Origin of the sequence: Alkalihalobacillus sp. CinArs1, from assembly GCF_947387515.1 — a bacterium.
Lineage (GTDB): Bacteria > Bacillota > Bacilli > Bacillales > Guptibacillaceae > Guptibacillus.
In genome coordinates this window covers 57,362-115,032 of the sequence record NZ_CANDOB010000002.1, presented here as the reverse complement: position 1 = coordinate 115,032, position 57,671 = coordinate 57,362, and the positions used below count along the sequence as shown (strand labels likewise).

55 protein-coding genes and 1 other annotated feature (2 of these 56 running past the window's edge) are annotated in these 57,671 nt (G+C 41.8%); of the genes, 13 read left to right on the top strand and 42 right to left on the bottom strand.

Annotation, left to right across the window (positions count from 1 at the left end):
• Together PFZ69_RS09075 and PFZ69_RS09070 are read left to right on the top strand one after the other, a co-directional pair.
• Positions 1–135, top strand: partial view of a universal stress protein gene (locus tag PFZ69_RS09075; RefSeq protein ID WP_270180759.1) — the 3' portion only. 282 nt of this gene lie to the left of the window's left edge; the window shows 135 of its 417 coding nt (coding positions 283–417); its start codon lies off the left edge, out of view; it ends in the stop codon at positions 133–135.
• Positions 136–327: 192 nt separating this feature from the next.
• Positions 328–558, top strand: coding sequence for a hypothetical protein (locus PFZ69_RS09070; RefSeq protein WP_270180758.1), 231 nt, complete (start codon positions 328–330; stop codon positions 556–558).
• Positions 559–653: 95 nt separating this feature from the next.
• Here the strand turns inward: PFZ69_RS09070 and PFZ69_RS09065 are convergent, their stop codons facing one another.
• The 5 genes from PFZ69_RS09065 to PFZ69_RS09045 form a co-directional block, all read right to left on the bottom strand.
• Positions 654–1,184: a small multi-drug export protein gene (locus PFZ69_RS09065; protein WP_270180757.1), complete on the bottom strand. Its 531-nt coding sequence runs from the start codon at positions 1,182–1,184 to the stop codon at positions 654–656.
• A 116-nt stretch (positions 1,185–1,300) separates the two neighbouring features.
• On the bottom strand, positions 1,301–1,801 hold the full coding sequence (locus PFZ69_RS09060; RefSeq protein ID WP_270180756.1) for an AAA family ATPase: 501 nt from the start codon (positions 1,799–1,801) through the stop codon (positions 1,301–1,303).
• A 15-nt stretch (positions 1,802–1,816) separates the two neighbouring features.
• Complete coding sequence (locus tag PFZ69_RS09055) at positions 1,817–1,987, bottom strand: hypothetical protein (protein ID WP_270180755.1); 171 nt, start codon at positions 1,985–1,987, stop codon at positions 1,817–1,819.
• 260 nt (positions 1,988–2,247) lie between these two features.
• Positions 2,248–2,988: a class I SAM-dependent DNA methyltransferase gene (locus tag PFZ69_RS09050; RefSeq protein WP_270180754.1), complete on the bottom strand. Its 741-nt coding sequence runs from the start codon at positions 2,986–2,988 to the stop codon at positions 2,248–2,250.
• Between the two features lie 14 nt (positions 2,989–3,002).
• Positions 3,003–3,773: a class I SAM-dependent methyltransferase gene (locus PFZ69_RS09045; RefSeq protein WP_270180753.1), complete on the bottom strand. Its 771-nt coding sequence runs from the start codon at positions 3,771–3,773 to the stop codon at positions 3,003–3,005.
• A 253-nt stretch (positions 3,774–4,026) separates the two neighbouring features.
• Here PFZ69_RS09045 and PFZ69_RS09040 point away from each other — a divergent pair, with 253 nt between their 5' ends.
• Positions 4,027–7,248 (top strand): M36 family metallopeptidase, encoded by a 3,222-nt coding sequence (locus tag PFZ69_RS09040; protein WP_270180752.1) that lies wholly within the window; start codon positions 4,027–4,029, stop codon positions 7,246–7,248.
• 111 nt (positions 7,249–7,359) lie between these two features.
• Complete coding sequence (locus tag PFZ69_RS09035; protein ID WP_270180751.1) at positions 7,360–8,151, top strand: CPBP family intramembrane glutamic endopeptidase; 792 nt, start codon at positions 7,360–7,362, stop codon at positions 8,149–8,151.
• A 51-nt stretch (positions 8,152–8,202) separates the two neighbouring features.
• Here PFZ69_RS09035 and PFZ69_RS09030 read toward each other — a convergent pair whose 3' ends face one another.
• The 7 genes from PFZ69_RS09030 to PFZ69_RS09000 form a co-directional block, all read right to left on the bottom strand.
• Complete coding sequence (locus PFZ69_RS09030; protein WP_270180750.1) at positions 8,203–9,159, bottom strand: TIGR03943 family putative permease subunit; 957 nt, start codon at positions 9,157–9,159, stop codon at positions 8,203–8,205.
• An 18-nt stretch (positions 9,160–9,177) separates the two neighbouring features.
• Positions 9,178–10,188, bottom strand: a complete 1,011-nt coding sequence (locus PFZ69_RS09025; protein WP_270180749.1) for a permease — start codon at positions 10,186–10,188, stop codon at positions 9,178–9,180.
• Positions 10,189–10,192: 4 nt separating this feature from the next.
• Positions 10,193–11,128: a CobW family GTP-binding protein gene (locus tag PFZ69_RS09020; RefSeq protein ID WP_270180748.1), complete on the bottom strand. Its 936-nt coding sequence runs from the start codon at positions 11,126–11,128 to the stop codon at positions 10,193–10,195.
• 385 nt (positions 11,129–11,513) lie between these two features.
• Positions 11,514–12,929 carry a DUF2254 domain-containing protein gene (locus PFZ69_RS09015; RefSeq protein WP_270180747.1) on the bottom strand — a complete coding sequence of 472 codons (1,416 nt, stop codon included), beginning with the start codon at positions 12,927–12,929 and terminating at the stop codon, positions 11,514–11,516.
• 150 nt (positions 12,930–13,079) lie between these two features.
• A complete protein-coding gene (locus tag PFZ69_RS09010; RefSeq protein WP_270180746.1) occupies positions 13,080–15,539 on the bottom strand; it encodes a S8 family serine peptidase in 2,460 nt (819 codons plus the stop codon).
• A gap of 177 nt (positions 15,540–15,716) precedes the next feature.
• Positions 15,717–16,355, bottom strand: a complete 639-nt coding sequence (locus tag PFZ69_RS09005; RefSeq protein ID WP_270180745.1) for a response regulator — start codon at positions 16,353–16,355, stop codon at positions 15,717–15,719.
• Positions 16,330–18,177 carry a histidine kinase gene (locus PFZ69_RS09000; protein ID WP_270180744.1) on the bottom strand — a complete coding sequence of 616 codons (1,848 nt, stop codon included), beginning with the start codon at positions 18,175–18,177 and terminating at the stop codon, positions 16,330–16,332. The genes PFZ69_RS09005 and PFZ69_RS09000 overlap by 26 nt, the downstream gene beginning before the upstream one ends.
• A 348-nt stretch (positions 18,178–18,525) precedes the next feature.
• Here PFZ69_RS09000 and PFZ69_RS08995 point away from each other — a divergent pair, with 348 nt between their 5' ends.
• Positions 18,526–20,124, top strand: coding sequence for an ATP-binding protein (locus PFZ69_RS08995; protein WP_270180743.1), 1,599 nt, complete (start codon positions 18,526–18,528; stop codon positions 20,122–20,124).
• A 13-nt stretch (positions 20,125–20,137) separates the two neighbouring features.
• Here the strand turns inward: PFZ69_RS08995 and PFZ69_RS08990 are convergent, their stop codons facing one another.
• The 6 genes from PFZ69_RS08990 to PFZ69_RS08965 form a co-directional block, all read right to left on the bottom strand.
• The gene (locus tag PFZ69_RS08990) at positions 20,138–20,929 is read right to left on the bottom strand and encodes an SDR family oxidoreductase (RefSeq protein WP_270180742.1); all 792 of its coding nucleotides are present in this window, start codon (positions 20,927–20,929) and stop codon (positions 20,138–20,140) included.
• A 15-nt stretch (positions 20,930–20,944) separates the two neighbouring features.
• Positions 20,945–23,089, bottom strand: coding sequence for a TRAP transporter permease (locus tag PFZ69_RS08985; protein WP_442865137.1), 2,145 nt, complete (start codon positions 23,087–23,089; stop codon positions 20,945–20,947).
• 15 nt (positions 23,090–23,104) lie between these two features.
• A complete protein-coding gene (locus PFZ69_RS08980) occupies positions 23,105–23,602 on the bottom strand; it encodes a DUF1850 domain-containing protein (protein ID WP_270180740.1) in 498 nt (165 codons plus the stop codon).
• A complete protein-coding gene (locus PFZ69_RS08975; RefSeq protein ID WP_270180739.1) occupies positions 23,595–24,596 on the bottom strand; it encodes a TAXI family TRAP transporter solute-binding subunit in 1,002 nt (333 codons plus the stop codon). The genes PFZ69_RS08980 and PFZ69_RS08975 overlap by 8 nt, the downstream gene beginning before the upstream one ends.
• A gap of 133 nt (positions 24,597–24,729) precedes the next feature.
• On the bottom strand, positions 24,730–25,422 hold the full coding sequence (locus PFZ69_RS08970) for a response regulator (protein ID WP_270182005.1): 693 nt from the start codon (positions 25,420–25,422) through the stop codon (positions 24,730–24,732).
• Positions 25,412–27,016 carry an ATP-binding protein gene (locus PFZ69_RS08965; protein WP_270180738.1) on the bottom strand — a complete coding sequence of 535 codons (1,605 nt, stop codon included), beginning with the start codon at positions 27,014–27,016 and terminating at the stop codon, positions 25,412–25,414. The genes PFZ69_RS08970 and PFZ69_RS08965 overlap by 11 nt, the downstream gene beginning before the upstream one ends.
• A gap of 106 nt (positions 27,017–27,122) precedes the next feature.
• Here PFZ69_RS08965 and PFZ69_RS08960 point away from each other — a divergent pair, with 106 nt between their 5' ends.
• Together PFZ69_RS08960 and PFZ69_RS08955 are read left to right on the top strand one after the other, a co-directional pair.
• Positions 27,123–28,184, top strand: coding sequence for a DctP family TRAP transporter solute-binding subunit (locus PFZ69_RS08960; RefSeq protein ID WP_270180737.1), 1,062 nt, complete (start codon positions 27,123–27,125; stop codon positions 28,182–28,184).
• Between the two features lie 12 nt (positions 28,185–28,196).
• Entirely contained in the window at positions 28,197–28,517 is a 321-nt protein-coding gene (locus tag PFZ69_RS08955; RefSeq protein WP_270180736.1) for a DUF3870 domain-containing protein, read from the top strand.
• A gap of 21 nt (positions 28,518–28,538) precedes the next feature.
• Here the strand turns inward: PFZ69_RS08955 and PFZ69_RS08950 are convergent, their stop codons facing one another.
• From PFZ69_RS08950 to PFZ69_RS08920, 7 genes are all read right to left on the bottom strand, one after another.
• Positions 28,539–28,949: an NUDIX hydrolase gene (locus tag PFZ69_RS08950; RefSeq protein ID WP_270180735.1), complete on the bottom strand. Its 411-nt coding sequence runs from the start codon at positions 28,947–28,949 to the stop codon at positions 28,539–28,541.
• A gap of 15 nt (positions 28,950–28,964) precedes the next feature.
• On the bottom strand, positions 28,965–29,537 hold the full coding sequence (locus PFZ69_RS08945) for a M15 family metallopeptidase (protein ID WP_270180734.1): 573 nt from the start codon (positions 29,535–29,537) through the stop codon (positions 28,965–28,967).
• Positions 29,538–29,623: 86 nt separating this feature from the next.
• The gene (locus tag PFZ69_RS08940; protein ID WP_270180733.1) at positions 29,624–30,178 is read right to left on the bottom strand and encodes a cysteine hydrolase family protein; all 555 of its coding nucleotides are present in this window, start codon (positions 30,176–30,178) and stop codon (positions 29,624–29,626) included.
• A gap of 20 nt (positions 30,179–30,198) precedes the next feature.
• A complete protein-coding gene (locus PFZ69_RS08935) occupies positions 30,199–30,954 on the bottom strand; it encodes an alpha/beta hydrolase (protein WP_270180732.1) in 756 nt (251 codons plus the stop codon).
• Positions 30,955–31,065: 111 nt separating this feature from the next.
• On the bottom strand, positions 31,066–32,274 hold the full coding sequence (gene lhgO, locus PFZ69_RS08930) for an L-2-hydroxyglutarate oxidase (protein ID WP_270180731.1): 1,209 nt from the start codon (positions 32,272–32,274) through the stop codon (positions 31,066–31,068).
• Positions 32,275–32,291: 17 nt separating this feature from the next.
• Positions 32,292–33,215, bottom strand: a complete 924-nt coding sequence (gene glaH, locus PFZ69_RS08925; protein WP_270180730.1) for a glutarate dioxygenase GlaH — start codon at positions 33,213–33,215, stop codon at positions 32,292–32,294.
• 299 nt (positions 33,216–33,514) lie between these two features.
• Positions 33,515–34,924: an MBL fold metallo-hydrolase gene (locus PFZ69_RS08920; protein WP_270180729.1), complete on the bottom strand. Its 1,410-nt coding sequence runs from the start codon at positions 34,922–34,924 to the stop codon at positions 33,515–33,517.
• Positions 34,925–35,473: 549 nt separating this feature from the next.
• On the opposite strand from PFZ69_RS08920, the gene PFZ69_RS08915 reads away from it, so the two are divergent.
• Positions 35,474–36,862: a sodium:solute symporter family protein gene (locus tag PFZ69_RS08915; RefSeq protein WP_270180728.1), complete on the top strand. Its 1,389-nt coding sequence runs from the start codon at positions 35,474–35,476 to the stop codon at positions 36,860–36,862.
• 24 nt (positions 36,863–36,886) lie between these two features.
• Positions 36,887–37,987 (top strand): M24 family metallopeptidase, encoded by a 1,101-nt coding sequence (locus PFZ69_RS08910; protein WP_270180727.1) that lies wholly within the window; start codon positions 36,887–36,889, stop codon positions 37,985–37,987.
• Positions 37,988–38,168: 181 nt separating this feature from the next.
• Here the strand turns inward: PFZ69_RS08910 and PFZ69_RS08905 are convergent, their stop codons facing one another.
• From PFZ69_RS08905 to PFZ69_RS08890, 4 genes are all read right to left on the bottom strand, one after another.
• Positions 38,169–39,500: a S8 family serine peptidase gene (locus PFZ69_RS08905; RefSeq protein WP_270180726.1), complete on the bottom strand. Its 1,332-nt coding sequence runs from the start codon at positions 39,498–39,500 to the stop codon at positions 38,169–38,171.
• 224 nt (positions 39,501–39,724) lie between these two features.
• On the bottom strand, positions 39,725–40,282 hold the full coding sequence (locus PFZ69_RS08900; protein ID WP_270180725.1) for a class I SAM-dependent methyltransferase: 558 nt from the start codon (positions 40,280–40,282) through the stop codon (positions 39,725–39,727).
• An 80-nt stretch (positions 40,283–40,362) separates the two neighbouring features.
• Positions 40,363–40,998 carry a YczE/YyaS/YitT family protein gene (locus PFZ69_RS08895; protein WP_270180724.1) on the bottom strand — a complete coding sequence of 212 codons (636 nt, stop codon included), beginning with the start codon at positions 40,996–40,998 and terminating at the stop codon, positions 40,363–40,365.
• Between the two features lie 467 nt (positions 40,999–41,465).
• The gene (locus PFZ69_RS08890) at positions 41,466–42,278 is read right to left on the bottom strand and encodes an STAS domain-containing protein (protein WP_270180723.1); all 813 of its coding nucleotides are present in this window, start codon (positions 42,276–42,278) and stop codon (positions 41,466–41,468) included.
• A gap of 329 nt (positions 42,279–42,607) precedes the next feature.
• Between PFZ69_RS08890 and PFZ69_RS08885 the strand changes: the two genes are divergently transcribed.
• Positions 42,608–42,808 (top strand): cold-shock protein, encoded by a 201-nt coding sequence (locus PFZ69_RS08885; RefSeq protein ID WP_098442444.1) that lies wholly within the window; start codon positions 42,608–42,610, stop codon positions 42,806–42,808.
• 59 nt (positions 42,809–42,867) lie between these two features.
• Here PFZ69_RS08885 and PFZ69_RS08880 read toward each other — a convergent pair whose 3' ends face one another.
• From PFZ69_RS08880 to nei, 5 genes are all read right to left on the bottom strand, one after another.
• Complete coding sequence (locus tag PFZ69_RS08880; protein ID WP_270180722.1) at positions 42,868–43,677, bottom strand: MBL fold metallo-hydrolase; 810 nt, start codon at positions 43,675–43,677, stop codon at positions 42,868–42,870.
• An 821-nt stretch (positions 43,678–44,498) separates the two neighbouring features.
• Positions 44,499–44,690 (bottom strand): hypothetical protein, encoded by a 192-nt coding sequence (locus PFZ69_RS08875; protein ID WP_270180721.1) that lies wholly within the window; start codon positions 44,688–44,690, stop codon positions 44,499–44,501.
• A gap of 165 nt (positions 44,691–44,855) precedes the next feature.
• The gene (locus PFZ69_RS08870) at positions 44,856–45,551 is read right to left on the bottom strand and encodes a Na-translocating system protein MpsC family protein (RefSeq protein WP_270180720.1); all 696 of its coding nucleotides are present in this window, start codon (positions 45,549–45,551) and stop codon (positions 44,856–44,858) included.
• 163 nt (positions 45,552–45,714) lie between these two features.
• Complete coding sequence (locus tag PFZ69_RS08865; RefSeq protein ID WP_270180719.1) at positions 45,715–46,731, bottom strand: phosphotransferase enzyme family protein; 1,017 nt, start codon at positions 46,729–46,731, stop codon at positions 45,715–45,717.
• An 81-nt stretch (positions 46,732–46,812) separates the two neighbouring features.
• Positions 46,813–47,649: an endonuclease VIII gene (gene nei, locus PFZ69_RS08860; protein ID WP_270180718.1), complete on the bottom strand. Its 837-nt coding sequence runs from the start codon at positions 47,647–47,649 to the stop codon at positions 46,813–46,815.
• Between the two features lie 240 nt (positions 47,650–47,889).
• Between nei and PFZ69_RS08855 the strand changes: the two genes are divergently transcribed.
• Complete coding sequence (locus PFZ69_RS08855; RefSeq protein WP_270180717.1) at positions 47,890–48,699, top strand: ZIP family metal transporter; 810 nt, start codon at positions 47,890–47,892, stop codon at positions 48,697–48,699.
• Between the two features lie 43 nt (positions 48,700–48,742).
• Here the strand turns inward: PFZ69_RS08855 and PFZ69_RS08850 are convergent, their stop codons facing one another.
• The 4 genes from PFZ69_RS08850 to PFZ69_RS08835 form a co-directional block, all read right to left on the bottom strand.
• A complete protein-coding gene (locus PFZ69_RS08850; protein WP_270180716.1) occupies positions 48,743–50,350 on the bottom strand; it encodes a BCCT family transporter in 1,608 nt (535 codons plus the stop codon).
• Positions 50,351–50,472: 122 nt separating this feature from the next.
• Positions 50,473–51,180: a class I SAM-dependent methyltransferase gene (locus PFZ69_RS08845; protein WP_270180715.1), complete on the bottom strand. Its 708-nt coding sequence runs from the start codon at positions 51,178–51,180 to the stop codon at positions 50,473–50,475.
• A gap of 147 nt (positions 51,181–51,327) precedes the next feature.
• Positions 51,328–51,561, bottom strand: coding sequence for a hypothetical protein (locus tag PFZ69_RS08840; protein ID WP_270180714.1), 234 nt, complete (start codon positions 51,559–51,561; stop codon positions 51,328–51,330).
• A 180-nt stretch (positions 51,562–51,741) separates the two neighbouring features.
• A complete protein-coding gene (locus PFZ69_RS08835) occupies positions 51,742–52,161 on the bottom strand; it encodes an organic hydroperoxide resistance protein (protein WP_270180713.1) in 420 nt (139 codons plus the stop codon).
• 140 nt (positions 52,162–52,301) lie between these two features.
• On the opposite strand from PFZ69_RS08835, the gene PFZ69_RS08830 reads away from it, so the two are divergent.
• Positions 52,302–53,111 carry a GNAT family N-acetyltransferase gene (locus PFZ69_RS08830; protein ID WP_270180712.1) on the top strand — a complete coding sequence of 270 codons (810 nt, stop codon included), beginning with the start codon at positions 52,302–52,304 and terminating at the stop codon, positions 53,109–53,111.
• A 23-nt stretch (positions 53,112–53,134) separates the two neighbouring features.
• Here the strand turns inward: PFZ69_RS08830 and PFZ69_RS08825 are convergent, their stop codons facing one another.
• On the bottom strand, positions 53,135–53,722 hold the full coding sequence (locus PFZ69_RS08825) for a YczE/YyaS/YitT family protein (protein WP_270180711.1): 588 nt from the start codon (positions 53,720–53,722) through the stop codon (positions 53,135–53,137).
• Between the two features lie 261 nt (positions 53,723–53,983).
• On the opposite strand from PFZ69_RS08825, the gene PFZ69_RS08820 reads away from it, so the two are divergent.
• Positions 53,984–54,739 carry a FixH family protein gene (locus tag PFZ69_RS08820; protein WP_270180710.1) on the top strand — a complete coding sequence of 252 codons (756 nt, stop codon included), beginning with the start codon at positions 53,984–53,986 and terminating at the stop codon, positions 54,737–54,739.
• A 29-nt stretch (positions 54,740–54,768) separates the two neighbouring features.
• Here the strand turns inward: PFZ69_RS08820 and tyrS are convergent, their stop codons facing one another.
• The 3 genes from tyrS to PFZ69_RS08805 all read right to left on the bottom strand — a co-directional run.
• The gene (gene tyrS / locus PFZ69_RS08815) at positions 54,769–56,010 is read right to left on the bottom strand and encodes a tyrosine--tRNA ligase (RefSeq protein ID WP_270180709.1); all 1,242 of its coding nucleotides are present in this window, start codon (positions 56,008–56,010) and stop codon (positions 54,769–54,771) included.
• Between the two features lie 54 nt (positions 56,011–56,064).
• Positions 56,065–56,285 (bottom strand) — a binding site (T-box leader).
• 176 nt (positions 56,286–56,461) lie between these two features.
• Positions 56,462–57,394, bottom strand: a complete 933-nt coding sequence (hemH, locus tag PFZ69_RS08810; RefSeq protein WP_270180708.1) for a ferrochelatase — start codon at positions 57,392–57,394, stop codon at positions 56,462–56,464.
• 183 nt (positions 57,395–57,577) lie between these two features.
• A protein-coding gene (locus PFZ69_RS08805; protein ID WP_270180707.1) for a hypothetical protein crosses the window boundary here: on the bottom strand, positions 57,578–57,671 show its end. 254 nt of this gene lie beyond the right edge of the window; only the last 94 of its 348 coding nucleotides appear in the window; its start codon lies off the right edge, out of view; its stop codon occupies positions 57,578–57,580.

Genomic DNA, 57,671 nt, shown 5'->3' with positions numbered 1-57,671 from the left:
TATGCGGAAGAAAACGAAGTCGATCTCATCGTGATGGGAACAAGGGGCTTGAACGTCTTACAAGAAATGGTGCTAGGAAGTGTCAGTCATCAAGTCATTCAAAAAGCAAGCTGCCCTGTTCTCGTCGTAAAATAAACCTTTGCTATAACAAGAACAGCCTGGAGGCGTGATGCCATTCCATGCTGTTTTTTTATTCGCAACACACCCCCTCATTTCTGCAACTTATCCGTACGTAAGATATTGATACCCCTTTAGTCGAATTAGGAGATTTTGTTAGGATAAGGTGAAAGGCCTACTAATTCGTTTAATCAACTTAGAGGTGAACACATGAATCTGATATTTGGAACGCTAGTTATACTCATCGTCCTCTTATCGTTATCGATCCTTCTATTCAAGTTTAACAAAGAAGATTTTATCAATCGGTACGAAAGTGGAGGCGGGAGCCTTTATACAGATACCATCGTCTACGTATTAAAATCCCTACCTTGGCCAATTGTCCAGACGTTCTTTATTCTTTCTGGCATCGCCATTATAGCGGGGGTATTGGTAACTCTTTAGGTTATAACCTAAGAAGGGGGACCCATTCCGTTGTGGGTCCCCCTTCTTTATAGAATAGCCTAAGTATCCATTTGTGACCTTACTATCAAAAAAAGCTAGTTTTGAAACATGCGAATCAGCACACCATTTTCTTCAACATCCGGCATAAAGAATGTCACACCATAGCTTGTGCCTACAGCCATAACCGCTGTCCAAAAAACTAAACTGATCATCATCCAGCTTGTTACTTTCCTCCTATTTGAACCGAAGCTCATCCCCATAAACGCTGAGATGTGAGACCCGACAAAAAAAGGACCGATCAGTGTTAATCCAGGTAAACCATACTTATCAAAAAGCATTTTTGCTCGCTTCCCTTTTTTCGACTCTTCCATTCCTTCACCATTCGCTTCGATGGACTCGTCTTGTGTACCTTCTCTCATGCGTTTTTGTTTTCGCTTCCCCATCCAACTCTTTACTTTATCGACAAAGACAATCAACAAAACGACTGTCAGTGCATTTCCTAAAAGAGCAAGTATCGCTGTCGGGATCGGAGACAAACCTCCGATGATCGCTAGTGGAATGACCGCAACAAGTTCAAACAGCGGAACCGCTGCCAGGATAAACACCAATAGATACGAAAGGAACATTGTTTCCATTCTCCTTTTTAATCATTTGTGAAACTAGATCGCTCGTTCTCTAACGCACTCACTAACTTAGAGAATCTTCGTATCCAGGTATACCTGTGCTTTCCGCGAGCGTTGTTTCAGCCTTTCGTTTCTTCGCATTGACGAACGATTACATCAACAACGTGTTCGATCGATGCGGTTGCGTTTATCATCACTCCGTTTTTTGGAATGTCTTCTTTCGTACTATGCAGCCGCATTATCAGCTCCCGTTCCGCTTTCTTGCCACCAAACTCCTGCTCAGAACGTTCAAGAAGTCGCTTCTTCAGTGTAATGCTGTCGACCTCAAGGACGAACACCTCGTCAAACAAGTCGATGAATTTCATAAAGTTCCTAGATCCACCGCAGAAAAATGTTGCTTCCTCATCCTTGTTTTCGATCAGTGCTTTTAGTCGATCAATATCCCAAATGTGGTTCTCGTGCGCAGCGGTATCCGTTCGTTCACCTGTCTTAGGATCCCCTTGATAAGCCAGTTCACGATCTCCATGAATGGCATGATAACCTCTTCGCTGCAACTCGTTACACACCGTCGTTTTACCTGTGCACGAGACACCTTCAATCAGATAATTCTTAACTCCCATAACGATACACTCCGTTTATACCGGTGGACCGCTATTGTCTCTAGCTCGGTCAAGGATATGAGCACTTTCACTCGTCTGCCTGTCTGACTTGGTAGGTTTCTTCATTCCAAAGATTTTCTCGAGTGCAAAGCCTAGAATAACTAATAATGCGATTGAACCCCACATGATGATTCCTATTAACGTCATCGTACCGCCTCCTGTAAAAAAACTCTCTACCTACTGTACGATTGGAAGACTAAAAAGTTTCAATGATAGCATAAAGAAAGAAGCTGACGAGTTGCCAGCTTCTACTTTTTCGGAAACCTAGGATATTCTGGTCCCTATGACGTAGGAGCTATCCTAGCCAGTTATATCGCGTTAATTTCATTCGTTTATTTGAATTAAAAAACTTAGTAAAGAGAGCATCCATAGCTCTTAACGTTTTCTCGGCAAACTGAAGCTCTCGATCATTCGCCAGCTTCTTCTTTTCTCACACATGAAAATAAGAGGAACAATGGAATCTTCCTTCTTCTCTCATACTCTTCATCGTCTGCAAAGTTTTCTTTAATCGGCGTTGCTTCCCTCAAGTTTTCTACGACAAATCCAGCATGTTGCAACAACATAAAATACTCTTCAATCGTACGATGATATTTCACAACATGTTCACCGATCCACGGTTCCACCCTTTTTCCACTTACAAAATAGTCATCAACGATCCAATTCGATCGTTTTCCATTCTTCATGCTTTCAAACGATGCGGTAAGGAGCGGATGCTGTACGCTAAATACGAACTTCCCATCCTCTTTTAACGTACGCTTTACCTTCTTAAGTACCTCTTCTAAATCTTCTATATAATGAAGAACTAACTGAGAGACAACGGTATCATAAGCAGCGACAGGATAATCAAAATCTTGAAGACTAGTATGAATAGCTTGGCCATTCGTCCCGTGCAGGTTTTGTGAAGCACGTTCGATCATATTGGCAGAACCGTCTATGCCAGTGTAGTCATCGCACTCGCTAAGCAGGTTACCAAGAGATGCATCTCCACACCCGAGGTCCAAAATTCGTTTTCCTTTTACAGATCCCAGAAGCTTCAATAAAGCAGGTGTCTCGATCAAGTCATTCGGACTTTCTTTACGATGTCTTCTTTTCATATAGTTGTCGTAAAATGTTTGATTATCGTAAACTGATGAATTTGTATATTCCATTTCTTCCTCCGATGTTAGGTAGATTGTTTGATCGCCTTCGTAGCGATGAACGTTTTGATATAGTTATCGATCAGCCTAGTTCCTCCAAAGTCATCTTCATAAAATCCTGCGATCATAAGCCCAGCATCGATTTGTCCTTGGATTTGATCTTCTAACGTATGACCGAACTCTAGCGTTTCATTCCCTGCATCTCGCTCTTTCGCTTTCATTTCTTCGACCGATGAAAAAGGTATCGAGTTTTGAACATCAAGAATCCCTTTCTCCTCTTGTTCATCATCAAAAAGGTATAACACAGGATTTGTAAAACCTGAGATCAGCGTTCCGTTCGTTTTTAACACTCTCGCAGCTTCTTTCCAAACAGGTAACACATCTTCCACGAATACATTTGAAACGGGATGAACGATGAGATCGAATGTTTCATCATCGAAAAAGTTCAGATCTGACATGTCCCCTTTTATTGTCTTGATCGATAAATCGTCCCTTTCTGCTACAAAGCGATCCTGCTCAAGCTGCTTTTCAGACATATCGACCACTGTAACTTCTGCGCCAGCAGCAGCAAGTAGTGGTGCTTGTTGCCCTCCGCCTCCAGCGAGGCACAGAACGCTTAGTCCTTTAAGTGTAGGTGGAAACCAATTTCTAGGTACAGGTTTTTCAGTTGTAACGCTGATCGCCCAGTCACCACGTCGAGCGTTCTCAACTTGGTCATAGCTCACGTATTTCGTGTACCGACTACCCTGATTTACTTTTTCATCCCATGCTTTACTGTTGTGTTGACTAATTTTCATAAGTGCCATCCCTCGTTTTCTAGTATTACGAATTTCCACCCTACTTCTTCTAGATTCCCTCAACAATTCCCTTTTACAAAGACGGTCTTCCATCCTGCCTATCTCCTATACTCCTTTCGTTGTATTCCCTTCTAGTGCCAACAAACCAACCTTATAGGCTCTTGTCAGTAAAGCGCACATTTTGTAGAGGGAACCTTGATAGACTGATAGAAATTCGTATTCATGCTACTAAAATAGGGAGGAAATTGAAGTTATGAACAAACGCAAATTAGTTTCAATGCTAGGGGTAGGGGTAATGGCTGGCTCGCTTTTTACGACGAGTGGAGCAAGTGCTTCTAACGTTACAGGTCCGATTGTTGAGAGAAGTGTAACGGATCATGAACACCATTCCTCTCTGATGGACGTTCGAAATGTACTGAACGATGTGATGCCAACTGCTGAACAGCTGAGTGCTGCTGACTCGTTCATCAATACAGCGGGGACGGGAACAAAAATCAAATGGAACTCACTTTTTGGGACACCATCTATGATCATAAAGGAACAAGGCTACCTAACAGAGGCTTCGAACAAAAATGCTGAAACGATCGCGCGTGATTGGTTAAAAGAAAACGCAGCGATGTTCGGGCTTTCTTCTTCTGACATCGATCGTTTAAACGTAACACGCAACTATGCGATGAAAGGAACAGGACTTCAGCCTGTCACATTTCAGCAAACCTTTGACGGCATCGAGTCCGTGTATGGAGGACGTGTGATCGTCGCAGTGAACAAAGAAGGAAAGATCCTTTCCGTAACTGGCAACATGAGCCGTGCAAAAACGTTAGCAGATACGTTTGAGCTATCTTCAGCAGAAGCGCTGAGCAAAGCGATCTCCTTTGAAAATGCCTCCCTTTCTTTCACACCGAAATTAACTGAAACAAAAAACGGCTGGGATGTGTTTGACGGAGCTGGGATCCTTCCTACCGTTCAACGCGTGAAGAAAGCAACGTTCATTACAGAAGATGGCGTTCGTCCTGCCTACCGCGTTCTTTTCATCGAGGAACTCGACAAAGGCCATGAGATCGTCGTAGACGCAGCGACGGGAGAACAGCTCTACAAACGTTCGCTTGTTGATCATGTAGCAGATCCTGAAGGACTCATTTTTGAAAATTATCCAGGCTCAGCGAAAGGCGGCTCACAGGTCGTTAAATCATTTAAGGGTGATCCAAAAGCTTCTCCAAATGGCTGGTTGATTCCAGGAAGCCCTCTTGGCGTTACGACTTTCGGTAACAACGCAAACTCCTACGCTAACTGGAGTAACTTCCTAGTCCCTGCCGATCAGGCCGTTCGCCCTGTTGCTCCGTTAGGTGAATTCAGTTTTACGTTCAAAGATTCGTGGCGTGAGACGAATGGACAGACCGTTCCTCCTTCGTATGCGGACGATGTGAACAGCGCGTCAACAAACTTGTTCTACCACCATAACCTTTTTCATGATTACTTTTATAACCTTGGCTGGGTAGAAGAAGCAGGTAACCTGCAGGCTTCGAACTTCGGGAAAGGCGGACTTGGCGGCGATGCGATTCTTGGTCTCGTTCAAGCTGGCGCAGCATCAGGCGGTGCCCCAACTTATACTGGTCGTGACAATGCGTACATGCTGACGCTTCCTGACGGTATACCTGCATGGAGCGGTATGTTCCTGTGGGAGCCAATCCCAGGGGCGTTTGAAGGAAACTATGCTGACGGCGACTTCGACGCTGGAATCATCTATCACGAATACTCACACGCGTTATCGAATCGTCTCGTCGCTGGTGGAGAAGCACTCGGCAGTCACCAATCAGGCTCGATGGGTGAAGGCTGGGGTGACTGGTACGGCATGCACTACCTCATCAAAAACGGACTTCAAGATAAACCAGTCGTCGGTGCTTACGTAACTGGAAATGAAGAACGAGGAATCCGGAGCTATGCACTTGATGATGCCCCTTATAACTATGGTGATATCGGCTATGATATCGTTGGTCCTGAAGTACACTCTGATGGCGATATCTGGGCAGCGATTCTTTGGCAGATGAGGGAAGAATTAATCGATCAGTACGGAAAAGAAGAAGGAGAATCGATCGCTGAACAACTTGTCATGGATGCGATGCCGATATCTGTACCTGAGCCTTCCATGGAGGAGATGCGAACAGCCATTATCGCTGCAGACTTCGAACGCTATGATGGAAAGCATTATGATGCACTTTGGACAGCTTTCGCTCAGCGTGGACTCGGCTCTGACGCTTTCTCTAACGGAGGTGACGACACAGACCCGATCCCTGCATTCAATCATCCTGATGGAGTGAGAAACGGTCAGCTCGTTGGTCAAGTTATCAATGCGTCTACAAAACAGCCGATCGAGGATGCTCGCATTATGATTGGAGAATTTGAAGCAAGAACGACCCCAGTATCTGTTACAGAAAGTACAGGCGGTTTCGCAGAGTATGTAGTGGAAGGAACGTATGAAATCACCATCCAGGCACGCGGATACGGCTCACGTACGATTCGAGACGTAAAGATCGAACCAGGTAAGACCAATAATTTAAAATTCAAGCTGGCACCAAACGTTGCTTCGTCCTTTAACGGCGCTACTGTTACGGACGTATCCGGTGAATCTGATAGTAATCCTGTTAAACTAGCGATCGATGATACAGAAGCAAGCGTCTATGCATCCGACACCCAGGAAAATGGTTTCAAAGGCTCAGACTTTATTGTAGACCTTGCTGGTGACGAAGCGGTCGATGTTTCTCATATTCAGGTGAGCGCAGCTAAGGATGTTTCAAAAGGACGCTTTGCCACACTGAAAAACTTCTCAGTTCAAACATCGATGGACGGTAAGAACTGGACGACCGTTGTAAAAGAGAAATTTACAGCTCAAGATCCTAGACCGACGATCGCTGACCTACACTACAAAGGATTTGACCTTGATCAGCCGGTTAAAGCCAAATACCTAAAGTTTATCGCACATGATTCTCAGGATAACTCGAATGGGTATGTTCAAGTTGCTGAGATCCAAGCGTTTGCTACGAAAAAAGCAAAGATCGAACCTGTAACGGTTGCACCTGAAGAACCTTTTGTTGCGGAAGGTACCGTACAAGCTGGTAACGCTGGAACAGGAATTGGCAGCCTGGCCGGCGTCCCTGCTACCCTTGCAGTGACAGAAAACGAGTTTGTTACTACCCAGAATCCAGAACCAGCTTCTCAAGGTTCAGATGGTTACGTTGTTACCCTTCCAGAGCAGTATGGTGATGGCATTCATAACTTTACGTTAGAAGGTGGAAGCACTGCTGCTGACTATGATTTTGATGTATTTTTCTACAACAAGAACTTCGAACAAATCGGTGGAGTAGCAACATCAGGTGCCAACGAATCTGGCGTCATCCCCGGTGGCACAAAGTATGTTTATGTAGGACTCTATTCAGGCGCTAACGTCCCGTTTACGTTAACTGCTTCTAGTCCATATTAATGAAAAAAGCGAGCTCGGATTTTCGAGCTCGCTTTTTTTATTTAATTTGAAAAATATAAACTCATTCCAAGATATATCATATAAAATGAGCTTAAGAAAGGAGTCTAGGAAATGCATAAAAAAGACATATACGTATCATTAATCCTATCATCACTTTGCTTAGTCGCAGGTTTTTTTGTGGTCCCTTATCAACTTGAGACGTTAAAAACAACTATGCCTGAACAACATGCTGAACTAATAAGCACGCTTCCATTTCCAATAAGCGTTTTATCATTGATCACAGCCATTCAACTTTTCATCGTATCCTTCATTTTAGCTTTTCTAGGAATGAAACTTGCGAAAAGAACCGGTTTATCGCTCAAGCTTCTGCCTGGATTGGTTACTAAGCAAAAGGTCAGCCTCCATACGAGGTCGCTGCTACTGTCATTGCTATTTGGTTTGATCACTGCATTTGTAATTTCAACAGGAGATCGATTCTTTTTTCAATCTCATATCCCTGCACTGAGTGCCTACACACCTTCTTTTTCACCACTTGGTTTATTTGTTGGCGTAATGTATGGCGGAGTTTTTGAAGAGATTTTAATGAGATTATTCCTGATGTCTTTCCTAGTTTGGATCATAAACAAAGCTTTCAATCGTAAGAAGGAGATCATCCCTGCCACCACTTACGTCATTGCAATCATAATCGCATCTGCTTTGTTTGCAGCAGGACATCTCCCTGCAACCCAGCTGATGCTAGGCGATTTAACACCACTTTTAACGATTAGAAGCTTCTTACTCAACGGAATCGGTGGTCTTTTCTTTGGGTATTTGTATTGGAAGAAAGGGTTTGAATATGCGGTGTTGGGACATATGTTCAGTCATATCGCCCTTCAATTGTTATTCATTCCGATCTATTACTAAGTGTGATGAAGGGCAAAGGCTTAACGATGCATAAGCCTTTGCTAATTCCGCTTAATACGGGTAAACATATGGATCTTTTGGTGCATCGATTCTCTCCATTTGATCTGGTTTTAGGAGCATCATTCTTTGGCCATTAAAGGAAGTCTCTTCAATCGTGCCAGTCACCTCTACCCATGTATCCGTTTCAAGCGAAGCGATCTTATCGCCCTCAACCATCGTTCCATACACATTGGCATCAGCAACACAGCAGTTCATCCCAAACCTTGCTAAAACAACTTGATTATCTTCAAAACCTGGTTCTCGATAGATAAACCCTTTAATGGTCAATGTTTTTCCAATAAATTGATCTAGGTTAAGATCAATCGTTGTAATGACATCAAGATAATTTTTATCGGTCACATTAATGTGTGTCTTCTTCGAATATTTTTCTGCAAGCTCATCATACTTACTATGATCCATCGAATAGCCGACCATCTCGTCTGACGGTTCATTCTCTTCGTTCTTCACTCGCTCATCCATTTCTTTCAAATAGCCTTCAGGATCTTCAAGAAACGCATCGACATCTTGTGTATTCTTGGAATCTTCAGCAGCAGCTGAGCTACCAGGCGGCTTCGTGTACAAACCTCCACCGTATTGAATCCCTCTATTTGCAGCGACGGAGCTATCGATTACTTTCTGAGGTAATCCTAATCCCCCTACGATTGGTAGGATGAATAACAAATAAATGATCGTCTTCCGAACGAACGACCCTTTCATTTGATGATCAGCACCACAGTTACATTCAATTTCCTCTGCAAGATTCGATGACAAGCTTTTAAAGAACTGAAAGATTCCAATAAGGAAGAAGCATGCCCCACCAAAATACACAAACGGAAGCATCTTCGGGGCGATATACAACTGAATGGTTTCATTCAAGATGAACTTCATAATGAGTAGAGAAAACCCTATCATTATGATCGCTCTTAAAAACATATGAAACTGCAATGATGCGTTATTCTCTCGTTCCAAATCTCTTTCTCCTCTCTCTTATAGTAGAAATTTATCGACCAGCATGATTGAACAAAACGTTACGATTGAAATCGTGATTACTAGGGCTAAAACAAATTTCGTTTTAAAATATGCTAAGTACATAAATAGATTCTTTAAATCTAGCATGGGTCCATAAACAAGAAATGCTAGTAAGGACGTACTAGAAAATTGATTTGAGAATGAGGAAGCTACGAATGCATCTGCTTCTGAACATAGAGATAGGATGAACGCGAATCCCATCATGATCGCAGTTGAACCACCTTCACTAGACGTAAGCGATGCAAGCACATTCCGATCAAGAAACCCGTTTACAACACTCGCTAAAAACGCACCAACGATCAGATATTTGCCCATATCGAAGAATTCGTCACTAGCATGATAAAGAGTTTGTTTCCACTTGCTCCTCTTCATCGTCGTTGTATAGCTTGTCCTTCCAATAAGCTCTTCTTTCGTCCATCTTAATTGATTTGTATTCTTAAAAAGTTGATACATGACAAACCCAATCACAATCGACAGAACAAAGCCAAGACCCATTCGCAAGTAAAGAATCGTAAGGTCATTCTGAAAAGCGTAATACGTAGATGCGGCTACAATTGGGTTTAGAATCGGAGCAGCCATAAGCAAAACCACACCGAATTGAAGCGGCATCCCCTTTTTGATCAATCTTCTTACTACGGGAATAATCGCACATTCACAAACTGGGAATACTGCTCCAAGTAGTGCTGCAGGCACCAAGCCTAAGTAAGCATGTTTAGGCAGCACCTTTTGTAGAAGTTCTTCAGATACAAACGATTGGATAAGTGCCGATACGAATACACCTAGTAAAACGAATGGAACGGCCTCCAACAGAATACTGAGAAATAAAACATTTACGTTTAACCAAGTGTCAGAAACGACGATATCGAAGTAGTCGAGCACCTGGGTATTGAAAAGAAATAACGTGACGAATATGACAAACAAAAGTATCCCAACAAGATCTTTTATACCATTAACGATCCAGCTATTCACAAGCTCAGCTCCCTGTTGCTAACTCTTGTAAACTAGTATTCAATTGTTCAACGTTCAACCCGTCACCAATCAAGATGATCACATTCGACTCTTCTCTACTCTTTATTCGTTCAAAACGTAATTTACCTGAAGAAAACTGAATTAGAAATTGTCCAGGAGTCTCTTTAAATTCTACGATTCCTTTTCCTCTTAAGACCTCTTTCGGTAAATTTTCTACCCATTTATTTAGCTGAATACGATTCAAGGTAGGGACATCTTCTATTTTGATCGAGCGAATCGTAGAGTGGTTATGGCGATGTGGATCCGTTTGTCGTGAATTCAAGTTCGAACGCATATAGCGTTTCTCGAATAGTTCCTCACTATCAATTTCTCCAAAGGATGTTTGGAATACCGGTACATCTTGTTTCAACATGCCGTTGATCTTCTTCTCTACTTTTGAAAGCACTCCGGGTTTTGTAAGATCAACTTTGTTAAGGATAACCATGGTCGCACAAGAGATTTGTTCATGTAGCAGTTTACGTACTTCTTTGTTACTTGAGAAGATGTTTTGGAATTCAAGAAAGCTACTCCCGTCTACTACGCTGATCATTGAATAAAGATCAAAACACTCGATGAATTCTAGACTTAGTAAAGCATCTTCTATATCTCTTGGATTCGCAACGCCCGTCCCTTCTATTAACAGTAAATCAATATCTTCATCTTTAAACGATCTGAGTGTTTCCTTTAAGTCGTCTTGGATCGAACAGCATATACAGCCATTAAGTAACTGCTTGATGTGTTGTCCCTCAAAGTAATCTGCTTCAACATTTTTTTCTCCCAACTCGTTTAAGATGATTCCTGTTTTTAACCCTCTCCTTTTACTCTCTTTAATCATATGTAGAAGAGTCGTGGTCTTCCCGCTCCCCAGGAAACCACTGATCATATACACTGGTAATGTCATTTTATGTATTCCTTTCATTTCATTAATTTTTAACTTTTAACATCATAACATGAATCGTAACGATTTTGATTTGCAAATCGAAATTGTTACGATATTATAACATACAGCACGATCAAGAGGATCTTTATTGATGACATCGGGAACTAGGTAATTGCTAGGATTACTAATGTTCGTAGTTGCTTTAACAGCTAGCGGTGGGTAAGAAAACGGTACTTCTTATACTGTTAAAACTGAAAAGATTACGATTTATACAACGCTGTTTCACATTGAAAGATTTTACAGAGTAAATCAAAGTAAGGTTTATTCCTGTAAGGAAATGCTAGGTTTTTAAACAAACTAAAAGCTAGTGTTCATAAGAAACACTAGCTTAATAACAGTGATCCATTTACCGCTGTCCTTCATTTTCTAAAAAGCTAAGTGAAGGCAGGTCAGCTGCACTCTTCGTACTCACTCGCTGCAACATATATTCAAGGAGGAAAAGATAATCTTGTTGATGATCCGTGTTCTTCGCAACCTCAGATAATTGCTCGAGAATATACAAGCAGTCATTTTCATACAAGCTATAATTATCGAATCCTAATATCGTCTGGCGGGCAAATTCCCACAAATCATGATGGACCTCTTTATCCATCGTTTTACTCATGAGAGCGATCATCGTTAACAGCTCCGTCATAACTGTCGAGTTCTGATTAGCGTACTCACGAATGGAAGCGAAGCCTTTATGAAGGAAATAAGGAAAGTTCTTCTGGTTTAACATGATTCGAAGATCCTCATCCTCATCAAATAGATAAGGAGAGAAGTTTCTCGTCTGCCCGATCGTCTTCAACAAATCAGCGATCTGATGAATTGTATTCGTTGCTGTTAAAGGATCATTATGACCCAACGCCTTGATCGCTACTTCAGCAAGCTTAGTCAATCCATACTCTAAGTCTTGTATTTCAGTTTGCTTGACGCCTACTTCCACATACTTTAAATACCGCTCTGGATGAATACGTTGTCCATATTCCCAATAAGTAAAGAGCGGTGTACCTTCTAATACGAACTCCCCAATTCTTACGTTGAACTTTAATAACACATCATCTTTTTTCGTGTGTTTGATCAGTCTTGAAAAGTCCGCAACTTGCAGGTAGCCAGATTGATTCGCTTTGATTATCTTGCCATCCGTTTCAGATGGAAGAGATTCTGGTTCCTTCTCAAGATGGTATGAACGTAACTCTTTTTCAAGAGATGCCTGAACGGATTTTGACTTGGCATTCATATTAAAGCTAATGTTATGAACCTGCATCCAAGTTGTTGTATGGTTAATAAAATAAATGAATGTCACTGCAGCCGTAATCGCGGTTAAAATAGACAGAACAGGTGTCGCAACAATAAACTCCTCTTCTCCGTGTGTAACGTATAAGAAGTTTAAAAGCACATAGATAAAGCTTCCATTAAAAATACCTAGCACGTGTTGTGTCGCTCGATCGCTAACAAAGTTTACAAGCATTTTGGAAGAAAACTGTCCGCTGAACGTCGTCAGTGCGACGAGTAAGGAGTTGATTGTAAACGCACTTAAGGTCAGTACGCCGCCTACTAGCGCACTTAGAAGCACTTGCAAGGTCTGTCCGCTAAAACCGATTGCGGGTGGCAGATATAAGCTAATATCAATTACATAATCAAGATAAAAGGTGAAGACAGATAAACCGATCGCTCCAAGAATATACCAAAGGGGCATAAACCATAGCGTCGATTTCAACTCAATTTTCCGTTGACGCCTCGACATCTTAAAGTATTTCTTAATGTAGTATAACAACCCCATATAATCACCAATCTACCCTTCAAAGTTTTAAATACTTCTATTTCTACCCTGCACAAAAGTGAATTAACCTGATTTTTTCATATTTCTTTATGAAAAATGAGTAAAATAATAAAACACGACCCCGTTATCCGGAGTCGTGTTTTCGGTATGTTATGGCATGAGATACGTTGCATAGAAACGGGTCATCGCTACTGCAAAGTCACCTTTCGTAACCTCCTTCGTTGGTGCAAAGGAAGCCGTTACAGTTGGCTCTAAATCATATGGACCCTGAGTCACATCAAAATATGCGTTAAGGATGTTTAGATCGAGCGCTAGCTGAACATAGCCTTTTAATTCAGTCGGTACTTCTGAAGCGTCTTCAAGCTGAATTCGCTCACCGTTATACTTAACCGTTATCTGCTCGTTCGTTGATGCCGCTTCTTTTTCTAGACCAAGGCTTTGTACGAGAGAATAAGCAAGCTCTGCTCTTGAAACCGTGCCTTTAGGATTAAAAATTCCATCCGTTCCAAGCATGATACCTGCGTCATCTTGATTTATGTCTTTCAGTGCCGCACCTGTCGCAGTCACAGCTTCTACATAAGCAAGGTCTGTTGAATTCACATCGCTGAAATTATCTCCTGAAGAAGGCAGTGATTGCACAACGCCAGCGCCCATCGTTAAGAATTTCGCAAGGTCGATTCTCTTAAGTTTACTGTCTGGTTTGTAGTTCCCTCTTTTATCAGTGTCTAATAGTCTTTCAGACACACCCGCTTTGATCGCTGATTCTGCAGGGTGTCCACTAACATCATTCAACCCTTTGAATCCATTCGCTTTCTTAAAGGTTAATTCCCCATCGATCGATTCCGGAAGAGCTAATCCATTTAATCCTTGCAGTTCAACTGTCCATGTTCCAGCTTCAGGTGCTGTTACTTGAACAGTGCGATTTGTGTAGAGTGTGAACAAAGCTGAAATTCCTGAGCTATACTCCGTTCCGTCTGGAGACGTGAGCACAAGATTGATCGTATTTCCTGTTTCACCGAGTAATCCCTTTGCATTTGCACGAGCCACAACTTCAGTTGTTCCTTCTTCAACTTTGAAATCATACGTATTGTCATTTGCTGCACTGTAATCAATTGTGAAAGGCTCTCGTTTCACTTCCATATCTACTGATGCGTTAAACGTATTCGTAGCATTTAGTGTTTGGCCGTATTCTTTCGATTGATGAAACGCCTTATCTACCGCTGCATAAGCGTTAGCGTAGCCTGCGCCAACTTCCCAAGCTTCATATCCTGGCATGTTCGTAGCTGTATCTTGAACGATTTGTTTTACTTCGAGTGGAGATAGTTCTGGGTTCGCATCCAATATAAGGGCTACAATCCCTGCCATATGTGGTGCAGCCATCGATGTCCCGCTCATCGTCGTATAATACGGGAGGTATGCTGGCTCAATCATTTCTGCATCTTTATCGGCTGAAAGCCCAGTCGTTGGTGAAATCACACGAGTCGAGATGATGTCTTTTCCTGGGGTCGTGATCGTTGGCTCATCCACCCATTCGAACGTCTCGCCATCTACTGTAACTGTACCGCCTTTCCCTTTCACGCCTCTTGATGAAAAGTCAGCCAAATTACCTTGCTTATCCCCAGCTGCGACCGTGATCACCCATGGTGCTTTTTTGTAATTTCCAGTGATCGTTGACTCAGCGGGCCCTGAGTTACCAGCAGAAAAGACTGTTACGATACCACGATCATATAACTTTTTCGTTGCAATGTTGATTGGATCTTCAGGGTCAAAATCTGTTCCTGAATCACTCGTCGCTCCCCATGAATTTGTGATCACTCGAATGTTGTATTGTGCTTGATGGGTTAACGCGTAGTCAAAACCACCGATCGTATCTAGAATTGCTAAACCAGCTCCAGAGCCATACCCGATTAAGTTCGCCCCAGGTGCCACTCCTTCATGCTTACCTGCTGATTTTGCTCCGTTTCCTCCTACGATACCTGCTACGTGAGTCCCATGCCCAGAATTATTATCCGTGTTTGGTACATCTTCAACGTATGTAACGGGAGCTAGTTCATTTAGAGAATGTAAATTCGTTGAAGCTAGTACATTTTGTACAAGATGATCACCGAACTTAATATCACTATGCGTACCATCCACGCCACTATCGTTTACGACGACGCCAATGTTCTTACCTGATACAGGCAACCCGCCATTCGCTTGCCTCATCGCATCGTCGACTCGGACACGATCGACTCCTGTAAGTGCAGTTGAATCAGCATTCTCATATTCTAGTTTTTCATTAAAATAGATCGAACGCACTTCAGGTTGTTTCGCTAGTTCCGTAATTTGATCGGCAGTTGCGATTACCCCTGCAATCGGTAAGCTTTTAAACGACAACCCTTTTGCAATCCCCAATTGGGTAAGTACATCTAACTGTGATGAAGTGGGTCCCCCGTCGCCGTGAAAGGTGACGATTACTTCCAATCCTGTTAGCTGCTTCTTCATCATCTCTTGAAGCGTTGAGCCGATTGTTGCGTTAGAATCCGTTCCTGTCGCAGACGTTTGTAGCGTCGTGCCAAAAAGCGTAGAAACTACTAATAGGATCGCTAGTAATAGTGACTTTATTTTCATTTTGTTTCCTCCCATTCAGAATATTCTCTTTCTTTTATTATCCTGAATGGGGGACGATTTAGCTATTCCACTTAAGATGTAATTTCCGACCTATAAGGACTATATCCCCATAGTACCAATGGCGTAGTCAAAAAAAGCCTGGTTCTCCTTACGAAAACCTGGCTTTCATGACCGTTATTATGGTAGTGGCACGAGTTGATTTTGCACCGCATGGATAATCGCCTGAGAACGACTTTTCACATTGAGCTTCTTATAGATTTTACTCACATGGATTTTGACGGTTTTATCACTGATAAAAAGCTTTTCACCTATTTCTTTATTGCTCATCCCACTGACGAGACAAATCAATACTTCTTTTTCACGCTCGGTTAGCTCCGTTTGACTTTTAGATTCTTGCTTTTGATTATAGTACCCTAGTAGTTTTTTTGTTAAAGAAGGGTCGATGATGGACTCGCCTTTTGCAACCGTTCGTATTGCTTCTACTACTTGTTCAGAAGGTAGGTCCTTAAGCAGATACCCATCCGCTCCTTCTCGAATGGCTGCCATAAAGTACTCGTCATGACTATGCATCGTTAAGACGAGTACTTTTACATCCGGGTAATCCTTTTTTAAGATGGCAGTCAGTTCGATGCCATTTTTGTCTGGGATGTTGATATCCATAAGCACGACATCAGGATTGCACGCCGAGAGTTGAGTCATCACTTCGTTTCCGTTTACCGCTTCACCGACTACGTTAATATCATCTTCCATTTCGAGAATGTTTTTCATACCATCCCTTAATACAGCGTGATCATCCACTAACAACACGTTGATCATGTTCCATTCCCCCCTCAAGACCTAGCTTCGGTATCGTTAACGTAATTTCCGTTCCTTCATTCTCTTTACTATCGATTTGTAACGAAGCTTCGATCTTCTCTGCTTGTTCATTCATGCTGAGTATACCGAAATGTGGATCCTTCTTTGCTTTGACCATCGCATCTAGAAGAGAAAAGCCTACACCGTTGTCTGTCATCTTCAATAATACATGTTCTTTTTGATAGCTAAGAAGGATCGTTACTTTTGTAGCAGCGGCATGTTTGATCGTATTCTGTACACTTTCCTGAAACGTATCGAACATAACCTTTTCCACCATAGGGCTAAGTGAGATCGGTTTCCCTCTCTCTTCAAACGTAATATTGAGCTTGAAATCTCTCTTAATCACGTCGATCCTTTTAATAATCGCCTGCTTCAAACCGACTCTCTCTGTCTCGTAAGGTCTTAAGGCATAGATCGATTCTCGGATATCCCTTAAGCTAAATCGCAATTTATCAAGGCTATCGAGAATGATCGAATGTGCTTCAGCTGGCTTTTGATAAAATTTTCGGTGAGCTGTCTCAAGCTTCATCACGGCTCCTGCGAGCGACTGTGCTACGCCATCATGGATATCTCGTGCAATCCGGTTTCGTTCTTCGAGCACAGTCCGCTTTTCTTGTTCAAAAATCAGCATCCTCGTTTTAATGACTACAGCAAGCTGGTTCGCAAGCGTCGCAACAGATTGGATGTCTTCTTGCCTGAAACTTTTCGTTCTGCTCCGTGCTACAGCAAACATCCCGAGGGAGTTTCCTTCTAGAATGATCGGAGCAAAAACGAACGAATTCAATCCGCTATTAAAACAGGACGGTAGCAACCCTGATTCTTGTTTTTTATTTTGGTAGACGACAAGATCTTCAATCGATTCAAATTCGGCTACTTCCTGAGCAGTTAGAGGATGATCATGTTGAACCTGTCCATTTTGAAATCGAACGATCCACTCTCCTTCTTCCTTTACCCAAAGAACACTTGCATCGACTTCAATAAATTCATTCAAACTCGTTTTAATAGAATGAACCCAATCCTTTGTTGGCAGCCATTTATTTAATTCCGTAGAGATTGCGAAAAGCGCAGTCATCCGATTTCGCTCAGCTTGAAGTCTTACGATGATCGAGCTTAGTAATGCTAATCCAACTAGCGGAGAGAAAAAGAAGAAGTAAGAAAACACATCGATTACACCTCGGTTTTGATTCCCGATGTAAAACATGATCGCAATATAAACAATTGAAATCAGAGCACTGATGGATTCAGATGTGAATTTTTTTCGCCATAGCTGCACGGTGTACGGCTGAGGACGGATAAGCAAGACAAGATCAACAAGAACGTTATTGATGAAGTAGAAGAACAATGTTAACGCTAAAATATAGCTAAAAGAATAAGGCTCAAACTGAAATTGTTCCAATGCGACCTGAGCAAGAAAAACTGCTCCGATTAAGCTGATGATCAATTGTGAAGGGTTAAAAAATATGATACGTAGCGGCCTTCGTTGGATGATGTTAACGACGATAATACTTAAAGCGTATGTAACGACCGCAAGTGGAAGACCTTCAAGAAGAAAGAGGGTATAGAGGAGTGGAAAACTAAGGGACGTGAACCCCTTCCATATCGCAATTGGAAAATACTCTGTAACAACTATGAAACTAGCAAGTAGGAAAAACACCCACCAATTACTTGGAGGTGACAGTTGAAACACCATCCAACCAAACGCTGCTAATCCAACAACTGATACAAAGTACATAAACCACTTTGCGTATTTTTCTTTTTTCTGAAGATGAGACGTCTGACCCATACCATTCTCCCCACTCTTTAATCTGAATTTTCTATCATATTATGATTTTACACGATTCTCACGACTTAATAAAGAAAACCTTGCTTTACTTCATAAAAGAATAGGAACATAAAATAAACCCGGAACTGGTCAAATGGAGAGACACCACTAACCAATCCCGGGCCAACCCGTATAGAACGGGTTTGTTAATTTCCATTATGTCAGAATGAGGCAAACCAACCTATTCGACAAAGGATATAAATCTGTTAGTACTTAAGTAGTACGGAAGACTTTGATTACAGGATTTTTCTTTCACCGCGGATTCCTTTACAATAAGGGTATTACAGTTCGCAAGGAAAGAGGATTATTATGAGCCATCCTACACACTACATCGAGACATCTAAATATAAATGCAGGCATGTGTACGCACTAGATCCTACAACGATTCCTGTTCTAACAAACTCTCTTTCTTCAGAACAACTTAAAGAAAGACAACTAGAGTACGGACAGTCACTGTCAACGATACGAGAATTCATGCAGAAGCTGATCAGTTTCTTATCGGGGACGCCGACTTATATCGTAACGACAGATGCAGAGGGGCACGTGCTGGATTCATATGGAGATGATAGCATTCAAAGGATGGTCACTACCCTCGGAATAAGGAACGGAATTCAATTTCATGAGGAAGAAGCAGGAACCAACTCTATCATTCTCGCACTGAAGTATGGAGAACCCATCCAGTTGATCGGTGATGATCATTACCATGATTGTTTCCGGAACGTTGCTTGTTTTTCTGTTCCTTTTACAATAAAAAAGGGTGAAACGGCTGGAACGGTCTCGTTGATGACGAGTAAAGATCATGCGTCCGAATTTCACTTAGGGCTCCTCTCATCAGCCGTTGATTCGATCGAAAGAGAAATCAACACACAGAAACAAAACCAAGAACTTCATATAAATAACCAGGTGCTGATGGATACTACTCCACTTGGTATCGTGATTACAAACAAAGACGGCGTCATCAGCAGCTTTAATAAAAGCGCAGAGATGATCACTGGACGAGAGAAAGCATCGGCAGTAGGGGAAATGATTACGATCTTACCAGATATTTCGCCATGCTTCTTGCATGTGCTTAAAGAGCAGGAACCTGTTGAGAATGTCGAAATCACTTTTTCAGAACATCATAAAACCGTATTGTTCGATATTCTCCCTCTCTTTAATGAGGGCATCTTGATCGGTGCTTTCGGACAGTTCAAAGACGTCACTTCTTATATCGAACTTCAAAACCAAGTCGTTCAATCTGAGAAGCTTTCAGCGATTGGGAAGCTGAGTGCGGGATTCGCTCATGAGATTCGAAACCCTCTGACCTCTATCATCGGACTTACAAAGATCCTTGATGTTGATGTACGACAAGCGAAACATATGGAAATCATTAAATCTGAGCTAGAACGAATCGATGATCTCGTGAATGAGTTTGTTCTATATGGAAAGCCAGGTGGAAGTCAGAAGAAAAATTGTGACCTTGTCACGATTATCAGTGACACCGTTAAGCTAATGAGGTGCACTGCTAAGAAACAAAAAGTAAACCTCTACTTTAAGGATCCAGGTGACCATGTTCCTTTATATATAGATCAATCACAGTTCAAACAAGTATTGATCAATCTCATCAATAACTCCATCGACGCGATGTCTGAAGGCGGAGATATTGAGATCGGCCTCACATTCCATGACTCGGAAGTTGTGATTACGATCAATGATGAAGGAAGTGGCATGTCTAAAGAAGAGATCGAAAACTTCGGTATTCCATTTTATAGTACAAAAGATAAAGGCCTAGGGATCGGTCTTTCGATCTGTTCTGATATCGTAAAATCTCACAACGGGACCATTTCCGTCGGTTCTTCTGATGAGACCGGCACTTCCATTCACATTTCAATCCCATACGATGCAAAAAGAAGACCCAACATCAGTTGAGTCTTCTTTCTCTTTATAGAGCTTTTACTAGTCCACCATCGACAACGAACGATTGCCCCGTTACATACGTGTTGGCGTCTGATCCAAGAAAGACGAGCATCTTAGCAAATTCATCAGGCTCCCCATAACGCTTGATCGGAATCGACTGTTCTGTTTGTGCTTTTAATTCTTCTACCGCTACTCCTAGTTTGTCAGCACGTATGCCATCAAGCTGCTCCACTCGTTCAGTCGCAATTCTCCCAGGACCGACAGTGTTTACAAGGATGTTATCCTCTGCATATTCCTGTGATAAGCTTTTCGCTAACCCTACGATTCCTGCTCGAAACGTGTTTGAAAGAATCAAGTTATCCAATGATTGTTTGATAGAAGAAGACGCGATGTTCACGATGCGCCCTCCTCCTGCCTTCTGCATGTGTGGGATTGCTGCTCGAGATGTTCTTACGAAACTCAATAGATTCAATTCGAATGCACTCTGCCAGTCCTCATCCGAAAACTGCTCGAACCCACCAGCTGGAGGGCCTCCAGCATTGTTGATCAAGACATCGATCGAACCGTTTTTCTCAACAGCAACGTTCATGAGGTCTGTGATGTCTTCTGCTTTTTTCACATCACACACGTGATAAGAAACATTTTCATTATGAGTCACTGCAATAATGTCTTCACATGCTTTTTGTAGTTCTTCGCTGTTCCGACTCGATATGATGACACGAGCACCTTCTCTCGCAAAAGCTAGTGCAGTTGCTTTTCCAAGTCCCTTACTAGCAGCCGTAACGACAACCGATTTTCCCTTTAATCCTAAATCCATCGAATCAGTCCTTTCTTAAGCAGATATCGTTTCTTCATTCGCTTTGTTTCTACTAATATTCGTGACCATGACTAAAATAAAGACGATCGCTCCAACCGCATCCGTAATCAGACCAGGGTAGATCAAGAGGATGGCTCCGATTCCTGTAATGAGTCTCATCCAGCCAGAAAGTGATGTGAGGAAATACCCTTCTGCTGTAACTGATAATAAAAACACACCGATGAGTGATGTGATTGCGATCAACAAGATGTTCATCACAGTTGCATCGACCATCAACATTTCATGAGAGAAAACAAACATAAACGGAACGATAAATCCTGCAATCGCTAGCTTCATCGCTTGGAAACCAGTCCTGTTCGGATCTCCTCCACTTATACCAGCCCCTGCAAATGCTGCGAGTGCAACAGGAGGGGTGATGTTCGCAAAGATTCCAAAGTAAAACACAAACATATGCGCAACAAAAATTGCTGTTTCTGGTGATCCAGCCAACTCTCTGAAGAGCGGTAGCTGCAATAAGATCGGTGCGGCCATCGTACTTGTGATGATATACGTTGGAATACTAGGTAGTCCCATACCTAGTATGATCGATGTCACCATAGCAAGAAGAAGCGTAATAACAAGCTGGATCAATGGACTATTGACCATCGAACCGATACTTACGATACTATTTGCGATTTCAAGCGCAACTCCTGTAAGGGATGCGATCCCAACGACGATTCCGACAGCACCACACGCAATCGCGACAGGAACGGTCGTTTTCGCACCTTCTTCTAACGCCTGAACACTATCTACGATGCCAATCTCTTCAGCTTGCAAGTTCAGCATTCGTCTCCACACATTGATGACGAATGGAACCGCAATGATCAACAACAGCTCCCACCAGTCGCCTCGTAAATTCGGGCTACTACTCCCTGAAAGAAGCGCTGTAATCTGTGGTTGGAAGATCAAGAATAATCCTAGTAACGAAATGACCGGAAGCATCCGCTTTGATGCGGAAATCACGACTGTCGCAATGATCGCCCAAAACGCTGCAAAGAACGGTGTTTTTCCTGAGAAAAGCAAGTAAAGCAAGATGAGCATTGGAATGATCAGATGCCCACGTTCTGCGAGCACTTCCTTAACAGTAGGTAATTCTGTCTTCGGTAACCCTTTTAAGCCGCGTTTTGCTGCGCGGAAATGAACTTGAAGCAGTATTCCGATATAGAAAAGAAGCGCGGGGATGATCCCTGCAAGAATGATCTTCGTATAAGGCACATTCAAGTTTTCCGCCATGATGAATGCTGCCGCTCCCATGATCGGAGGTAAGATTTGCCCACCAACACTCGCTGCAGACTCAACAGCTCCAGCAAAGTTCCGGTGATAGCCGATCTTTTTCATCAATGGAATGGTGAAGGCACCTGTCGTTACGACGTTCGCGATCGCTGAACCATTGATCGAACCTAAGAAACCACTCGCAATAACAGCGACTTTTGCTGGGCCACCCTTTGTGTGACCTGCTACAGCTAGCGCAAGATCATTGAAAAGCTGTCCCATCCCAGATCGGCTCAAAAATGCGCCGAAAAGAATAAAGAGAATGATGTAGCTCGCTGATACGCCGATTGCAGTCCCAAGTATTCCTTCTGTTATAAATACAATCTGAGAGATGATTTGCTTCGATACACTGAAGACGACCTGCTCAGTCAACTGTGGATAGATCGATAGCTTTACATGAAACCCGTACACAAGAAACGCGGCACCTAGTAAAGTAAGTCCCCATCCGGTCACCCTTCTCGTAATATCGAATAAAAGAACGATGATCACGATCCCTACGATGAAATCAGTCGTGTTGATCTGTCCTCCAGATTGAATGATTCTTTCCGCGGTAAACAACATATACACACCAGCAGCCATCGCAAGTCCAAACAATATGTAATCGTAGATCGGCGTACCTTTTCCGGCCTTTTTCTTAAGGAATGGATACATGAGGAACCCGAGTGCCATCAACGTATATAAATGAATACTTCGCTGTTGAATATCAACGAGCGACCCTGCATAAGCGGTATAGAGATGAAACAATGCTAAACCAGCTGCTAACACGGTAATCACGACTTTTAGAATTCCGTTATCAGTCGACCGGACGTTGCTCTCGCGGTCGTATTCTTCTACATTTTTCTTATTCACGATCATGCACCTCACCTAACATGTAAGTTTTACTAGCAAAGCTTTTAGTAGATTAAGTTTTTTAACAGTTATGTGAAAGGAACTGTTTGCCTTAAGCTTCTCGCTTTGTCCAGCTACTGTTAATCGGTGTTTCGTCTCGTCACCGGTTCGAATAAACAGGCTATCATCGACCGACTGATCGAGTCCTGTCATGTACACCCAGCCATCTTTGATATACGTCTTTTTACCAGCATGACTGGGTACACCAGCTCCGAAAGTTTTAAACCGAGTATGAGTCACTATAAGTTCTGATCCTTCGACTTTAAAAAATTCCTCCCATTCTTCCTTCTCAACAGAATGGTCCCACCTCACAGAAAAGGTATCTGCAGTGAGAAACACATCGATCACCTCGTTCTCTTCCTCTACTAACAGCACATCTTTTTGAATAGCGAGTAACAGAACGAGAGCTAAAAGGAAGAACAACGTTAGAAAAAGGGGAGCACCTTGACGATGCCCCCGTTTCGTTCTATTCAAGTATTCCTTGTTCCTCATAGAATGCTTTTGCACCTGGATGGAGCGGTGCGATGAGACCTTTGGCGATTTCATCTCGGTCGAGCTGCTTTAGCGCTCCTACAGCGACTTCATCGGTACCAAGGTAGTCATAGTAACGTTTTGTTAGATCTTTTACTGTCTCTTCATCGAGGTCTTTTGAAACGACAATCATATTTTGAATTCCAACAGTGACAACTTCATTATCAAGGTTATATTTTGCTTCGTCACCAGCCGGAATCGTGTAGTCTTTGTAGAACGGATATTTTTCTTTCAGCGCTTCTGCAGTTTCACCTTTGATCTCAACGAACGTGATATCGTTTTGCTGCATAAGATCCGTGATATTACTGTTAGGAACGCCAGAAGTAAAGAATGCTGCATCTAAATTTCCATTCTTCATTTCTTGAACGCTATCCGCATATCCTGTATGCGTTACTTTCGACATATCGTCATACGTTAAATTCACTGCTTCAAGTACTTTCTTTGCACTTTGTTCAACGCCTGAACCGACCTTACCAACACCAACTTTTTTCCCTTTCAAATCTTCGACAGATTCGATACCGCTATCTTCTGTCGCTACGATTTGTACAACGTTTTGGTACATGCCTGCTAGTGCTTGTACATCTACTGTATTGCCTTCAAACTGCCCTTTTCCTTCAACAGCGTCATATGCTACATCACTCATTACGATCGCCATCTGGTTCAATCCATCCTGGATGTTCTGAATGTTTGCTACTGAAGCTCCAGTCGATTCCACGGTAATGTTTCCTATCGAATCACTTTGTTCAAAAATTGGCTTGAGCGCTCCACCAATTGGATAATATGTACCTGACGTGCCTCCCGTACCAAATACGAGAGATTGAGATGAGCCAGAACTTTCACCATTATCCCCACCTGCTGAATTACTGCCACCGCCACAAGCAGAAATAATCATCGCGAGTGCAAGTAACACAATCCCTAAAACTTTTGTTTTCAACATGTACCCCTCCGCTTCTTATATTCTTCATTTATGGTAACGTTTACATTATTAATTTTGAATATTTAGAACATATTGGACATTTTGGTCTTTTTGGTCATAAAAAATAACCAAAGTGAAAATCCCTTTGGCTATCTTATTTAGATAGGCTTACCAACGTATACCGGTTAAGAGGTCTCCCCACACCTCCGTACTGGATTTCGATTTTTACTTGTCCTGACTTCTGCAAGAAATCGAGATAGCGCCTAGCGGTAACTCTAGCGATTCCGACGCCATCAGCAGTTTCTTCAGCCGTAAGTGCGTCTTCTTGCTTTTCCAAATAACGTAATATTTGGCGAAGCGTTTGTTCATTCAATCCCTTTGGAAGTTGTTCACCGCTCGATTTGGACATCGGTTTCCCGTTCGATTTAATCAAGTCCAATTCGTATTGGGAAATTGAACCACTCCCACTTAACTGCTCTTGATACGTTTTAAAATCCTGGAGCGCTTGCCGAAACCTTTCAAATTTGAAAGGCTTGATCAAATAGTCTCGCGCACCATTATGAAGCATGGTTCGAATCGTATCGCGGTCGTTCGCTGCTGTGATGGCGATCACGTCGACACGGCTTCCTTCGTTTCTTAGCTTATTCAACATATCGAGTCCATTTTGCTCAGGCATGTAGACATCGAGCAGGATGAGATCCGGTTTCAAGTCCTTAACAAGTTTCAGGCCTTCCTCACCCGTGCTTGCAACTCCTATGATTGTGAAACCTTCGATCTTTTTAATAAATTGCTTATTCACTTCTTGCACCATCGGATCGTCTTCTATTAATAAAACGCTAATCGTCATCATGCTCACTCCCCTCAGTGCTCATTGGAATAACAATTTCGATACTCGTTCCTTCATCCTCATAAGAAACGAGCTTCATTGTCCCATTTGCCCTCTCAATTGTTCGATTAATAAGGTATAGGCCAAGTCCATTTCCGTCTTTTCCTTTCGTCGAGAACCCTTTTTCCAAAACCCTTGCTTGTATATCGTCTTTCATGCCACACCCATTATCTTCTACTGATAGATAAAGACCATCATCATCACCGATGATACTAAGATGGATCAGTTTATCCTCCCGACTCACTTCATGAAAAGAATAAAAGGCATTTTCGATCAAGTTACCTAAAATCAGGACAAGATCATGACTATCTAATAAAATCGGATTCTTCTTATACACACTATCACGGTCGATTGTGACGTTGATACCGAGCTCTTTCCCTCTTCTAACTTTACTAAGAATCAACCCTGAAATACGAAAGTCATTGATTCTCTTGCTTAGAAAGTTTGAAAGATCTTCATCTTGCTGTGACACATCAAAAACATAGTCGAGTGCTTTTTCCTTTTCATCAAGCTGAATCAAACCTGCAATCGTATGGAGACGGTTCAGGGACTCGTGATTTTGCACTCGCAATGCCTCAACGAAATTCTTAACACCCGTTAACTCTTCTGCCATCGCCGCCACTTCCGTTCGATCTTGAAAAACGGCTACGCCACCAACTTCAATACCCTCTACAATGATCGGTACCTTACTGATCAACAATACTTTCTGACCAACCGTCGTCTCTTCATTTTCAAAGCGATCCTTGCTTTTTAAGATCGAAAGGAGCTTCCCCTTTATAACTTCCTCCACTGGCAGGTCAGTCACTTCCTCAGCGATGTCTAAAATCCTCTTTGCTTTATCATTGAAGATCATAATCTTTCCATTTAAATCGATCGCGATGACGCCTTCGTTCATCGCCTCAAATGTTGCCGTCCGCTCAACGAGAAGCCTCGATATCTCATGTGGCTCAAGCTGAAAGGTTTCTTGCTTAATTCTTCTTGCCAAAAGCCAAGAACCGACACTTCCAAACCCAAGTGCGAGTAAGGCGATAAGTGCAAGTTCAGATTTTATACTAGAAAGGACCGTTACGAGATTCGGCATGATGTTACCGACAATCACAACACCGATCTGTTCATGTTCGGCATTCATGATCGGTACGAACGATCGTATGGAAACGCCGAGTTCACCTTTTGCTTTTGAAACATAACTGTGTTCAGCAAACGCCGCACCTTCATCTTTTCCAGAAGATACGGTTCCAAGCTTTTCTTCAACTGGATGGGAATATCGGATACGGTTCAAATTAAGCACCACGATATAGTCTGAGCCATTGATCGTCCTGACTCTATTCACGATCGGGTTGAGTGTTTCCCATCCTTCACTTTGTACGAGAGATTGCTGCACTTCTGGGAGATTCGCAACCGTACGTCCTGTGATCAGACCTCTTTCTCCCAGTCTCTCTTCTGTCTGGTCGTACAACTTTCCAGCTGCAATCACTCCTGCAATAATGATCGAAAAGAAAACGACGCCAAACGAAAAGATCATGATTTTCCACTTTATCGATATAACCCTTCTCATAACTGAACGTCCTTCCAAAGTCTCTAGCTCAAATGCTAGTAACACCTCGTTTCATTCTCGCTATCTATGATAAACTATTGGAAACGCTTGCGAAACAGGGGATACTATGAAGACAGTTGCAATCATCACAACATTTGTTTTGGCTGGCATACTTACTGCGTTTTACCTTGGCTTTAGTCCGGGTGAAACGACAAGAATACTAGAGTACGATGATGAACAAGAAGGTTTAGAAGAGCAGTTGGTTATTCGATTTAGCCATGTAGCTGCCGAGAACACGCCAAAAGGGATGGCAGCACGTGATTTTGCCAACCGCATTCAAGCCAAAACAAATAATGAGATAAAAGTTGAAATCTACTCAAATGGAGAACTCTATCAAGATCAAAATGAGTGGGAAGCTGTTACGAATGGGAACGTAGAAATGATCGCCCCAGCCACTTCTAAACTCTCAACTCGTTTTCCAAACTGGCAAGTGCTCGACTTACCCTACGCTTTTAAAGGGTATGATGCTGTCCAAGATGCCTACGAAGGTAAGATTGGGCAAGCACTACTTGACGACCTAAAGGGAACGAATGTGAAGGGACTAGGCTTCTGGTATAACGGCTTCAAACAGTTTACAAACAACAAGCACCCGATTCGTTTACCGAGTGATATGGATCAGCTTCATTTCAGAGTGATGCCTGGACCTGTTATCAAATCTCAGTTTGAAGCATTGAACGCAAGTACGAGTGAACTTTCTTTTAATAAAACATACCGAAACCTCGAAGTCGGCTTCGTAGATGGTCAGGAAAATACCATTTCGAACATCTATTCTAAGAAATTTTATAAGAAACAAGCATACATGACACTAAGTAACCATGCTTATCTCGGCTATGCTGTCGTCATCCATGAAGACTTCTGGGAAAAGCTATCGAAAAGTCAGCAGGTATCTTTTGAAGAAGCTATGGAAGAAACGACTAACTGGGTCAGAAGACATTCGATTGAAATCAATGACGCGCATATTCGAGAAATCAAGCGCTCTTCAGATATAGAACTCGATGTATTGACGACAGAGGAAGTAAAAAGGTGGCGGGACGTATTTAAACCCGTTTATAACGAGGCTGAACAGGAAATCTCGAACAACATAATAGAAGAACTAGAGGGGATTCAAAGCAACTATTCACACCAGTAAGGAGGGAACTTAATGAATACGATTTTCGTCGCAGGTCATTCGAAGCTTCCGGGGGGAATGGCCGCTAACAATATATCAGATACGTTAACGCTCACACTCGAAGTAGATAAACATTACGGGGTGATCGTGGATGCTTCCTGTACACTGATGACCGAGCACAGCAAACAATTTGTAAGGCAGCTGTTAAAAGGCTTCAGTTTAAAAGATGGCATCGAAGAACCATTAACTCAGTTGAGAGAAGGGTACCTTGGCAAAGCGGGAAATGCCCTTTCAGCAGCATTGAAGGATGCACATAAACAGTATGAAATGTATCCTGAAGCGTTAAATAAATGATGGATGATACGGCAGATCAGTCTAACGACTATCTGCCGTTTTTCTTAGAGAATAAAGGGATCTTGCAACTTCAGCTGGCTTTACATCGAGACCATTGAGCTCATTAAGTTCGATCCACACCGGTTCATACGTGCCTCGATCCGTTTCTTTGAGCTGATATTCTTCGCCCATTCCTGTTCCAAACTCTCCACCAACAAGCTGAGCAAGATAATAGTATTGCTTCCCATTAAAATCAACTTCTGCATAAAGGTCTGTTAACGATACAGTAACACCTAACTCTTCATGAACCTCTCGAATCGCAGCTTGTTCTTTCGATTCTCCTTTTTCTACTCCTCCACCAGGAAAAACGTAATAGACGTCTCCATTCCTCACCCTTTTAATTAACGCTACCCGATCGTCCTCGAGGATGATAGCAGCAGATCTCGTTCTCATATTCTTCCCTTGCGATCATTCGTTTTTCGCATACGATTTCTCAGGTCGATGGCCTCTCTTCAATTCTCGGATCGTAAGACCAAAATCCATTTGTAAATGAGGATAATCTTTGAAAGACGACCAGTCTCCACCCCACTCGAAGCCAAGGTCTTTCCCGATTGCTACAACTTCCATCCAATCAGACTCTCCATTGTCATTATCATCTCGCTTCATATCCCAAACCACATCACCGTTATCAAGCTTCAGGGCAAAATCGATCGCTAAACCGTAGTTGTGGTATGATCCGCCTCCAGCCACATTCGTTACAATGTTACCTTCGGTGGATCTCCCTTTCTCATACAGTTTATTTTGCTCTTCACTCGAACGATGACCGTCTGTGATGACAACTTCGATCCCCTTTTTCGCAGACCTCGCAATCAGCTCATTCTTCGCTTCCTCGACTTCTGGATGCAGTTCGTCCGGAAGTGGAACATCCTTATTAACTAGTACTCTACTAGTATCAACATAATTAGATAGTAGATAGTTACCGACTAATCCTATACATAACAACACGAGAAACGTGCTGGTAAATTTCGATAATAGTTTCACGCTTACACCCGCTCCTCTCCCGTCTCTCTATTTTAGCAGGAAAACGCAATAAGAAGAGGAGCGTTTGCTCACATGTACCACATTCGTCACTTCTTCTCCACGAACCGTGTAAGCAACTGATCAGTCGTCATCACCGTTGCAAATTCTTCATGAATCGTTGCAAGCGAAACAGAATGAACGGTTTCTGGATCAACATAGTTTTCATCTTGATCATAGATTCCATAGGCAGCCATTGCATCTGAAACAACAGACGTGTGGAATCCTAGATTACCGCTCATACGTGCTGTTGTTGAAACGCAGTGAGGTGTCGTTAATCCAACGATTACCACTTCACTAATCTTCCTATCATGAAGGTACTCTTCTAAACCTGTTCCTATAAAAGCACTGTTCACTGTCTTCGTAAAGATTTGTTCTCCTCTCATCGGTTTAACAGATTCTTTTATCACGAACCCTTCTTGTTTGTGATAGAAAACAGACTGCGGATTATTTGATAGATGTTGGATGAAGATAACCTCCTCCCCCTGCTTTCGCCAATAATCGATGATCGTCGCCATCTTTTCCTCTGCATCATGATTGTTTCGTTCTCCCCATTTTTCGTTAAAAAATGCTTTCTGAACATCTACAACTAGTAATGCTTTCATCACGAACGCCTCCTTATACCCTAATTTACTAAAAATGAAATGACACGACCGACCCTCTTACTAAAAGCTTCATATGTATGTCCCCCACCCTCGACTGGATGGAATTCAACTTGTATTCCCTTCTCCTTTAGCAGCGTACTCACCTTTTGATTAGTCTCAAAAAATACGGAATTGAGCTGCTCATCACTCGATTCATCCTTCCCACAATCGAGGTATAGTTTCTCTACCTTCGATAAGTCTGTCGTTTCGATGAATCGTTCGATCTCCTCCTGATTCCGAAAGAAAGCAGAAGAGATCGCTGCACCTCTAGAGAAAACATGTGGATATCGACAAACGGCATACACTGTCAACAACCCTCCAAGAGATATCCCTGCCATGGCGGAACGGTCGAGCGTTCGATACGTTCGATCGATATATGGCTTCAACTCGTTTACGATAAAATCAATATACTCGATGCCTTTAACATCCGAGATAGGCTCTCTAGCAGTCACCTGCCTACTCAACTCTCCAGTAGGAAACGGACAATATTCTCTCATACGCTCTTCACCAGAATCGATCGCAACAACGATAATAGGTAGCTTTTCCTTATCGAGATATTCTCTTAATCGGAGCGACCTCCCTCCTACTGCTTCACGATCATGAAAAACGTTCTGACCATCATGCATATAGATGACAGGGTAACGAATATCTGTCTCATCGTAGTCGTTTGGTATATAGAGTCTTACCCTTCTTTTTTCATTAAACACTGGGATGAATAGACTGAATTCCCTCATCATGCTTTACCACTCGCTTCCAACAAGTTTTACACTTTATAGCTTTTCGGTAAGTCGTCTGTAATTCCTTTTTCGAAAAGAAAAACTGCTGAGTCTTTCTCAGCAGCATCATTCTTACATATACATTTTTGTAGTTACGACACTCGGAACTTTGTTCGCAATGACCTTACCAATTTCGAGTGAAGCGGTCGCAGCCGGTGAAGGGGCATTGCACACATGAATTGAGCGCTTACCTGGAAAGACGAAAAAGTCATCAACAAGCTTTCCATCTTTTAAGAGGGCTTGAGCTCGAACACCAGAATGGGTCGGAACCACATCATCTTCCTCGATTTCTGGAACGAGCCGCTGTAGGCTCTTCACAAATGATTTCTTGTGAAAGGAGCGCTTCATCTCTTTCATTCCTTCTTTAAGATTACTAGCCGCCATTCTCCAAAACCCTTCGAAAGACAGGACGTCAACCGTATCTTTCATATCAAAGGCCAATTTGTGATAGCCTTCTCTCTTTAAACTAAGAACTGCGTTCGGGCCTGCGTGAATGCCACCGCCCATCATTCTTGTCAGATGTACGCCAAGAAACGGAAACTCTGGATTTGGCACAGGGTAGATCAAATTTTTCACGAGATAGCTTTTCTCTTTTTTAACTTCGTAGTATTCTCCTCTGAACGGAACAATCTTAACATCCGTATACATGCCTGCGAGTTTCGCCATTCGGTCACTATGAAGTCCCGCGCAGTTCACGAGATAACGAGTCTTTAAGGTACCTCGAGTAGTATCTACCACTGCTTCGTTCTCATCTTCCTCGATGTTTGTCACCTTCGTACTTGAAAGGAGGTCGACACCTCGATCACCTAATAGGTCCGCTAGCTTTTCAGTCACCTTCTGATAATCAACGATCCCTGTAGAAGGAACCCGGATTCCTTCTACACCGTTAACGTGAGGTTCTATTTCTAGTAATTCACTTTTCGATAGTTTCCTAACAGCTAAATCATTCTTAAGGCCGCGCTTGTAAAGATTGGTTAAGTTTTCTTTCTCCGTATCATCTACTGCGACGATTACTTTACCGCAAACCTCATGCGGAATCCCATACTCCTGGCAAAAATGAACCATCGACTGGCTGCCTTTTCTCGCGAGCTCTGCTTTCAAACTACCTGGCTTATAATAGATTCCAGAATGAATCACACCACTGTTCCTGCCCGTCTGATGGCTTGCCCACTGTTTTTCCTTCTCTACAACTGCCATCCTGGCTTGTGGATACTTTTGATGAAGAGAAAGAGCTGTCGATAATCCGACGATGCCCCCTCCTATAACGAGATAATCATACATCCTCATGTCCCCTTCTTTTATGCAAATCGACCTCGCTGGCGAAGAAGTTCACGATGAAGCGCAGGATTCTCTTCGAACGCTTCTCTTCCGTGAAGCCAGAAATGGTTGTTCAACATCACGAGCTTTCCTTCAGGCAGATCGACACCTTTTGTTTCTGAAGACTTCTCCATCGAGGAAGAAAGATCCTTCAAATAAGTCGCTTCTTCAATGCTTGAAGGATGAACAAATTGATCGATGAAACACATGCAAGGCTCATTGTTCCTTTCATAAAACGTTGTTCGAAATACCTCTTTAATAACGTTTTTACTAGGCGGTGCCTTGTAGACGAGCTTCTGAGTCGCAAGTGGATGATTGTAGAAATGGTCAAGATCTTCCCAGTCATCAAGGTGGAGCAAACGGGATCTTCCTCCGACTGCATGTTCTTCTCCAAACTTCATCATCAGGAGCCAGTCTGTCGCTTCATCAACATACGTGCCATCCGTATGAAGCGTGAACAGACGGTACGCCTGACGCAGGTAAGAATCGCTATCATCCGTATGCTTCACTGAAAAGCGAGCATAGTAATTTCCAGACATCGCGTCGAAGTTCGGAATTCCGACGAGGTGGGAAAAAGCAGTAGAGAACTTCACATACTCTTCCGTGTCTTCCGTATACCCACCGACGCCAACCGTAAAGCCACCTGTGGATCGATCGTGAAGGATGCCCCTCACTGTTTTCTGGAAGTTTTCATCAAGCAGCTTAACGAGCTTATCAGTCATAATAAACCGCATATAAGGAATATAATCGAGCTGTTGACTACTGATCGTTTTCACTTCTTCAAAGAACCGCGCCAGCACCTCTCGATCGAGTTCGATCTCGTACATTCGCCCATGATCTAAAGAGGGCTTAATTTCATACCCATTCCCTTTGATCGTCTTTCGTTCCAATTTCGTCTCAATCATTTCGAACCTCTCCCTTTTTAGAAATTAAAAAAAGCCAGCATACGTCTCCCGATAATTCGAGATCGATACACTGGCTTGTAATCACGAGATAGCTCATGTAGGAGCTTTAGTAATTTACGCAGTATTGTTCTTTTTTCCTATTCCCTTTCCTCCGGATTTTGAAAGGGGGATACCTTTCTAAATGGAGGCTTCTCATTCAGATTACAACAGTTAGAATTTTCCGTCAATGAAAAAGTATTAAGGGTGGTTTTACAACAAGCTAAAAACGCAAAGCTTCTAGCTTTGCGTTCTCAACATGATTATTTCTCTACTCTGTCTCCTTCTTTCTCCCATGCAGCAAAACCACCGCTATAGTTCAAGATATCTTTAAACCCAAGTGATTGTAACAAGCTCGTTCCAATCGCAGAACGTGTACCTGATTGACAATGTACGACGAGCGTTTTATCTTCAGGGATGTCTTCAACTTGGTCTTCGATATAACCAAGCATATGGTGTCCTGCTCCAGGAATATGGCCTTGGTTATACTCGTTCTCTTTTCGGATATCAACCACATAGACATCTTCTTTTTCATATACATCCTTCAACTCTTCAGTTGAGATGAACGTGTATCCTTCAAGATCATTCCATTGAGATAGAATGTCCGGACTTGCGTACGCTTTGATCTTATCGATTCCGATCGAATGAAGCGATGTAACAACGTCTTCTTTCATATCATCGTTTGCGACCAATATGAGGTCTTTATCGTAGTCGAGCACCCAGCCGGACCAGTTCGTAAATGCTTTATTGTATGGTAAATTGATTGCACCTTCAATATGACCTTCTGCAAAGTCTTTTGCTGGACGAGTATCAACGATCGTTGTGTTTTCTTGCTCAGCAAATGCTTTAAACTCCTCGGCATTGTTGACCTTCTGAAGCTCCTCATCAGATAACACTGCAGGACCTTCCTTATTTACTTTCTTCATAACAGAAAAATACGTCGGTGGTTCTGGCTGTTCATTCAAGAGTTCTTTTCGGAATGTTTCTTCATTCTCTTCCTTCAATGCCCAGTTATTTCGAAGCTCATAGCCGACTGTTGATTGTGGCACCGCACCGAGTGATTTACCGCATGCACTTCCAGCACCATGTCCCGGCCATACCATAAGAAACTCAGGTAGCTCTTTAAACGTTTGGAGTGATTTGAACATCTCCTTTGCACCTTTTTCAGCTGTTCCTTCTTGTCCAGCTGATTTTTCAAGCAAGTCAGGACGTCCAATATCACCAACAAAGACAAAGTCTCCTGTGAATACACCCATCGGTACGTCTGAGCCTCCGCCACGATCTGTCAGCATGAACGAAATACTTTCAGGAGTATGTCCTGGGGTATGCATTACCTTAAGTTCGATATTTCCTACATTAATGATGGATCCATCTTTCACTAAATCCACATTTAATCCTTGAAGATACTCATACTTTGCGTCTTGATCACCTTCATCAGATAAATACAATTTCACATCATGCTTCTCTGCAAGCTGACGTGCACCAGATACGAAATCAGCATGAATGTGTGTTTCGGCTGCAGCGGCTAAATGGAAACCTTCTTTTTTTGCTACTTCTATATAAGGGGTCACATCTCGAGCCGGGTCGATCACAAGTGCTTCGCCTGTTCGTTGACAACCGATCAAATAAGAATATTGTGCTAGCTTTTCATCAAAGAATGTGCGTAGATACATTTCGTAACCCTCCAAATACAATAAATAAATTACCCCTATGGGTATGTAAAACCATCATATCTACTCTTTATCTTTTTATCAAGTATATTGTTTTATACCCCCTACACCATTCTTTATAACATCTCTATATCCTTCAAGAAATACTCATTCTTCGTCTATCCGCGCAAAACTTATTTGGTTCACGAAACCCTACTAAATAATCACGAAAAGTAAGTAAATTCATCACGATTATAATGCAAACTTATAACTTCTCTTCCCTCCATCGTCAAAACAAAGGTAAAATTCGCAATAATAGCTCTTTTTTCACCGTGGAAACAAATCTCAAATTAGTACTTAAAGCTCATGTAATTACCATATATAAGCATTATAAAGGTGATTTTCCCATAAAGACGTTATAATAGCACCACTTTCTTGGCGCATTCTAATAAAAGTTAGAAATCGTTTCCAACCAAGATGAGAGCCTTTTTTTATAATCGACTCTTCTTATGATAGGATACGAATCGGTGCGCACCCTAGAAAATTACACAACAAGGAAGTGACGTTTACGTAATGGAAATTACACACAATCCAAACCTCCTCTGGTTTGTCATCGCGTATGGCATCTTGATGGTCGGTTTAGGAATTTATTTCTCTAAGAAAGTTTCGAGTAGTGAGGACTTTATTCTTGCAGGAAAAGGACTCGGTGCTCTCGTACTTACGGGTACACTTTTAGCAACATGGACAGGTAGTGGAAGTATTTCAGGTGGCGAAACGTCTATGGCGTATAGCTATGGAATCATTCCAGCCTTCTTGATGGCGGTCCCAACACTGATCGGGATCGGAACGCTTTATCTAATTGCACCACGTATTCGTGAATTTGGTAAATATACCGTTTCTTCTATTCTTGAAGAAAAATACGGCCAATTTGCACGTATGCTTGCAGGTATCATTATTATTCTTGCCTATGTAGGTATCGTTTCTTATCAAATGAAAGGCTTTGGATTTATCCTTAATTTAACGACTGGTATTTCAGTTGAACTTGGAACGATCATCGGAGCTGCACTTATCATATTTCTTGCTACGATCGGTGGACTTCGTTCCGTCGCTCCAACAGATGCGATCAGCGCAATCTTAATGGTAGTCGGTCTTGGTGTTACGTTACCGACCATCTTTGTTATCGCTGGTGGTTGGGATGAAATTATTGCAAATGTACCGAGTGACCACCTAACGTTTAGTGGACAACTTTCGAATATTCAACTGCTTGGATATTTGCTTCCGTCCCTATTCTTATTACTTGCAGACCAGAACATGTATCAGCGTCTGGCCTCTTCAAGTGGAGATAAATCGTCTAAACGAGCGCAAATCGGATGGCTTGTTGCGATGTTACTCATTTCACCTACAATTGCATTAATTGCATTCGCTTCTCGATCGATCTTCCCTGATATCGATCCGGGAATGGCACTTATGGCCACAACGGTTGCCATGCCGACTGTAGTAGGAGGAATTCTTCTCACTGCAGCTACTGCCTTTATCATTACAACTGGGAACTCGTATCTATTGTCAGCTGCAACAAACGTAACGTATGATATTGTTGGGAAGTACGTGAAAAAGGACGCAACAGATCGTCAGCTGTTAAACATGACTAAATGGTTCATTGTTATTCTCGGTGCTCTAGCTTATGTTATCATCAGCTTTTTCCCAACAGTGCTTTCTGTTCAAATGTATGCTTACACAGTATACGGAGCCGGAATCACTCCTGCTGTACTAGCAGTGTTCTTCTGGAAACGAGTGAATTACTACGGTGGTATTTCTTCCATGATCGCTGGTGTTGCGACAACGCTTGTATGGGAAATCCCACTAGCAAAACCATTTGATCTGAACAGCGTTCTTTTCGCCGTACCGGTCGCAGTAATCGTACTCATCGTCGTTACACTTGCGACTACGAAAAAGAATAAGTAAGAAACAGAAAAGGTTGTGGTCCGAATGAATCAACGTCTAGAAAATTTCTCGAACTGGCTGAAGGAAACAGGACAAACATTCGCATTTGTTCATACACCATCAAACGTCTTTTATTTATCTGGTTTCCATACAGACCCACATGAACGTTTATTAGGTCTGTTTGTGTTCCCTGATCAGGATCCATTCCTCGTGACACCAGGCATGGAAGTTTCCCAAGCAAGAGATGCAGGTTGGAAGCATGACATCATTGGACATGGAGATGCTGACAACCCTTGGGAGCTCATCCATACTGCACTTAAAGAACGCGGAATAGAAGAAGCTGATCACGTAGCGATTGAAAAAGTGACGCTTGCATATGAGCGTGCAGAGCAAATCATGCAGCGCTATTCTGGCGTAACGTTCACAAGTGCTGAAGAGAAGCTAAATGAGCTTCGTTTAATTAAAGACGATCAAGAATTAAAAGTCCTTCGTGAAGCTGCAGAGCTTGCTGACTTCGGTGTTGAAACTGGGATTAAAGCACTTCGTGAAGGCGTGACTGAGATGGAAGTCCTCGCAACGATCGAATATGAATTAAAGAAGAAAGGCATTCGCGAAATGTCATTCTCCACAATGGTTCTATTCGGTGAAAAAGCTGGACAACCACATGGTAACCCTGGAGATCGGAAGCTTAAAAAAGGCGACCTCGTTTTATTTGATCTTGGTGTTGTTCATAACGGCTATTGCTCTGACATCACTCGAACAGTCGCTTTCCAAGAAGTGAATGAAAAGCAAAAAGAAATCTACGATATCGTGCTTAATGCTCAGCTTGAAACGCTAAACATTTCAAAGCCAGGCACTCGCCTTGGTGACCTTGATAAAAAGGCTCGCGAAATTATCACGAATGGTGGATACGGCGATCACTTCCCTCACCGAATCGGACATGGAATCGGGATTGAAGTACACGAGTATCCTTCAATGAGTGAAAACAACGATAATGTTCTACAAGAAGGCATGACATACACGATCGAACCAGGTATCTATGTACCAGAAATCGGCGGAGTACGCATCGAGGATGATGTTCTTGTTACACCTAATGGTTATGAAACATTAACAAAATTCCCGAAAGAACTTCAGATCGTAGGTTGATCACACTAAATCCCGTGCTAAAAACAGCACGGGATTTTAGTTTCATTCGAGGATCGCCTTCAGCAGGAGTGAATACTCATGAAGAGCGGAATAAAGGGTCATTAGTTTATAAGGTTTTAAATATGCTAAAAACTAGAAAGGGCACGACTCATCATCGAGTCGTGCCTTCATCATAAATAAATTATTTTGTTGCAGCCTGCTGTACTGCTTTGTATGCATCCACATAACCGGCACCAACCTCATGGTACTCATAACCAGACATTGGCTCAGCTGTTTGTTCGAGAAGACTAAGTGCTTCATCTGGTGAAAGATCTGTTGCAGCTTCTTCCATAAGCGCAATGATTCCAGAAATGTGTGGTGTTGCCATGCTTGTACCACTAGACGTCGTGTAGAACGGAATGTATTCAGGGTCGATATAATTAACGTCTTTTGTAGTACCAAGTGCGTTGATCACAACACCTGTAGAAGATTTCGTTGCAACGATATCAACGCCTGGCGCAGTAATATCAGGATGTAGAAGATTGTCACCAGGTACCCCTCTTGAAGAGAAATCAGCAAGCTGCTTGTCTTTCGTACCAGCGGCTACTGAAATAACCCAAGGTGCAGCTGAGTAAGGATTTAGCGTATCATTTTCTGGCCCTTCATTTCCTGCTGCAAAAGTAACTGTGATCCCATTATCATGAGCCGTTTTACTTGCTACGTTGATCGGAGAATTCGGGTCATACTCACCTGTCGTACCCCAGCTATTACTTACAACATCGATGCCATACTCTTCTTGATGCTCGATTACATAGTTAAAGCTTTCAAGAGCCCATAGAATGCTGATCGCTTCACCAGCACCAATCCCCACTAGTTTCGCATCAGGAGCAACGCCACTGTACAGACCGTCACTCGCTGTGCCATTACCAGCAATCGTTCCAGCTACGTGAGTACCGTGACCAGAGGTCGTATCTGTGTTCGGTACATTTTCAAGATAGAGAGATTCCCCACCGAAAATGCTTCCTCCAACTAACATCTTCACGTTTTGGACCACTTTATCTCCCATCGGAAGATCAGGGTGCGTTGCATCGATTCCGCTATCGATGACTGCAACGGTCGTACCTTTCCCTGTATATCCAAGGTCATTCCAAACCTTTTCAGCACCGATAAGTTTGCGGCTATCTTTCATGAGATAATCCAGTTCTTTGTTTTTATAGATTCCAAGCGCATTCAATCCGCTGTCTAATAGTGAATTAATTTCTAGAGCCGTGCCAGAAACACCTACAACAGGTATTTCACTAAACGTTTTAACCGATAGTCCAAATGACTTCAATTTATCCAACTGCTCAATAGTCGGCATACTGTCATATGTAATGATTGCCTCTACTTCACTAAAGTTTGTAATATTAGCTAATAAATTTGTTAACGCCTGATCCACTTTCAATGAGCTAGCTTCCGCTTGCTTCATCTGCCCCGGTATTAATGTTGCTGCAACCAATAACACAATAAGTGCTATCTTGTTCAAGAATCTCATTGAATACCTCCATCATAAAGTTTTTTTTGCACTCCCCTTGAGTGCCTACCTAACATGATAAAGGAGTTCGACCATTCTTTGTATTGGGAAAGTTCAGACTCTTACCCTCTAATTATTGGGCATATAAAGCTTTTATTTCCCAACAACCTAAACTTTTCCTTTCAATCATAAAAAATACCCCTTATGCATTAGGGGTATTCGTTCATGGGTAGCGCACTATAAATCTAGACTACTGCTGATATTCCATATACCGCTTCATGGAAGTAATGAACTTCCGGTTCTAAACCGTTATCGATAAAAACTTCTTTCATTTGCTCAGAAGACATTCGTTCGTGAATAGGAGGACCCATCTCCATCTCGATTTTTTCCCACTCAAGAACGAGCAGCCTTTGACCAGGCTTTAGGATCCGCTTCAATTCCGTAAATGCTTTCGTAAGATTAGGTACTTCGTGAAGAACAAAAGCTACTAGGGCATGATCCGCTACTCGATCCGGCAACTTAATTTCCTCTAGATCACTTACAATGTATTGAATGTTGCTCATATGTGAGCCACGCTCTTTTAGAAGCTCTAGCATCTGCTTTTCGATATCCACAGCATATACCGTTTCTGCTACTTGAGCTAGCGGCAACGTAAAGTAACCATTACCCGCGCCTAAATCGGCTACATGGTCTGTTTCCTTCACTTTCAGAAGCGAGATGACTTGCTCTGGAGATAAGATTTCATTTCGTTTTGGGTCAAGAAGCTTATCTGCCTTACCAGGTTTAAATCGTTTTCCAGTCATAACATCAACCTCCTCAGAATTAGTATACATTAATAAAAGCGCTCACTGCTACGAGGCAGGAACGCTTGTTGAATTTCGATTTATAAATACTCTTCTTGGGGAGCATTTTCTGGTTTAAGCATGTAATACATTGGATAAGCCCTCGTATACCATAGTTGAATAACTGGCCCAAGGAATAAAACGAGTACGGCTGTACCAATTCCTACTGGTCCGCCGATCAATACAGCTAGAGATGCGACAGCGATAGCAACTAATGTTTGTCCCATGCGCAGACTCACATTAAAACGTGCACTGACTGCTAAGAATAATTGATCGACAGGTGCTCTTGGAAACTGCGGCAGGATGTAAATCGCTACACCAAGACCAATCGTGAACATTCCAACTCCAAGTGTTAAAGCTTTTACTACTACTGGTGCTGCTGACAGATCAACAGATGCAAATACGATTTCTAACCAAAAATCAAGAATAAAGCTTTCCATAAACACTGGCAATAGTGCTTTGAACTCCGGATTTTGCTTCATTAACCATCCGTTTAAAAAGATGATTAGAAATTGGAAAACACCATACCAAAAACCGACTGTTAAACCAAAAAGGTCTGAGACTCCAATAAAAAAGGATGTCCAGAACCCAGCTCCGATGGAGGCGTGAATGATTAACGCTACACCAAAGAAGTTTATGAACATACCTAGAAGGTAAACCGTAATACGATAAGCCATTACGATCCCCTCCCTTCCTCTAAGTTTAAAAACTTGATAACAGAGGCTGTCCTTCAAATTTTTTCGAAACCCATTTTATTAGCGATTGAGTTACACGTCAATCACTTTAACCAAAATAAAATATGGTAATAAAAAGAAGCTACCAGTTGAGGTAGCTTCTCTAGAAACCTATGCACATATTCGGTTTTCCCAATGCCGTAGTCGATGACGATCGCATGCTTTCCGCGGACGAACGGCCAAGCCCGTTCTACCGCAGGAGTCCGCGATCGTCTCTCCTACTTGAAGAGAATAAATCCAAAACAAACTTTCCGTCTCAATGGTTTAACAGACAAATATGGGAACCCTGACCTTCCATTTATCCGTCAACGTTAATTGGAAGTGGAATTCATCGACTACTCTCATCGTAACACCTAGACTTTCTCTACAATCTAAAAAGCTACCAGTCGAGGTAGCTTCTCTAGACTAAATTATAAAATATGTTTTGCTAAAGCCTGTTTAAGCGTGCTATGAGTCTGAACACCTTTAAATTCGATTCCCAGTGATACCATCGTCATCGCAACTTCAGGTCTTATACCTGCTAATATGCCTTTTACTCCGATCATTTTTAGCGAATCGATGATCTTAAAAATGTTATTTGCAACCATCGTATCGACGATGTTTACTCCCGATAGGTCGATAAACAGGTGGGTCAAGTTCATGGATGTTGCTCCCTCAAGAGACTTCTCTAACAGTAGACTCGCACGATACGTATCGATATCTCCGATGATCGGCAGAATCGCAACGCCCTCTAATATAGGTACGATCGGAGTTGATAACTCAAGAAACGATTCTCGAGCCTTATCGATGTTACTTTTATAAGCCTCGACGTACGCTGTACTATATGCATACACCACTCGGTCTAACAAGGGATCGATAATACGAGCTACTTCAAAAATCGTTTTCAACGAAATTCCTTCATTCGTACTGATTTCTTCGATTTTATTCCAGATCGTATTTCGAAAATCAGAAGTGCTTTTTAAAGATTCATCTAGCTCCACTTCCATATGAACTGCTAGTTCTCCAATTTCCTTGCCCCACTCCTCAATACGAGTAATTGTTTCATCATAACCATTTGAAAAAGCGTCCGCAATTAATTGAAATAACTCCATCCGAACCTGTAAGGCCTCTTCTGCTTCACCTTCGTTTAAAGCAAGTTTCTTCGCCAACTCTTGTTTTGAAGCTTCTATCTTTTTCCCTATCAAAACTATTTCTTCTTTTAAAATCGTTTCGTTTATAGGCATGTGATGATACCTCCGGATATTAATTAATAAATAAATAAACGAATAGATGACATAAGTTTACATTACCAGGTTTATGAAAAGATAGCACTATAAATCTATTCGAGGGCGAACATCGAATAGGGGTGTACGTACCCTATGAGGTTTTTCATTCACGTTATCATCTCTTTGTGACTTGCATTATTATTTTCACATGTTATACTAGGATTAATTATTGTTGTTCGGAACGTATGATTAGTTTAGAATAAGCTCCTTAAGCGACCTTACATCTTGAATCATTATGTAGAGCAGTAATAGTAATATTTGTGCGAATCGCACTGGAGGAATTACACATGAACAAAGGTACAGTTAAATGGTTTAACGCAGAAAAAGGCTTCGGTTTCATCGAAGTTGAAGGTGGAGACGACGTATTCGTACACTTCTCTGCAATTCAAGGTGAAGGTTTCAAAACTCTAGAAGAAGGTCAAACAGTTACTTTCGACACAGAGCAAGGTAACCGCGGACCTCAAGCTACTAACGTTGTTAAAGCGTAACTAGTAGTTATAAGAAAGCTTTCCCAATCTGGGAAAGCTTTTTTTATTTATTTTAAATGTTATGTATCAAATAACTCTCCTTGTAAGGCCATGATGTAGCGATCCGCCGATCGCTGTACGGCACGATCTGCGTCATTCTCTACCCGCTTATGAAAGGCATTAAATATTTGTTTAAACGCTAAAGAACGAACACGTTCAGCCATCTCCCTTACCTTAGCTCCTGGCAGAGGAATTAAATTAGGATAGCTATACATAAAGCTTACCCATTCCTGATCAGCAACAACTTGAATAATATCGCCTGTCAGGAGTGTACCACCATCTTTACCTGTCCAATGCAGTACGGCTCCCCCTCGAAAATGACCACCAAGACGATGAACTTTCACGGTTGGGGTTAGTTCTAGCTCTTCGCCACTCCAATAAATGATTCGTTCGCTTTCTCTCATCACCCACTGTTGATCATCTTCATGAATATAGATCGGCACATCAAAAGCTTCCGCCCATTCAACTTGAGAAGAATAATAGTGAGGATGCGATAGTGCTATTGCATCAATGCCCCCTAATTCATTTATTTCATCTATTGTTTCTTGATCTAAGTAACTAATACAGTCCCATAGTATGTTTCGACCGTTCTCCTGTATTAGATAGGCAGTTTGTCCAATTGCAAATGATGGCACAGTTGTGATGCTAAATAAGCCTGGTTTCTCATAAGTGATTTTATTATGATATTCACTATTCCTCATGGCTTCTAGTGTTGTCCATTCTTGTCCATTTGGATTTACATACTGCCTTTCTTCCTTACAAATAGAGCAGTACTCGGGCTGAGCCTCGGAGTACTGGGTTCCACATGTATTACAGATAGATCGCTCCATTTTTCTCTCTCCCTTCGTTACCTACAAAGGGGATTATAACCTAATTGTCAAAATACTTCCAATATAATATTAATTTATGTCCATTTTCCACTAACAATAAATCTTATAAATTGAATAAAAGCTATTTAGGATAAAAATGGTAAAAAACTAATGGAAGAAGCACTTTGGTATTGTTCAATCCAAACCGGAAAAGACTTATAAAAATATTTCTTATATCTACACGACTTGGATGACTTCCTATGGCACCACAGATTGGCATCTCGATAAAGAAGGTCAGAGGGGGAATTTTTGGAGGAGTTCTTTTTTGATATTTCTCACATTAACTTCAATCAACTTTTTAACCAATTTTTCATTCTCTTTCAGACATTTTTAATGCCTATTTCATTCTTATAGAAAACAGGCGTTCTGAGGGTCAATTCTTAGCAGGGTAAGGAATGGTCCAAGCAGTTCCTGGACCATTCTTCATGTTTGCTAGCTACCTTGGGATGATAATTTAAGGAATCACAGGAAGTAGCGAAGGTAGGAATGTATTTTCTTCATTCCTACTTGAAACTTTATCTTATCTAAATGAATTTAGAAAGAATATTCTTCCAATAATTTCTAATTGGAGTTAACGATTGTATCGCTCGCATTTTATTTTCTACATTTTATGATCCTGTATTAAAGAGCTTCAACCTAGCAGCTTCTGATCTTACATAAGCTGCCATCCTATTCGCCCTATTATCTATTTGGAAACCCCAGCAATGCTTTTAATACTTATACTGGAGGTTTTGTCATCAATGGGTTGAAGGGAGTGTAACGCCTCGTAAAAAAGCGTTTATTTACTCTTCTTTCATACTACCGCTACACATCTCGCAAATAATATAGGACCTTTCTTTTACAAGTTTATCGAGATAAGGAGCATCCATCGTTCCTTCACGTCTATCGATTGGAGTCGTATGAAATTCGCAACGATCACCTGCAAAAGTCGTTCGATGGATCACCTTTTTCGAATGGTCTATTAAATATTTCATTCTTTTTCTCCTCCTTTGATAACTGTTTTTCGTCTAGTGCTACGTCTGTTGGCTGTTTGTGCTCAAGGATTAGAAAAAACCTCACTATAAAACAAAAAAAAGCCGAAAGATCCCACAAGGGTCCTTTCGGCTTATGTCTGGTTCTTTTGCCCAGCTCATTTCCACCTACGATTTATATGGTTTTACTATAAACACAATGTAACTCTTATCTAGCTTAAAATCCCAGTCAACGAAGATGTCCTGCACCTCTGTTGATAAGATTGATTCAAAATTATTATTATGCATCAGACTCTTTTCAAGTCGACGTTTCGTTAATTTAAGAGTTTCTTCATGCCCATCACGAATGAGTTCTTTCTCAATACGGACTAAAATTCCTTCTCGAATCACAACGATCGTTCGATCATTTAAGTAGCAAGAATCAATCAGTCCTGGAACCTTTTCTGCTTGCTTACTGATACGTGCAATTTCTTCGTGCAGTTCTTCTTTCTTTTCAAACCCACCTGGCACATGTTCTTCTTCACATTCGCTTTGATCCATAATACCAAGGAACAAACCGGTTCGGTTAGGAAGCGACCAGTCATGATAGAAAGATTCGATAGTGAAATCAGCCATAACACTTAGGGCAGCTTTTATTTCAGGAAACAATTTGATCATCAAAAGATCTCTCGTTTCCTCGACTCTCTTTTCTTCTTTCTGATCGATGAGAACCCGCTCCATGGGTGCTAAAAAATCTCGAAAATAAATCGTGATGTACGGTTTTTCAATCGATACAAAGACAGAAGAAGGGCCTTTCCCGAAATTATCGCGTAAAAGTTTACCTACATAGCTTGAAATCTCAGCTTCTTTTGATTTGGTTTCCATTACGTTCATCCTCTTTTGAGACCAGAACATCATATTTCCAGTCCAATTTTCATTATAGTATTCTTTCCGTAAGAATGAAAGGGTATGCTCAAATCTATAGACTCAGCTTGAAAAAGCAGTACTTCTGTCTCATTTCCCTTTACCGTTAAAATTAATCCTATCTTTATTTTTTCGACAAACGTTGGAGAAGTCGTTCATAAGATGGCTGAGCGATTGGTTCGCCTTCATCTAGCCTATCTTTGACTTGCTTCAGCATTTGTTGTTCACCTTCACTCATATTCATCACATCAAATTTCTTATGTAGCACTGAATATAGAATGTAGTCTCTTAATTTTAAGAATAAAGGTATCTTCTTAATCCATTCAGCTTCCACAGTATTTTCTTTTAAGTAGCCTTTTAGGAAAGAGTAAAGAAACGTTTCGGCAAATTGAGCTCTCGTTTCTCGATCCTCACCCTGCAAGCCTCCCCATACCGTATAATACAGCGGAATAGCAATATCACTAACGAAGTAGTGATATGAGCTATCATCAAAGTCAAATACATGAATATCTCCTTCATAATAAAAGAAGTTTCCTGCATGTATGTCAGAATGGAGGAGTCCATACGTATCTCTCTCTTTCGGAAGCGCTTGTATCTCCCTTACTAAAGCTTTCCCTTGAGAGATGATATTCCCATCTTCTTCAGAAATGTATTTCTCGAACTGCAACAAGTCTTCTTCATCCCAATGCTCTCGATGAGCACCTTCAGGATGATAATCTTTTGTCGCGTGATGCATCTTACCAATCGTTCTTCCCCATACTTCATATAATTCTTGTCCATATACTTCATCGTTCTTCTTCAATTGTCGACCTGGTGCCTTTTCAAACAAGGATACAAAGAAGGAACCATCCTCAACTTCGATCTCTTCGACAAAGTGATCATTTTTAGAAGGAAGTGCTCTCGATACATTTATTTCATGGTCATGCAAAAAGTTTACCCAGTGCAATTCAGCTTTAACATCTTCCATAGAACGATGTGAACTATGCGTTAACCTTAAGATTGATGGACCATTAACATCTACTTCAAATACATAGTTCTCAAAATCACCCAACTTCTTATAACGATGACGGTCCGCTCCGAATTTTTCTAGAGCTTGCACTAGAACCGCTTCATTAAAACATTTTTCCACACGTGCTTCCATTTGCTCACCTCATTTATCTCACTCCCTCTTGTACATTCACCAAAAAACAACTTCATTCCTTCCTCAAAGTCGTTTTCTGTTTTAGAGATGAGCATGACTCTTTGACTGACATGTCGGGCAATAGTAGAGCCTTCTTGATCCTGCGATCACTTTCTTAATTTCAGTGCCATCGATCCTGCACGGTGCACCTTCGCGATTAAAAACCCAGTGTCTGTACTGCCGACGCTTTTCGCCACTTTCCTTAAGCTTTTTAGCAAGCTCAATATCATTTGTAATCCCTTTATGCACATAAGAGCGTTCAACTAACGTTATCGTTGCTTCTGCTGCTTTTGTAATCATTTCTTCCGTGCAATCCACTGGTCTTAAATCCGGGTGGATACCAGCAACGTACATGATTTCGCTTCTTAAATAATTTCCAATTCCAGCAACAAAAGATTGATCTAGCAATAAAGAAGACCACTTTTTTCGATAAAACCGCTTTGAGCTAAATCGTTCTTTCAGTTCTTGTACCGTCACTTCTTCACTTAATAGATCTGGTCCAACTTTCGATATGAATGGATGATGAGGCACTTCTTCATTACGCAATACTTCAATGTCAGAAGCGCTGTATAACAACGCAGACTTTTTTTCATTATGGATTGCAAGCCGTAACTGCCGATTTGTTTTTGGATAGTTATATACATTTCGTATATACCATTTTCCATATAGCTGATTGTGTGAGTAAATCGTAAAGTCATTGCTGAAACGGATAAGCATCGCCTTCCCTTTCGTGTCTACCCTCAGCACTTCTGCTCCTTCAAGCAAAGATTCGTATCCTTTAAGATGCTCAAATGCAAATTTCACTTCCATTATCGTTCTATTCTTAAGCGCTTTTTCAACCTCATCAGCCGCTCTTCTAATTTCAGGACCTTCTGGCATAACGTCGTTCCCTTCTTTCTACGATCATGTTGTAAAATCTTCCCTAAATCACTGCTTATAAAACAGCAGCGGGTAAGTAATAGTAAAAGAAAATAACGCACTTTCACATGATATGCGGAGTACGAAGCCTTTACATTGACAACGCCGAAACGAGCCCTTTACACTGTGATGTATAGATTTTTCCTATATGCAAAAAATATGTGGATATGAAAATAAATCATATTGAAGGAGGGCTTAACGATGATTAACTGGTTTATGGATTTAAGCCCAGTTTTCCAAGCGTTACTTTTTACGTTATTTACCTGGGGATCGACAGCTCTCGGCGCGGCTGTGGTCTTTTTTACAAAATCAGTGAACCAGAAGCTGTTCGATTCGATGCTTGCTTTTGCAGGCGGCGTCATGATCGCAGCTAGTTTCTGGTCACTTCTAAGTCCAGGAATTGAAATGGCTGAAGAACAGGGCGTCCCTGGTTATATTCCGGCTGTAGTCGGATTTTTACTAGGAGGCGTGTTTCTACTTTTAGTGGACCGTGTCCTTCCAATGATCGATGAGAATCTATATTTTAAAGATATAAAAGACAAGAAGGCGAAGCACCGTACTGCTATGCTCGTTTTCTCATTGACATTACACAATATACCAGAAGGACTTGCGATCGGTGTGGCTTTTGGTGCTCTTGCTGCAGATTTCTCAACAGCATCACTTTCCGGTGCAATCGCCCTTGCGATCGGTATCGGCATCCAAAACATTCCTGAAGGTACTGCCGTATCCTTACCTTTAAGACGTGACGGCATGTCGAAGGGGAAAAGCTTTTTCTACGGTCAATTTTCAGGAATGGTCGAGCCGATCTCCGCTGTGATCGGTGCTCTTGCTGTCATGATCATTCACCCGCTCCTTCCTTATGCACTGAGCTTTGCGGCTGGAGCAATGATCTTTGTAGTAGCAAAAGAAGTGATTCCTGGTTCTCAAGAAAGAGGGCATGTTCAACTTGCTGCAATGTCACTGTTAGTTGGCTTCTCTGTCATGATGGTCCTTGACGTTGCACTAGGATAATAAAACCCCCGCGTGAAATAACGCGGGGGTTCGTTATGGTTCATCACATATGATGAGTATCATCGTTCTGCCTGCTTATCTTTGTTTTTTGCTTATTCGTTGTCGAATTGAGTTTGTTTAGTAAGTTTCTTTCTTTTTGTACCTCATAAGACTTCAAATCTCGCCTCACTGCTTTAAAGAGGTTGATACACATAATGATAAGAATAACAGTAAACGGCAGAGCGGACACAAGTGATGCTGTCTGTAATCCTTGCAAGCCGCTGCTGATGATCAATACGGCTGAAATCGCTGCAATGAGTGTTCCCCAAACAAGTTTTGAGAAAAGAGAAGGATTTAAATTACCATCCGACGTCATCATACCGAGAACGAAGGTTGCTGAGTCAGCTGATGTTACTAGGAAAATACAGATTAAGAAGATCGAGAGCGCTGAAAGAATCGTCGTTAATGGGAATTCTTCTAGTGTAACGAACAATGCACTCGTCACATCCTCATTTACAGCATCTGCAATTGCTGTGCCTTGAAACAGGTCAAGGTGAAATGCTGCTCCACCAAATACAGCGATCCACACCATCGCGATGAACGGTGGAACGATCAACACACCAAAGATCATCTCTCGAATGGATCGACCCCTCGACACTCTTGCTACGAACGATCCGATAAATGGAGACCAAGCGATCACCCACGCCCAATAAAACACTGTCCAATCCTTTACCCAGGTGCCGCCTTCATATGGAGTCATATAAAAACTCATCTCGATAAACTTCTGAATGTAACCACCAGCTGCGACTGTAAAGCTCTCAAGAATAAATACTGTCGGTCCTAAGAATAAAACGAATAGCATCAAGCCTAATGCAAGAGCTAAGTTCAGATTACTTAAGTACTTGATTCCTTTGTTCAAGCCTGTTGTAGACGAAGTCATATACAAAACGAGCAGTAATGCAGTGATGATGATCTGAACCGTCGCATTCTGTGGTAGATCATACATATAGTTTAATCCGCCATTGATTTGAAGAATTCCGAATCCGAGTGACGTTGCAACACCCATTACTGTTGCGATAACAGCGAGAATGTTGATGACGCCTCTCCAGGATTTCTTCCTTTTAGCAGGTGTCCCTGTTGAGATCGTTTCACTTATTAAGCTTTTCCGATCTTTACGATATTGAAAGTATGCCATAACGAGGCCGACTACTGTAAAGACAGACCATTGATGAACTCCCCAATGAAAAAAGGAGTACCTCATCGCTAGCTTAGCAGCCTGCTCAGTCTCTCCTTCAACGCCAAAGCCTGCGGGAGGATTCGCAAAATGCGTCATCGGTTCTGCGACACCCCAGAATACGAGTCCAACACCGAAACCTGCACTGAACAACATCCCAATCCATGTGAAAAATGGGTATTCCGGACGCTCTCCATCTTTTCCCAGACGGATCTTACCATACTTACTAATTGCTAGATACACACAGAACAAAACAAAAAACACCACAGAAAGTAAATAAAACCATCCGAACGCATCTGTCGTGAATGAATAGACGCTGTTTGCGACTGACGCGAACGACTCAGGAACGACCGCACCCCATATTACGAGTAGTAAGATGACAACTGCTGAAACCCAGAAAACTGGTCCTTTTTGCTGTGCTTTTTCTCTTTTCATCATCCCGTCCTTTCCAACTGAATGGTAATCCTTTCAGTTCTTTTCCAAATTATGTAGCATCGATCTCCTAAATATTAGTACCCTTTTACTACAGTTTCTTAACCACTGTTTTAGAATACTTCTACTTATTCTGTTTTTTTGAACAGTGCAACCATCAAACCATTCACACCAAATAGAGTCGGATCAGATGATTCCTTCATCTCTCTGATCTCAACCTCACTAAAGGCTTCGAAAATGGATTGCAGCCTTTCCTTTGAATAACCTAGTCCACCTTGTAACGACCGCTCTTCATAAACCTCCTGATCACTCATGGTCGATCCGCCTAGTGGCCCATCAGGCGTGAAACATGTTAAACCGAATAATCCATCGACTTTCAAAGCTTTCTGAATGAACGTTACGTAACTTATCCGTCGATGAGGTGGGAGGTGATGAAAACACCCAGAATCATAGATGAAGTCATAGCTTTCAGGGTCTACCTTAAGTTCAAATAAACTACCATGAATGAAGTTTACATCTACTTCTTCTTCTTTCGCCCTCTCCGTACCCCATTGAATCGCAGTTCGTGACAAATCGACAGCATCTACTTCAAAGCCATGCTTAGCAAGATATATCGCATTTCGTCCTGGACCGCTGCCAATTTCAAGCACGCGCCCTTTCGGGATAGGCCATGTAACCAGATTCTCATCAGGAACTTGTTTAAAAAAAGGAATCGGCTTTTCTCTATCTTCATAAAACTTATCCCAAAACGATGTTGGTTCTCTTAACAAAGAATCAAGTAGATTCATAAGATCTTCATTCGTCTTGATATCTCCTGTAGCGTTCGTAACCTTCATAAACACGCCTCCATTTACATTTCCTTAGTAAACCTCCTTCGACAAACTCCCGCACTCCCCCTTTTCGGAGAACAAAAAAAATCGACCAGTGGTCGATTTTGATAACTAAGAAATGGTCTAAGACCTGTCCCTCCAAAGAGGTCATATTTAGACTTGCATATGAATATTCTGCTTTGGAAGAGATGGCCGGTTTAATTTGAAAGAAGGGTCTCCGAACTCCATTGCTTCTAGAATCTGCTCTTCAGAAAATCCTGTCATCTGTGACAGCTTCCGAATATCGACATTCTTTTGAGTCAGGCTTTTAGACTTCTTCACAGCTGTTTCTATTTGATACAGCACCACTGAATACCTGTGGTTGAACGTACCCACGGATTGCTTCACGGCTCTTTCCCCTTTCAACTAAAATAACCTGTACTCCTGGAGGAAGCAGGGCTTACCGATTGCTTACCCTTTAGAATACAAACTAAACTGGGTAATTATGTCTGTTTCTCTTTTTTACCTAACGTCTAATTGAACAAAAGAAAGGCTACCGAGTACACTCGATAGCCTGTTACCAGATGGTTAGACCGCTTTTGCGTTAATTTCTACATCGATGTTTCCACGAGTTGCTTTTGAATAAGGGCACACTTTGTGGGCCTCCTTCGTAAGCATATCAGCATCTTCCTGACTAACACCTTTCACTTCTACGTTCAGTGTTACTCCAATTTTGAAACCACCGTCTGATTCATCTTTTAAGAAACTAACTTCAGCTGTTGTCTTCGATTCGATTTCTTTCTTATTATTCGATGCGACAAGATTCAACGCGCCATCATAGCAAGCAGAGTATGTTGCTGCAAACAGCTGCTCTGGATTCGTACCCTTTTCATCAGAGTTCTCTGTCGGCATCACAAGATTCATATCGATTAAACCATCAGAAGATTTTACAGTTCCTTGACGGCCGCCTTCAGCAGTTGCCTTTGAAGTGAATAGTACTTTACTCATCGAACATCATCTCCTTATATAAGTATACATGGTGTATTTACCTCTACGAAGGCACTCTTAAACTATCATGAGAAAATGATTTACATTTTTCAAATCTTCTGTAAAATAGTTCCTTAAAGAAGGAAAAGGAGGCCGGAGTGATGATTAGAAGATTAACGGAAGCGGACCATAAGGCATGTATTTCATTATTAACGCCGTATGCTGCTGAAAACTTATTTATTCTTGGAGATATCGAAGCATTCGGTTATGACCAACCCTTTCAAAAATTATGGGGCGACTTTTCTAGTGAAGGAGAATTGCGGGCTGTTCTCTTAAAATATGAGAAAAACTACATCCCTTTTGCTTCGAACGAGTTTGATGCTGCTGGTTTCGCATCCATCATTTCAGAGGATCAAGACTTTCTTATGGTATCTGGTTTAGAGCGGGTTACAGAACAGGTGGAAGCCCACATTACGCACCCTGTTAAATCAAAGAGAAAAATGTATTATGCTAAGTGTGATAATGTTGAAAAGCTCTCACTAACAAACTTAGAAGATGTAAGAATAGCTACTACAGAAGATATTCCAAGCATTCACGACCTTCATAACGCGATCGATGAATTCAATTCTTCTGAAACAGTAGAAGAAAAACAGAGAAATCTAGACAAAGGGATTTCTAGAACCTACTATATGACGATCGATGGACAGGTCGTTACAGCTGCCTCCACTGCCGCAGAAAACTCTCAATCTGCCATGATCGTAGGAGTATGTACGCGCCCTGGCTTTAAACGTAAAGGATATGCAACGAAATGTATGATGAAGCTATGCTATGACGTTTTAACAGAAGGCAAAGACCTCTGCCTCTTTTATGATAATCCTGAAGCTGGTAACATCTACAAACGCATCGGATTTCGTGAGATTGAAAAATGGACGATGTCTACCTTTGAAACAAAATTTGCAATGAAACTATAAAAAGCGGTCCTTAGAGACCGCTTTTATGATGGAGTGAACCTCAATTTGCGAATGGCTTTTGCACTTACTGGAGTAAAGAGGTGTATCAAAACACCCATGAAAAGGGCATTTAACACTGTACCCACCCCGATAGGCCCATTGAAGAAGAACGCTAGGATAACGAGAAAAATACTGATCAATGCTCTTGAATACGGCAAGGTAACCCCAGTTAAATCTTTCACAACAAACATCATTCGATCAATGGGGATTGGAGCAAAGTTCGATTGTAAATAAACCGCGATACCGAGACCACTCAGCAGCAAACCTAATAGTAAAAGGAGACTTTGTTCGACGACACTTGTCGGCATCACGTTATTTCCTAATAGATGCATCCATACATCGATCCCTACCCCTGTGACTAAAGAGGTCAATAATGCAAGAAGCTCAGGCTTTCTCCCCTCTGCAATGGCATTAAACAGCACCATGCATCCACCGATGATCACTTCCCAGCTTCCAATCGATAAGCCTACCGTTTTATATAACCCGACAAGAAGTGCATCGAATGGGGATGTTCCAAGCTTTGAAATGACTGAGAGCGAGATCCCTAAAGTAAGTAACCCTAATCCTGTCACATAAATAGCAAAACGTTTTCACATACTAGCCCCTCCACTTCGTGTATTTTGATTCCTTATATCCTATCAACCTCTATTTCTACTTTCAACTAATTCACACCTCATCACTCTTTGTCATCAAGTCGACACAACTCCAACTCACAAACACTTGAGAACCTCTACCATCTTTTCTACTATTAGTAGTGAGAAGCTTGTTTGCCTAACCCCTTGTTTGGCAATAATGAAGCTTTACATACGTTTTTGAATGAAGGGATGTCTTATATGAAAAAAGTAAGTATGTTCATGCTGTTACTCATTCTCGTGCTTGCAGCTTGCGGGCAGAACAATAGCAACGATACAGAGGAAAGTGGAACGGCCGATCCTCAACCGATAGATGTTGTCTTAGATACGCCCGAAACTGCCAAAACAGGTGTGGAACTCACATTTAGCGCTACCGTTACGCAAGGTGATGAAAAAGTTGAAGACGCAAACGAAGTGATGTTTGAAGTATGGAAAGAAGGCGACAAAGACAATAGCGAAATGATAGAAGCCACTCACGATGGTGAAGGTGTCTACACTGTAAAGAAAACGATCGATGAAGATGGAACGTACGTTGTGCAATCACATGTAACTGCAAGAGACCTACATACGATGCCAAAGAGCAAAGTGAAAGTTGGTTCTGAGGACGCATCAGAAAATCATGAAGATCATGAAAGTCATGAAGAACACGCCCACCACGGGGATGCTGTTTCGTTTCACTTGATGAAGCCAGATACCATTAAGGCAAATGAAGAAATTTCATTAACAACTCATCTTCAAAAAGATAATCAACCTTTAACAGATGCTTCGATTCGATTTGAAATTTCTAAGACTGGTGAAGAAAAAGCACAGTGGATTAAGACAGAGGAAACAAAAGATGGTGAGTATCAAGGAACTGTTACGTTAGAAGAAGCTGGAGAGTACACTGTAACGATTCATGCTGAAAATGATGAAGGCTTACATGAACATACAGAAGAAAGTCTAACTGTGACTGAATAAATGAAATCCCCCATATATGGGGGATTTTTTTATAGCGTTATTTTTTTGACTTTTCGTTTTCCAACTTGAACGATCATACCGTCTTTGACCGTCACGACGGCAGAACTATCCGTAACCTTTTGTTGATCGATTTTGATTCCGCCATTCTTCACCATACGTCTCGCTTCACTCGTAGATGGGAGCATTCCGAGTGCTACTATGAGAGCTGGCACACTTGTCTTTTCATCTCCACTCCACTTCACTTCTTCAATATCAGAAGGAAGCTGGTTTTGTTGAAATACATTCTTAAACTGCTCTTCCGCCATCAGAGCTTCATCTTTCCCATGAAACATCGTGACGATGGTTTTAGCAAGATGCATTTTCGCTTCCTTAGGGTGCAGGGTGCCATCTTTAAGCTTTGTTCGAATCGAAACCTTTTCCTCTAGTTCAAGATCTGTGATGAGTTCGACATACTTTGAAATGAGCTCATCTGGTATCGACATCGCTTTTCCATACATGTCTGTCGGCTTCTCTGCAATCCCGATGTAATTCCCCTTGGATTTCGACATTTTCTCTACGCCGTCTAATCCTTCTAATAGCGGCATCGTTAACACTACCTGTTTTTCTTTTCCAAATTGATCCTGTAAATGCCTTCCCATCAAAACGTTAAAGTATTGATCGGTTCCGCCTAGCTCGATGTCACTTTCGAGATGCACGGAATCATACCCTTGCATAAGAGGGTAAAAGAATTCGTGTAGAGATACCGGCTTACCTGCGTTGATTCTCTTCTCAAAATCATCTCGCTCGATCAATCTAGCGACAGTAATCTTACCTGCTAGTTCGATGACATCTTCGAATTTTAGTTCCGAAAGCCATGATGCATTATAAAAAAGCTCTACTTTGCTTCGATCGATTACCTTTCCAAATTGATCGAGGTAGGTTTGCGCATTCCTCTTTACTTCTTCATCCGTTAACTGTACCCTCGCCGCCGATTTTCCAGTCGGATCACCGATCTTACCAGTAAAATCTCCGATGATAAGCTGAATGATGTGTCCATTTTCTTGAAACTGACGGAGTTTATTTAAAACGACAGTATGTCCGATATGGACATCTGGTGCTGATGGATCTAGGCCTAGTTTTACTTTCAACGGGCGGCCTGTGATGATCGATTTTGCAATCTTTTCCTTCAGTTCATCCAAAGGAACGACTTCGCTCGTTCCGTGAGTATAGACCGCATACTGCCTTTCCATTTCCTTTCGTTGTTCATTCGTTAACTTCTCGATCATGCCCATTCCTTTCGACCTCCTGTTTTCATTTTATGCAAAAAAGCCACGCCCCTACATCTAAGTAGGGACGTGGCTTATCACGCGGTACCACCCTGATTAAAGACACTCGTGTCTTTCAGCTCAATTACGATAACGGAATTCACCGTTTCTGACTACTACGATGTTCATCAGAAAGACTCTGAGGGGTAATTCACGAATACGCTGTACCAGTTCGCACCGACCACTGGTTCTCTGACACTACACATCGTATAACGCTACTGCATCCTCTTCTTCGCCTGTTTCATTTATTTTAATAACTTTAGCTTCAATAAAAGGTATTGTCAATTGTTTTATTTATAGAAAGATGAAACAGTACGTACTCGCTTTACCATAACCTTTAAATAACACCAAGCTTTGAATACGAATATTACTATTCTTGCCGAACATAAAAAACAGCGGTCTAAGACCGCTGATCTCGTTATTGATTCAATTGCTTTAGAACCACTGTGGCCATCGCATCGATAAACTCACCTTTTGCGTTCGGCATTTCTGGTCGATAGTAGTTTGCACCGATCTCATCTGTCACGACTTTACATTCATAGTCATTGTCGAATAGCACTTCTAAATGATCAGCTACGAAACCAACAGGTGCGTACACAAACGACGTGTAGCCGTGGTTTTCGTGTAAGTCTCTCGTAAGATCTTGTACGTCAGGTCCAATCCATGGATCCGGCGTATTTCCTTCACTCTGCCAGCCGATCGCAACGTTCTTAACTCCTGACTGTTCTACAATTAGGTCAGCCGTTTCTTTTAACTGATCTGGATATGGATCACCGTTAGCGATGATTTTTTCTGGAAGGCTATGAGCAGATACGATTAGGACTGCCTTCTCACGCTCTTCATCAGACATGTTATCAAAGATCGCTTTGATGCGTTTAGCCCAGTAGGAAATAAACTTCGGCTCGTCGTACCAGCTCTCTACAGATGTAATCGTTGGTCCACCAATTTTCTCTGCTTCTTCTTTCGCACGTCCATTGTATGACTTGATGCTGAACGTTGAGAAATGTGGTGCTAGTACTATACTTACTGCTTCTTCGATGCCATCTTCATGCATCTGCTGAACTGCATCTTCAACGAAAGGCTCGATATGTTTTAAACCGATATATACTTTAAATTCGATCTCATCCTGAATTTCATTCAGATGAGCACCTAGTCCGTAAGCTTGGTCCTCAGTAATTTTAGCAAGAGGTGAAATACCACCGATCGCTTTATAACGATCTTTTAAATCTTGAAGCTGTTCGTCGGCTGGTTTTCTACCTCTACGAATGTGTGTATAATACCGTTCAATATCTTCTTCTTTGTATGGCGTACCGTATGCCATCACAAGAAGACCCATTGTTTTCTTTGCCATGTATGTGTTCCCCTTCCAAATTTAAGGATTACATTGAATATCTAGTTATAATGATTATCGTCTAGTTTGAAGTATACCCTTTTTCAGCAATCGATTCAAAGGGAATAACATATTCTAAATGGTAACGTTTTGTGTCGTTACATAGTAAAGGGAATCAGGCTATAGCCTAACTCCCTTTCATCCTTACCTTTCCATCGCTCCGTTATGCTTTGTAACGATTTCTCGGAGCTCTGTATCATCATCTTCTGAGGTTTCAAAAGATAGCACATAGTTGAAG

What these genes read in the sequence shown, in the direction of transcription:
- PFZ69_RS09000 (WP_270180744.1), bottom strand. Translation starts at nt 18,177, where the DNA reads ATGGGTCAGACGTCTCATCTTCAGAAAAAAGAAAAATACGCAAAGTGG.
- hemH (WP_270180708.1), bottom strand. Translation starts at nt 57,394, where the DNA reads ATGGCAAAGAAAACAATGGGTCTTCTTGTGATGGCATACGGTACGCCA.
- PFZ69_RS08940 (WP_270180733.1), bottom strand. Translation starts at nt 30,178, where the DNA reads ATGAAAGCATTACTAGTTGTAGATGTTCAGAAAGCATTTTTTAACGAA.
- PFZ69_RS09020 (WP_270180748.1), bottom strand. Translation starts at nt 11,128, where the DNA reads ATGACATTACCAGTGTATATGATCAGTGGTTTCCTGGGGAGCGGGAAG.
- PFZ69_RS08950 (WP_270180735.1), bottom strand. Translation starts at nt 28,949, where the DNA reads ATGAGAACGAGATCTGCTGCTATCATCCTCGAGGACGATCGGGTAGCG.
- PFZ69_RS08905 (WP_270180726.1), bottom strand. Translation starts at nt 39,500, where the DNA reads ATGAGATTCTTGAACAAGATAGCACTTATTGTGTTATTGGTTGCAGCA.
- PFZ69_RS08855 (WP_270180717.1), top strand. Translation starts at nt 47,890, where the DNA reads ATGATTAACTGGTTTATGGATTTAAGCCCAGTTTTCCAAGCGTTACTT.
- PFZ69_RS08830 (WP_270180712.1), top strand. Translation starts at nt 52,302, where the DNA reads ATGATTAGAAGATTAACGGAAGCGGACCATAAGGCATGTATTTCATTA.
- PFZ69_RS09050 (WP_270180754.1), bottom strand. Translation starts at nt 2,988, where the DNA reads ATGGAATATACAAATTCATCAGTTTACGATAATCAAACATTTTACGAC.
- PFZ69_RS08955 (WP_270180736.1), top strand. Translation starts at nt 28,197, where the DNA reads ATGAATACGATTTTCGTCGCAGGTCATTCGAAGCTTCCGGGGGGAATG.
- PFZ69_RS08865 (WP_270180719.1), bottom strand. Translation starts at nt 46,731, where the DNA reads ATGGAAGCACGTGTGGAAAAATGTTTTAATGAAGCGGTTCTAGTGCAA.
- PFZ69_RS08890 (WP_270180723.1), bottom strand. Translation starts at nt 42,278, where the DNA reads ATGCCTATAAACGAAACGATTTTAAAAGAAGAAATAGTTTTGATAGGG.
- PFZ69_RS08900 (WP_270180725.1), bottom strand. Translation starts at nt 40,282, where the DNA reads ATGACTGGAAAACGATTTAAACCTGGTAAGGCAGATAAGCTTCTTGAC.
- PFZ69_RS08995 (WP_270180743.1), top strand. Translation starts at nt 18,526, where the DNA reads ATGAGCCATCCTACACACTACATCGAGACATCTAAATATAAATGCAGG.
- PFZ69_RS08880 (WP_270180722.1), bottom strand. Translation starts at nt 43,677, where the DNA reads ATGGAGCGATCTATCTGTAATACATGTGGAACCCAGTACTCCGAGGCT.
- PFZ69_RS09055 (WP_270180755.1), bottom strand. Translation starts at nt 1,987, where the DNA reads ATGACGTTAATAGGAATCATCATGTGGGGTTCAATCGCATTATTAGTT.
- PFZ69_RS09035 (WP_270180751.1), top strand. Translation starts at nt 7,360, where the DNA reads ATGCATAAAAAAGACATATACGTATCATTAATCCTATCATCACTTTGC.
- PFZ69_RS08845 (WP_270180715.1), bottom strand. Translation starts at nt 51,180, where the DNA reads ATGAAGGTTACGAACGCTACAGGAGATATCAAGACGAATGAAGATCTT.
- glaH (WP_270180730.1), bottom strand. Translation starts at nt 33,215, where the DNA reads ATGATTGAGACGAAATTGGAACGAAAGACGATCAAAGGGAATGGGTAT.
- PFZ69_RS08920 (WP_270180729.1), bottom strand. Translation starts at nt 34,924, where the DNA reads ATGTATCTACGCACATTCTTTGATGAAAAGCTAGCACAATATTCTTAT.
- PFZ69_RS09045 (WP_270180753.1), bottom strand. Translation starts at nt 3,773, where the DNA reads ATGAAAATTAGTCAACACAACAGTAAAGCATGGGATGAAAAAGTAAAT.
- PFZ69_RS09060 (WP_270180756.1), bottom strand. Translation starts at nt 1,801, where the DNA reads ATGGGAGTTAAGAATTATCTGATTGAAGGTGTCTCGTGCACAGGTAAA.
- tyrS (WP_270180709.1), bottom strand. Translation starts at nt 56,010, where the DNA reads ATGGGCATGATCGAGAAGTTAACGAATGAACAACGAAAGGAAATGGAA.
- PFZ69_RS08965 (WP_270180738.1), bottom strand. Translation starts at nt 27,016, where the DNA reads ATGAGAAGGGTTATATCGATAAAGTGGAAAATCATGATCTTTTCGTTT.
- PFZ69_RS08970 (WP_270182005.1), bottom strand. Translation starts at nt 25,422, where the DNA reads ATGACGATTAGCGTTTTATTAATAGAAGACGATCCGATGGTGCAAGAA.
- PFZ69_RS08895 (WP_270180724.1), bottom strand. Translation starts at nt 40,998, where the DNA reads ATGGCTTATCGTATTACGGTTTACCTTCTAGGTATGTTCATAAACTTC.
- PFZ69_RS08875 (WP_270180721.1), bottom strand. Translation starts at nt 44,690, where the DNA reads ATGAAATATTTAATAGACCATTCGAAAAAGGTGATCCATCGAACGACT.
- PFZ69_RS09065 (WP_270180757.1), bottom strand. Translation starts at nt 1,184, where the DNA reads ATGTTCCTTTCGTATCTATTGGTGTTTATCCTGGCAGCGGTTCCGCTG.
- nei (WP_270180718.1), bottom strand. Translation starts at nt 47,649, where the DNA reads ATGCCAGAAGGTCCTGAAATTAGAAGAGCGGCTGATGAGGTTGAAAAA.
- PFZ69_RS08820 (WP_270180710.1), top strand. Translation starts at nt 53,984, where the DNA reads ATGAAAAAAGTAAGTATGTTCATGCTGTTACTCATTCTCGTGCTTGCA.
- PFZ69_RS08870 (WP_270180720.1), bottom strand. Translation starts at nt 45,551, where the DNA reads ATGGAAACCAAATCAAAAGAAGCTGAGATTTCAAGCTATGTAGGTAAA.
- PFZ69_RS09015 (WP_270180747.1), bottom strand. Translation starts at nt 12,929, where the DNA reads ATGGGGTTGTTATACTACATTAAGAAATACTTTAAGATGTCGAGGCGT.
- PFZ69_RS08835 (WP_270180713.1), bottom strand. Translation starts at nt 52,161, where the DNA reads ATGAGTAAAGTACTATTCACTTCAAAGGCAACTGCTGAAGGCGGCCGT.
- PFZ69_RS09040 (WP_270180752.1), top strand. Translation starts at nt 4,027, where the DNA reads ATGAACAAACGCAAATTAGTTTCAATGCTAGGGGTAGGGGTAATGGCT.
- PFZ69_RS08935 (WP_270180732.1), bottom strand. Translation starts at nt 30,954, where the DNA reads ATGATGAGGGAATTCAGTCTATTCATCCCAGTGTTTAATGAAAAAAGA.
- lhgO (WP_270180731.1), bottom strand. Translation starts at nt 32,274, where the DNA reads ATGTATGATTATCTCGTTATAGGAGGGGGCATCGTCGGATTATCGACA.
- PFZ69_RS08915 (WP_270180728.1), top strand. Translation starts at nt 35,474, where the DNA reads ATGGAAATTACACACAATCCAAACCTCCTCTGGTTTGTCATCGCGTAT.
- PFZ69_RS08990 (WP_270180742.1), bottom strand. Translation starts at nt 20,929, where the DNA reads ATGGATTTAGGATTAAAGGGAAAATCGGTTGTCGTTACGGCTGCTAGT.
- PFZ69_RS08975 (WP_270180739.1), bottom strand. Translation starts at nt 24,596, where the DNA reads ATGTTGAAAACAAAAGTTTTAGGGATTGTGTTACTTGCACTCGCGATG.
- PFZ69_RS09005 (WP_270180745.1), bottom strand. Translation starts at nt 16,355, where the DNA reads ATGATCAACGTGTTGTTAGTGGATGATCACGCTGTATTAAGGGATGGT.
- PFZ69_RS08885 (WP_098442444.1), top strand. Translation starts at nt 42,608, where the DNA reads ATGAACAAAGGTACAGTTAAATGGTTTAACGCAGAAAAAGGCTTCGGT.
- PFZ69_RS09070 (WP_270180758.1), top strand. Translation starts at nt 328, where the DNA reads ATGAATCTGATATTTGGAACGCTAGTTATACTCATCGTCCTCTTATCG.
- PFZ69_RS08910 (WP_270180727.1), top strand. Translation starts at nt 36,887, where the DNA reads ATGAATCAACGTCTAGAAAATTTCTCGAACTGGCTGAAGGAAACAGGA.
- PFZ69_RS08850 (WP_270180716.1), bottom strand. Translation starts at nt 50,350, where the DNA reads ATGATGAAAAGAGAAAAAGCACAGCAAAAAGGACCAGTTTTCTGGGTT.
- PFZ69_RS08960 (WP_270180737.1), top strand. Translation starts at nt 27,123, where the DNA reads ATGAAGACAGTTGCAATCATCACAACATTTGTTTTGGCTGGCATACTT.
- PFZ69_RS09010 (WP_270180746.1), bottom strand. Translation starts at nt 15,539, where the DNA reads ATGAAAATAAAGTCACTATTACTAGCGATCCTATTAGTAGTTTCTACG.